Here is a 57,671-nt window from a genome sequence, read left to right as displayed (position 1 = left end):
GTGCGGAGTAGTACAAGCTCGCTATCTCTGTATCGTTTACGAAGAGCGTATCCACTCTTCTTGTCCTTAGATCCACTTCGTAGTAGCTTGTGGATCTGAACGGACGCTTGGTAGGCGTAGGAGTAGATACGGAGAAGATCAGCTTGGAATCGTCCGGAGCAACATCTTGAATATATGTGGATCTGTTTCCGAATGTAACCGGATAGAAGACTCCGCTCTTCAAGTCGAAAATAGAAATAAAATTCCGGTGTCTGAAACCGGGTAGTCTGTCTCCGGGAGCAGCAAGACGATCCAGGTTTTTATTGTATTTCTGTCCCTCTTCCGATACATTGAAGATCAAAGATGTCTCTCCCGGAGACATAAAGTAGCTGCCTGTTTCCGGAATGCCGGAGTGAATCACTTCACGCTTCATTGCTTTCGGATCATAAGCATACAGTGTACGTCCCTTCTCGGTAGTCTCATCGTAGTAGAGTTTGTCTGTCTTAGGCATCCAGCGTGCACGGGATGCAACGCCGTCGAACTCCGCTATCTTCTTTCCTTTATGGAAGAGCAACGACTGCTCTCCTGCTCTGCTTGCAGCAGATGGACGGAAGTAGAGAATGACGTAATCGCCACTCGGAGAGATTTGAGACCCTGCCAATGTGCGTCCGTAGATCATAAAGTTCGGATCTGGATGGTGCTTGGCATCCGAGCGTACCTCTACTATTCTGTCTTCGCGATCGGGAGTAAATCCGGCACGAAGCTCTATGTTTTCCAAAGAGTCCTTGCTTGAGAGTGCCACCTTAACCGTAACAGCGTGTGTCTTGGGTAGCAGTGTAATCTTCGAGGTTTGTGGTTTGATGCTGTCGTTTACCGCCTTTGCTCCGACACCTTTTAGCTTTGAGGCGTTGTCCACCAACACTTCAAAAGGAGCGTTACACTCTATCGAGAGCGTTCCCTTGGTGTAAGTTTCCGGAAGGAGATTGAAGTTGAAGATATGATACTGCAAGGTATTGGGGTCTGCTATTCTCTTCACAGGCACACTGAATACAGGCTTCTCTCCACTTTTCGGAGAAAGAAGAGTGCGTGTGTCATTGGCAAGATTGACACGGGGAGAATAGTACAGCATGGTCTGTACATCGTAGCTCTTGCCGGACAGATTTGTACTATCCGAGAGCACCGGACGGGATATATTCACCGGACCGGCATATTGCAATCTTTTGGCATAAGAGATCTTCGGAGTCTTGATCTCCTGTTTGGCTTTAGTGTCCTGCGCCAAAAGAGCACCGCTCCCCAAGAAAAGAGAGCACAGCATTGCTGCTAAAAATGTTTTACGGCTCATAAAAATGTTTGTGTTATTTGGTAATTATAATTTCATGAGAAATGTTCGCCATGTCTTAAAAGAGTAGAGATCCGGTTCACTGTCAAAGATGCCGTACATGGCAGAACCCGACCCGCTCATTGAAGCATAAAGGGCACCTTGCCGGTACAACAGCTCTTTGATCTCGACAAGATGAGGATGACGAGGGAAAAGAGAAGACTCGAAACGATTGCTTACTACTCCTCTCCACTCTTTCAAAGGCAGATTCAGCCTTTCTCTTAAATCCACCTCGGGTTTCATCGGACAGACTCCGGAGTACGCTTCCGGTGTGGAGATATAAATATCCGGCAGCAACAAAAGAAGATGATACCCCTTGAGAGAGAAAGAATCAAAAGGGGTCAAAATGTCTCCGATTCCCTCTCCGTAAGTGGGAGAGTCGTACAGAAAACAGGGGACATCAGCACCCAATCTCGCTCCCATGAGAGCCAACTCTTCACGAGAGCAGTTCAGGTGAAACAGCTCATTCAGCATCACGAGCGTGCTTGCTGCATCACTCGACCCTCCGCCAAGCCCTGCACCATGAGGGATATGCTTGCGCAGAATGATCTTTACAGGTGGCAACCCGTACTGCGACTCCATCATCCTGTATGCCTTGACCACGAGATTCTGCTCCACCGGACAGTCGGAGAGCGCATCTCCTCCATCAAAAGAGAAAGTCTCCACTCCCGAACATATTTCCAGTACATCTGTCAAAGGGATAGGATAAAACAGCGTCTGGAGATTGTGATACCCATCCGGACGCTTCTCGACAATCTCTAAACCGAGATTGATTTTTGCTTTTGGAAATGTAAGCATTCTTGCAAGATAAGTGAGAGCAACGGTTCTCTCTACGAGATAGTTGCTTGTAACTTGGGCAAAGATACAAAAAGGTGCCTGAATGCTTAGCGCTCAGGCACCTCTTGTTACTTTTTTTCTCTGTGCGCAGGATGAGATTCGAACTCACACACCGGAACCGGCACTACCCCCTCAAAGTAGCGTGTCTACCTATTTCACCACCTGCGCTCATGAGGCAAAGCCTCTGAAGACATTTTCCATCTTATTGTTGTGATCAGGCTGGGATTCGAACCCAGGACCCACAGCTTAGAAGGCTGTTGCTCTATCCAGCTGAGCTACCCGACCTAATTCGCTTGAAACCGGTGTCCCGATTTGCTGTGCAAAGGTAATGTTTTTTTTCGTACCACACAATAGAGGCCCCAATAAATTGTTTCACACTCCAAATCTCCCCTCTTCCAAGACGTCATTTTTATATATTCCATCCCTCAAAAAGCTCCGCCAAACATCTCTCTCTATTTCATCCTCCACCTCTGTTTTCGGAGGGGTCCCGAATTTGTTAAATCAGCCCGTTTTATTAACACTATTTTCGACGCCTGTTCACCCAAAACGCGAAACAAGCATATTTTGTCGGCTTAACGTGTTTAATTTTTCAGTAAACACGTTTACCGATTTCATTTAATACGTTTACCGGATTCGGTTAACGTGTTTAGCCAAATCCTCTAAAACGCTAATAATCAATAAACTACATATTTTCACCCTAAAACACTCCTGAAAAGGTAGATTTCTTCATTAGGGAACATTTACAGAGGCAGGTGTTAAAATTCACATCTATTAACGCGAAAAAGCCCCATCAAACGGACTGAGAAAAATTTTTCTCCGAATTTCAAATTTCACCATAAACCGATCACCCACAGAGAGTTGAGATAAAACAATCTGCCTTTTCAGCCCCAAAACAGAAGAGAAAACGGAAAGAGAAGAGAAAAACAGGAGAGTCCGTTTTTATATAAAAGCTCCCCCAAAAAGGGAGTAAAGAATATCCCCGAAACATACCCCAAGCAGCCCAAAAGAGTAAAATGAAAAAGAGCACTGTCCGAAACAAAATCGGAACAGTGCTCTCTCTTTAACCCAATCTATATAAAGAAGCCCTGGACAGGCTTCGGGGAGTCTGCCTCCCTCCTTAGTAAGTGCGAAGCTCTTTGATACGAGCCTTCTTACCGGTGAGTTTACGAAGGTAGTAAAGCTTGGCTCTACGCACACGACCGCGCTTATTCACCACAATCTCTTCAATAAACGGAGAGTTGAGAGGGAAAATACGCTCTACACCGACACCTCCTGAGATCTTACGCACGGTAAACATCTTCTTGTCTCCGTGTCCGGATATACGAAGAACATCTCCACGAAACTGCTGGACACGCTCCTTATTACCTTCACGAATGCGGTATCCTACGGTGATGGTATCCCCGCTCTTGAAACGCGCATGTTCTTTACCGCTCTTAAATGCCTCTTCGGCTACTTTAATCAAATCCATAATATTGATCGCTTATACATATATATAATAAGCCAAACGCAACGTACATAGGCCACACTCTGTAATAACATTCCTATCAGAGGTTACGCAAAGCGGTGCAAATATAGTTATTATTATTAAGACTCCCAAACATCTCCCCAAACAGCTGATGGAATGCCAAGTCTCATAAAAAATTTTTTTTTGCTTCAGGGCAAAAGAATTTGTTTATTAGAAAATATTTGCCGTAATTTATGAGCAGAATTCAATATTCAAAGCGCTCTTGACTACCTTACCCTATCTTCATCAATCTGATGTTGATGATTATAGACTATTTTTGACAACCATTTACTTGAATAATTTTTAACCTAAATGTATTTTTTACTAACTCAAAATCTCAAGATTATGAAGCTAAAAAACTTTCTTGCTGTGTTCTCAGCAGTCGTTCTTGCGAGCTTGATGAGCGTTTCTTGTACGCCAAAAAATGACGGGCCGGAAGAACCTACTTTAACGCTATCTGCGCAAACCCTAACCTTAAACAACCAAGCACAGAATCCGACAGAACCACAAGTTCAAGTAACAACAAACCAAACCAAGTGGAATGTATCTACGAACGCTGAGTGGCTTACAGCTACTCGCAAAGGCGAAGGCATCGTGGTTGGAGCACAAGCAAACACTCTTGGAAAAGATCGTAAGGCTGAAGTTATCGTTTACGCAGGTGGCCTTATGGAAAAGATCGCTGTGACTCAAAGCGCTTCTAAGATTTTCATCAATGTTTCTTCTGAAACAATTGAAGCTCCTGTAAGTGGCGGACAATTCCTTGTCGCTGTAGAAACAAATGCAGAACAATGGTCTATGGAATTTGAACAGACAGATTGGCTTAACGTTACCAGAGCCGGTAACTTTGTGAAGGCTGAGGTTGCTGCTAATAAAACAGACAAAGCACGCGAAGCTAAAGTATTTATAAAAGTTGGTGCAGAAGTTAAGGCTATCAGAGTATTCCAAAATATATCTAATGCAGTTTACTTCCCTATTTTTGATGCTGAGATGAGCGTCTTCCAACGTGCAAAAATGGAGGCAGCACAAGGCTCTATCATAATAAGCTTGCGCGAACCGGGACAAAGCTTCTTCGGACCACAACCGGGTATGCTGACAGTAATTCCTGAAGCAGACGGTTTCATCAATGCTACTTATCTTATTCCTTTCAATAACCCGAAAACATGGAAAGTTATTGTAGCAACAACAGACACATGGGAAAGAATTGCAGAAGGAGCATTTATCGAAGCTCTTAAGAATGCAGGATTTACCTTTATGCAAGATATGTCTGCAGCGAAGAAGCTTGTGTATCAAAACAGTGATAAGATGTTACGTGCTACCATTCTTCAAGAACCTCAAGAGGATGGAACAATGGTTTATGGAGTTATATTCGAGCACTACTACATTCAAGATAAAGACTATCCAACGTTCTCTAAGTTCCCATACCTTCTTAAAGAGTTCTTGGATAATAAAGACAAAAAGACTGCGGATGTTGTCGCATTTATGACAGAACGTGGATACAAGAAGGAGAAAGATTATCCAAATCAAAAAAAACCGGAAGAACTCCAGGCTCAAAGTTTTGTTAAGGAAGGTGAAGTTGGAAAAGAAGAGGCGAAAGATGTTTTGGCATTCTACCACAAAACCGGAGATGCCGGACTAGATCCTGCTCTACTACAAAGTTTGACTCAATTCGCTCAAATCTTCAGCCAAGATAAGATCAACTTGGTAATGTGGTTGCGTCCTGATGGTGCTTATGCTCCAACAAAAGAGTTTATCGCTCTTAAAGACAAAGAAGGTTTCGATGCAAACTCTTTGGAAAGAGATGGAAGATTCTTTTTCGTAACCAAGGAAGACCTTGTATTGATGCTTAGACCGGCTCAATTCAGCGACGTAAATCCGGGTGAAGTATCTCTTCAATTCGCAATGTGGTATGAAGAAGGTGCATCAAAAATACAAGGAGCTCGCCTAAGCCACTATTACTACGGTAAAGATAAGAACGAAGTGAAAGCTAGATTTGAAGCAAAAATGGCTTCTCTTCAAAAAGCAGCTGCAAACAAAAATCAAACAAAGTTTGAGAAGTTTTCTCTTAAGTAACCATTAAGACCGTAGTTCATTTATATAGACTTAATGTATAAATGAGATAGTTTAGATATCCCCACCGAGAGTGTAGCAGGGTACACTGTAGCCTCTTCGGTGGGGATATTTCTATCTACTTTAAAGTAATAACAAGATCATGAAAAAAGTATATTTGCTGAGCGTTCTCTTTGGGCTCTTGACAGTAGGAGGCTGCCAAAATGAAAGAGAAGTCCAATATGCGGACAACAGCCAACAAAAAGAACAACCAAACACATCATCGTCTTCTCTAAAAATGTATAATGTTCCTCCGGGTGCAGCTGTTCCGGGAGAGATTATCATCAAGATCACAGATGAAGTTGAGCAGAGTTTAACTCAGGCACAATTGGGAGAAGTACAAATGAGCAGTGTTCCCTCTTCTATGGGTTTTGCTCTACAAAGCATAAAGGCCACAGCTATAACAAGATTGTTTCCACCGGCAGGAGAGTTTGAAGAAAGATCAAGAAAAGAAGGCCTGCACCTATGGTTCATAGTACGTTTCGACAAAGGGGTGGAGATATCCAGAGCAATGCAAGCTCTTGATAGCGTAGATGGTGTAGAGATTGTAGAATTCAATCCTGTAATAGTTCCGGCTTCTGCTAATCAGCATCCTGCAGCCATAAATTTATTAAGTTCAACCGAAGACTACCTTAAAAGAAATGCCAAAATGCCATTCAACGACCCTCTTCTGAAGGAACAATGGCACTACAACAACATAGGAACCGGTGTTCCTGCGGGAGTCATGGGATCCGACATCAACCTTTTCAAAGCGTGGGAAATCTCCACCGGTACCCCAAATGTCATCGTCTGCGTAGTGGACGGTGGGGTAGATGTAGATCATCCCGACCTTGCGGATAATATGTGGGTAAATCAGGCCGAACAGAACGGGACTTCCGGTGTCGATGATGACAATAATGGATTTGTCGATGACATCAATGGCTACTGTTTTGTAACCGATCAAGGGAATTTACGTCCGGACGAAGATGCTCATGGAACACACGTTGCAGGAACCATCGCTGCAAAAAATAACAATGGTGTCGGAGTAGCAGGAGTAGCCGGAGGTAATGGAGACCCTAATACCGGAGTACGTATCATGTCGGCAGCGATCTTCCGAGAAGGTGCTCAGGGTGGCAACGCTGCGGCAGCTATCAAGTACGGAGCTGACAATGGAGCCGTTATATCTCAAAACTCATGGGGATATCCTTATCGTTCAGGTATCTATACTACTCCGAACTCTCTAAAAGTAGCCATCGATTATTTCGTAAAATATGCCGGTACTGATGGGAAAGGCAGCCAAAGACCGGACTCTCCAATGAAGGGTGGAGTTGTGCTTTTTGCAGCCGGTAATGATGGATTGGAATTTACAAGCCAACCGGCAGCATACGAAGGATGTATTGCCGTCTCAGCAATCGGAACAAACTTTAAGAGGGCTACCTACTCCAATTATGGCGACTGGGTAGATATCTCAGCTCCGGGTGGAGATCAGATGCTGTATGGAACAAAAGCGGGAGTCTTAAGTACGACCGACAAAAATGCTGCAAACGTAGCGGATTGGTACACATACTATCAAGGTACCTCCATGGCATGTCCTCACGCCTCAGGTGTTGCAGCTCTTATTGTATCTCATTTCGGTGGTCCCGGATTTACCAGTGAAGATCTAAAGACTCGTTTGCTGGCTTCTATACTACCGGTGGATATAGACAAGATAAATCCGGGAGCAGCAGGACGTTTGGGGTCAGGCTATGTCGATGCTTATGCAGCTTTGACTCTTAAAAATGATCAAAAAGCTCCGGAATCTCCTAAGTTCAACAGCAGTAAGATCAATGCAAATGTTAACTTCACAGAGCTTACACTATTTTGGAATGTACCCAAAGATGAAGATGATGGGACAGCGGACAAGTATGCCGTTTACATGTCTACGACCCCTCTTAACGCAAACAATTACAAAAAAGAAGGCGAACTTATAAGCAATCCTCTCGTCGGAGGCAAAGGCTTGTCTGTTAATGACGAAGTTTCTTTCGTGGTAAAGAAGTTGACTCCTGATAAAGAGTATCATTTTGCTCTTGTAGCAATAGACCGTTGGAATTTATTCTCGGCTCCATCCTTTATCTCCGTAAAGACAAAAAAGAACAATCCTCCGGTAATCTCCAACGTACCCGAAAATCCACTTGTTCTCTTGAATATCTTGGGAAAAGTCGAGTATGAATTCAATATTTCCGATCCGGATGGGCACAAGTGGCAATATACTTTGGAGGATAAGACCAACTGCGTAAGCGTAGCACGGATAGACAAAGGCTTGAAAGTTACTATCCGTCCGCTATCTTCTGCCGGTGAATACTCGTTCAATCTTAAACTTACAGACGAGCTTAAGAGTTCTTTCACATATACTATTCCATTCAGAATCGTTACCGTAACAGAGCCTGAATTTAAGAAAGCGTTCCCAACTCCAACAATAGGAGCTAAGGGAGAAGGAGCTTCTCTTAACCTTGCAGACTATGTAACTCCTCAAGAGTTCTTGACATTTACATACAAGGCTTCTTCATCCAACGGCTCGGTAGCTTCTGCCGACGTAGACGATAAGGGTAAGCTAACCATCAAAGGATACAAGCCCGGACGCACAACCATATCTGTGGAAGTAAGCAACGGACACATGTCATCCATGGCATCTTTCTCTGTTACCGTAGTTGAAGATCCTTCTCTCGATGTTTACTCTGTATGGCCTCTTCCAATGCAGAAGGAGTTGAATGTTTGGCTCAATCCGACACACAAGAAAGCTCACATCACTTTGATAAGTGTTACCGGAGCAGTTGTTTTGGATAAGGAAGTACCTGCAGATCATACAGGTGTTGCCAAGATCAATACAAGCAAAGTAGCTCCGGGAACATATACCTTGAAAGTGAAGACAGGCGGCAAACCTTATGAAAGAGCTGTCCAAAAGAGGTAATTGTAGATCATAAATTTTCAACCGTATCAATAACTATAAAAAAGATATGAAGATAAAATATATCATTGGAGCAATGGCCTTGGCAGCAATGGGACTATTCTCTGCTCCAAAGGCGGCAGCTCAAAGCCTTCCGATATTAGAGACTCCCGTTGATGCACGTACTGCTGCGATGGGTGGTGTATCATTGGCGCATACAGACAGAAGCTATCTTTATGTAAACCCGGCTTCCATCTTCCAAACAGACAAGAAGTTCACAGTCTCTGCAAGCGGACTTATGTTCCCTAAGATGGCTATGGCAGAAGGCAGACTCTTGAACGGAATGGCCACTGCCGGATGGAGATTCCTCGACCGCCACGTTGTGTATGCAGGTTTCCGCTATCAGGGAGGTCTCACTCTTCCTTCTATAAAGGATCAGTTCGGTACACCGGGCAAGCCGCTTTCTCCATTCGATTGGAGTGCCGACTTAGGTTATGCCTTCCGTTTCAATGACAAGCTATCTGCTTTTGCTTCCGGATCATTCATCCAAAGCTACACAGGCAGAACAGCCATGACGGGAACATTCAGCCTTGGAGCCAATTACTTCATGGATCTCACCAATAGTGGTGCAAAATATTTGAACATCGCTGCTCGCGTGTCCGATCTTGGAGCACCTATCGCTTACTCTGCCAAGGACGTGTTTGCGGTACCTTCAAGAGCCGAGCTTACAGGAGACTTTGCGACAGCAGTTTCTGATACTCACGAGTTCAACTTCACTCTTGGCGGAAGATACTTCTTCTTGGCATCCGATCCGCTATACCAAGCAAACATCGGTGCGGACTACACGCTCTACAAGATGGTAAGCCTTCGCGCAGGTTATCAGTATGGCAGCCGGTCTACCAGTGCTTGGAGTGCAGGTATCGGAGTGAAGTTCTACAACGTCAAGCTCGACCTTGCCGGCATCAGAGGCTTAGGAGAATATGGCTCTCAAAAGATGATGCTGTCTCTATCGTTCGACTATTGATCGCTCGATACCTATAAAAGAAAAGACCTGTACACGCAGCGTGTGCAGGTCTTTTTTTATTCCCATTCCGGCAGATCCCGAAGCAGCATCGCCACGATAGTTCCTCTCCCCTGCACTATCCCGGCTCCCGAAAACGATAAATAAAACTGCATTCACAAAACAGCAGCTGCCAAAATCACCCTTTCGGGCATTGCCCCTGCACGGTCTAAAGGCAAACCCTGCCACACAAAAAAGATAACAAAACGGACAGATGAACAACCCCATCCAAGAGCCCCCTATCCTTCTTTGCCGGAAGAGAACAGCCACCGGACACCTACCCGAAAGCTGCGTAGAAAATCTTCTTCCACAACGTTTTCTGAAAAGCAGCGAATCTTTTCCCGGAAATCTTTAGTGCTTTCTCCAAAAAGATTAGGTACTTTCGCCGAAAAGATTAGGTACTTTCGCCGAAAAGATTAGGTACTTTCTCCGAAAAGATTAGGTACTTTTCACAGAAAGATTAGGTGCTTTCCTCCAAAACCTTTAGTGCTTTCCTCCAAAACCTTTAGTGCTTTTCTCCAAAACCTTTAGTGCTTTCCTCCAAAACCTTTAGTGCTTTTCTCCAAAACCTTTAGTGCTTTTCTCCAAAACCTTTAGTGCTTTTCTCCAAAACCTTTAGTGCTTTTCTCCAAAACCTTTAGTGCTTTTCTCCGAAACCTTTAGTGCTTTTTTCCGAAACCTTTAGTGCTTTTCAAAGAAACCTTTAGTGCTTTTCAAAGAAAGTCGCTAAATTGCATCCGGATCCGTACACTTCACAAGATGAAAAGAGACAAGACAAAAGAAACGAGCCTTAGCCGCCGCACATTGGGAACGGTGCTTGCAATGGTTCTGCCGGTAATGATGCTGCCGGTCTCCTGCAAAAACAGTAAAACATCCCTGAAAAACAGCATGACAGAAACATCCGAAACAGCAACAGACACCTCCACCACACTTCGGGCAGAGGCATTCGTGCAAGGAAGGATACATATATACGTATCCGAAGCCGCACTGCAAAACATCAAGATGAACGACTCCGGCGAGATCTCCATGAGCAGTCTGCCTGCTCGTCTGACCTCCGTACTGAAGGAGATAAAAGCAACACGGGTGGAACGGCTATTCCCTCCGGCAGGGAAATATGAAGAGAGAAGTCGGCAAGAAGGGCTGCACAGATGGTTCATCGTAACCTTCGACAAAGGGCTCTCTCCCACCAAAGCTTGCGAGATGATGCTGTCTCTCCCGGAAGTGGAACAAGCAGAAGCCATACCGGAAGCTACGATGCAGATCTCTTGAAGAAGCTCTGTCGGGGAACGAAATCTTATCCCCTCTTCCCATAGGCATATCTAAAAACCGGATTATAGCTATTCGGAACTGTTTCTTAACCGCTTCAAGAGCGAATCTAAACCCGTTTAGAGTTGAAAAGCACAGCTTGTTCTCTGCAAATCAAGAGTCGATTTGCACCATTCGCATCTCGATTTGCACGCTTCGAGCCCTGATTTGCACCTCCGAACCTGAATAATGGAAAATACGAACGTGTTTAGAGGAAAAAGCAAAGCCGTTCAGAGCATTTCCCGGTTTAGTCTCGAAAAGGGAAAGAGTTTCCATCCTGTTTCCGTAGACAAAAAAGAAAAGAGTAAAATATGCCGCCTACCATAAATGGGAAGCACTCTCATCGGGGATTAAACTTGTAATCCTCCCCTATTTTTCGTATCTTTATATTGTACACATACGAAAGAAAGATGAATATATTAAAGAAATTACTTGGAACCCTTTTGGTCATCGGACTGTTTGTCCTTGTGTTTACAATAGCAAAAGGAATTATCGTCATTTCCAGCGCACTTCTAAAATTTGCCCTAATGATCATTCTCGGCATCTTTGCCATCTCGATCCTGATAGGGCTTTGGCGTAGCGGCACTAAGAAAAACCAATAACAACAAAAAGCATTGATACTCCGGTATCGATGCTTTTTTATAACGAGGCATTTACCTGCCATTTACTTCCGGGCTGTTCTGCGTGCAAATCTGCAAAAGATCGCTCCCAATCGGGAACATTCAGTTTGGTTCTTGAGACCGTTTCGGCATTGAGTTTCCGGATCGAAAAGGGTAGTTTGATAGTATCACTTCATCCGAAATAAGCAGCGGAGACACCAATAGAGCATTAAGAATCCTGTCGTTACGCATCAAGTCAAGGATGCTATTTAATCTAAAAATAAGGGGAGGGAAATGTTAATTCCCCTATTTTTTCTTGCAAGTTAAAACAAAAAGGTCTACATTGCATCAGACATCGGATTAAGGTTGGTATTCAGACCTTCTCCAAAAAGTGTATAAAAACGATTGAATACGCTTTAGAGGCGTTTTCTTATTTAACCCAAAACTATTCACACACGATTATAAAGGGTGTGTGAGCGTGATTGAAATCTGATATACGTTTAACATAAAAACTGTCATATTATGCCTGATCGAAAGAGTAAAATGGATGAGCAATGCCATTTGTACGGCAAAATACGTAAAATCTGTGAACAGAAAGTCAATGAGCCGGAGTGGCGCGTTCCTCTTAGTTTTGATATTCTAAAAAAGTTGGTTCTGAACAAAAAGAGTGAAGAGAATTTGTCCAGAGCGGAGCTGTTGATAGCAAAAGGATATTTTGAAGGAGATGGCGAACAGACACCGAATTGTCCCCTAAGCGCATACTTTACTTTGGAGAATGTTCTCAAGACTCTGAAGTTTTTAGATCAAAAAGAAAATAAGCCGAGTTCCTCTCTTATTCCCATCAAGGGGATTAGCCGTGTGATGCAAGCAAAGTTGAGGGATAAGCTCAATGTGTATGATGTTGCCACACTTCTGGTTAGAGGTCGCTCTCATAAAAAGAGAGTTTCCATGGCATCGAGACTTGGAGTGGATCTCAAACTTGTTACCAGCTGGATAAAGCAGGCAGATCTATGGAGAGTGGAAGGTATGACGACAGACATGGCGTATCTTCTGGTCCAGGCGGGAGTACGTAATGTGGAAGATTTGGCGAAGGTAGATGCAGAAAAAGCCTACCCGATTCTCACCAATATCAATGCCTCTCAAGTAGATTTCTCCCTCGTGGAAAAAGAGGAGCTTGAGAAAATGATTGCCAATGCGGCAATGTTATTGAAATATTCTCCAAGTCTGGCTTCATTCTGTATATCAAAAAGGAAAGAGTTTGAAGAAGGTATAAAAGAGACTCCTCATAGCAACATATCCGGAAAGATTGCTTCTCTTCGTCCGGAAGTAACTGAGATATTACGCTCCCATAGAGCGAAGATAAATTCTTGGGAGAATATAAGCTCTCTTCTCATTGGAGTTCCCGCTCAGATAGAGGCAGATGGAGTGCCTCCGGTGTACTTGTTCAAGGATGATTTTTCTTCTGAAGATGATGCGAGTGCAGAGCTCGAATCTATATACGAGATTATAAATGAGGTGTTGGGTTTTCTGGACAATGTCGAATACACCTTGCCTTTACCTCGGACAGCAAGCGGTACCGTGTTTATAAAAAAGGCGGACGAACCGGATGAAAATAAGAGATGTCTGCCGGGGGTATTGGTCGAGATAGATGGTATTGTAAGTCCGGACCAAGATAAGACAGAAGTCAATAAAAAACCTCGATGCTATACAGACGGCAATGGTAGGTTTATAATATCAATGCCCGACCGATATAGCCTCAAGGAGGCTATCACGATAACCATTTCCGATGGAAATAAAAGACAGAAGTTTTTGACAACGGCATCGGATTTTATCGATTCTGTTCCGGAACAGCAGATACTCAAAGAGTTTCTTGCTGTCGATGCCATCGGAGACAGTGCAGACAGCTTATCCGAGAGGATCCGATTCCTGGAGAGAAAGAAGGCAAGCATCGAAGCAAAAATAAGTAACCCGGAAACAACCGATAGAGCCAAGCGGATATTGGAGGAAGCTCTGCAGAAGATAAACGAGACTTTAGAAGGCAAAGGAGAGACTAAAGGGCTGAAGAGTGAACGAGAGGAGTTGAGGCAGAGGTATAGTGAAAAGAAAAAGGAGCTGTTGGAACGCTTTGGCACAAACGACCTAAAGAGCACTTTCGACCGGTTTATGGCATCTGCTTCCAAACTGAATGCTCAGCTGACTGCCACCTCCATAGGAGAAGAGCAGGTCAAGAGTGACGGATTCACTGTCATTCAAGAGATATTTGAAAACAGACGTATGGATATGCCTCGAGCGTTACCAAGCGTCAAGCTGATGGGTGAAGGAGGAGACGTTATAAAGCTACCTACTGACACAGCTCCGTCAAGGATATTTACTTATAGGATGCTACAGCGCCTGAAAGAGCCCGATATATTCCCCATACCTAAAGGTGCCGGCAAGAACGCGCGAGTAACACTGAACAGACCTGTAGATGTAGAGGCATTTAAGGAACAGATGTACAAGGATCCTCATAACTATCCACAAATGTCCACGCTCGGCATGGGTTATACACTCAATATGCATCAAGCATGGGTACCGGATGGCTTTGCTCTTGGAACTCTTTTGTACTCTTTGATCCTTGCTCCGGGAGAGGAACAACGCATCATTGTACGAGAGAATAAACAGAGATACAGTATTACAGATGTAGCAGAGGGAGCGGATGCAACACGCTCACGCTATGCTCTTTCTCAAGAGGACGATACTTCCGCAATTTTTAATCAGGCGATTGACCAGATGTCCAGATCCAATTCTAATTACAGCTATAGTACTTGGACGAACAGCTTTGGTGGAGGCGGTGGTATCGCCGGAGGTTTTGCTCCTTATGTCAGTGCAACTTTAGGACTATCCGGAGGTTTCTCAAAAACGAAAGGTCGAAGCTCTCTCTCTTCAAGCCAATCTAACTTTTACAGAGAAGCATCAGCCGCAGCCAATAGTTTTCAACACAATATCAAGAGAGCCTCAGCAAGGTTGTCTCAGTCGAAGCGTATAAGTATCACTACCGCGACGAACGATGTCTCCGATTCTGTTGCAACCAAGATCGTGGCGAACCACAACCATTCTCATGCAATGACTATCCAATATTGGGAGGTTATGCGTCGCTACCGTTTGGAAACATGTATTGATAGCGTCGACTTGGTGCTATTTGTTCCTCTTAAATTGATCAGATTCCTGCCTTCAGGAGAAAGTTTGATTTATCCGGCAGGCAGTATCGAAAGTTTTAATAGCGCAGCTTTCGCGAGGCGTTATGCCACAGTATTGAAGTATGCAAACTCTCTGAAATACTACTTACCTTATAAGCATTGGGCAGGAGTAAACCTCATTCAGAAATATGCAGCCTTACCACAATGGACAATGGAAAAGACAGGAGGGCAACCATCTCTCTTTTCATTCTCAATACAAGGTATATTCCTTTCATGTGATGATATTAAGGCTTATCTTGTTCTGAAGAATGGCAAGGGAACTGTCGCCGGAACGGTGAGTTATGAAAGAGTCCGGTTAGGAAGCGAATATGAAACAAGCAATGACCTGAAACGGGCGATAAGGGATATCAGAAATTCAAACACTTCTAATGGAAAATACCCAAAGAAAAGGGCGATACTTTCCTTTAATCTCCCCATTGGAGTTATTGATGAAGATATCTCACATGTAACTATCCGCTACTCTTGCGAACCTTTGCATTATACATTGTATAAGAATCCTAAAGCAAAGGCAGCTTCCGGCGTCTACGCAGATGAGGAATATAAGAGTATGATGGACAAATATTGGGACTCGATGAAGGATACCGACAATACTTCGGGTGATCTTAGAAAAATCGAGTACTACAGAAATGTCTTGCCTGAGGCATACATATCTCCCAATGTGTGGATATCATCAAGAGAAATGAATAGTCTCGGCTATCCGGAAATTGAGCTGATCGACAAACCGGTGAAATTCCAACTTGTACTATCCAACTCATCATTAGAAGGAGATGTTTATGTGGGCGTTTCGACAAGTTCCCATACGTTGCGTCGTACTGAGTTTCAACAGATGGAAGCCTTACTGCAATATCTGGCATCGGAAACTCTACGTTACTCTCAAATAGTTTGGAGGGGTCTTTCTGATGACGAAAGAGCAATGATGTTGGAACAGTACACCATAAAGATGGACTTTGAAGAGGCTATCTTGAATGCGAATGTTCAAACGGAAGAAGAGGATATAAGAAATTCCAATAGAAACAATGTCAACATTCCACTGCTCAACTGTGTTAATGTTAAAAAGCTTCTTGGGTTCTATGGCAACTGTATGCTATTGCCTTTTACATATCCTCAAAGCTTGGCAAAACTACTGGGCTGTACTGCCGCAGAAATGCAGGATGCAATATGCCGATACCATAGCAATAATTTCCGTGCACCAACAACTACAATATCTCTACCGACAAGTGGTATGATAGGTGAAGCGGTGTTAGGAGAAACAAATGTGAGCGAAAAGATTGACCTTACTCGTTTCTGGAACTGGCAAGACTCTCCAATTGATAAGATGGAGATTGATCATAAAGGTCTTAACTCTACAGATTGCTTGGCAGGTAAAACGACAAAGGGTATAACTCCTCTCAACTTACAAGAGGCATCCGCTGCAACTCCGGTTACGACAGCAGATCTACTAACTGCTTTGGTAAACAAAAAGCCTCCAATCTTTGACAATATAACCGGCTTAGACCAACTCAAGGAGATACTTAATGAGGGTACCAAGAGTGCATCTTCCGGTCGAGACAGGGCGATAGAATCTTCTGAAAAAATGGCAAAGGCTGCCTTACAATTTTTCTCCGCCAATAAGATAGATGACGAGGAAAAGAAGGAGGGAGATAACAATAAGAAGGAAACTCCGAAAAACGGAGGGACTGAAAAGAAATAAGAAGGAGCTATAAACAATTTGATTGTCTGTCTGTAAGTAATCAGGGAGAGTGAATTCTATAAGCAGTTGTCAAACCAAAATCTCAAAAAAAGATTGATATGTCAGAAAATATAGATATACAAGCATTAGTGGCGAAGTTGTTGGAACACGAAGTTTCGCCGGAAGTATTGGAAATAAAAAAGATGATACTTCGCAGAATAGCTTCGGAAAGCGATATAAAACCTTCTCGCATTCCTGCACCTATGAATATTACCCAAGTTGGCGGGTATGTTAATCTGCTCATGCAGCTTAACGAGCAAGAGATGCTTCGGCAGACTCTGGCTTCTATACTCGGACTACCAATGCAGACGCCGAAAGAGTGATACTTGCAAATACGGACGATAGTCTGTTATGGTTTATATCTCTTTTCAAACTTTGAGTTTGATCGTGGTATAGATTGTGGGAGGCTGTGGCGTATAGGAGGTCTTTGAATGATATGCAATGTGAACAGTAATTTGGTATACTTTCATCGGGTAGTTGCATCAATGCGGTTTCTGTAATTGATCGCTATCATGTCTATCCTTAAATAGAAGCACAAGGTTCGAAGCCGATCTGAAATTGATGAAAGTAGTACCTTATTGCAAACTTTTGAATCCAAACTTTGTAGTAATTGTATCAAAAACAACGATTTGTTCTTGGTCAATGAATCTTAGTGAAAGATAAGATGGTTTCTTTAGGGTATTATGAGTAACCGAAAGTAGGGGAGGAGAAGATAGCCTTGGAGCAGTGGCGAACATTCAGGATTGATGAGATTAAAACAGTTTGTAGTCTTAAGGGATGAGTTTATCTGTGTTCTATTTGTGATCTTGATCTACTATTAGAATTTTTCTAACAAGGGTTAAGAAGAAGATATTCAGACTACCAGTGGACGGAAGTAATAGTACGGTTGATACGAAAGAGACAAGTTGCTCAAATAGCATTGGGCAGGGGTAGTATCAGGGTGCAGTATGCGAGATTAGGAGTGGTTTGGAGAACTGCCTTGGGAAGTTCAAAAAACCACTCCTTCCTTTTTGACATTAGGTCTCCTAAGTCATGTGAGAATGTGCTAATAGGAGGGTGAATAAAAAGTCCCACCATACGGTCGTATGGTGGGACTTTCTGTGAAGTAATATTTGTGCTAAATAATTTTTAGTCTTCCGGCATAATCACCGGTCCTGCAAGAGTAGCGACCTTATGGGCTTCCAACTCCTCTTTAGAACCAACTATAAGTTTGTCGTACATACGGAAACCGGTACCGGCAGGTATCAAGTGTCCACAGATAACGTTCTCTTTGAGAGCCTCCAAATAGTCTACCTTGCCTTGGATTGCAGCATCGTTGAGCACCTTAGGTGTCTCTTGGAATGATGCGGCAGACATAAAGCTATTGGTTTGAAGTGCAGCACGAGTGATTCCTTGCAATACTTGATTTGCCGTAGCAGGTTGAGCATCTCTTACCTGAACAGGTCTCAAGTCTCTTCTCTTCAATGAGCTGTTTTCGTCTCTTAGTCTGCGAACGGTGATGATCTGACCCGGACTATAAATTTCTGAGTCTCCGGCATCTACCACAACCTTTTTGCCCCATATACGATCATTCTCTTCCTGAACCTCTATACGGTCTACGAGTTGTTGTTCCAAGAATCGTGTATCTCCCGGTTCAACAATTTCAACCTTACGCATCATTTGACGTACAATAACTTCAAAGTGCTTATCGTTGATCTTTACCCCTTGTTGACGATAGACATGCTGGATACCATTGACAATGTAGTCTTGTACAGCATTTGGTCCTTGTATGGCAAGAATATCTGCAGGAGTTATCGCACCATCAGAGAGAGGCGTTCCTGCACGGACATACTCTTTCTCCTGAATAAGCAGTTGCTTTGACAATGGCACCTGATACTTTCTCTCTTCTCCAAGCTTGGAAGTAACAGTTACCTCCCGATGACCTCGACGAATCTTACCTAAAGATACTTCTCCATCAATTTCGGAAACAACCGCAGGATTATTCGGATTACGTGCTTCAAACAGCTCGGTTACACGAGGAAGACCTCCCGTGATGTCCCCTCCGGAATTGCTTGTACGAGGAATCTTTACAAGAATATCTCCCAGATTTACTCGTTCACCTTCTTTCTTGCTGAAACGAGCACCTACCGGAAGGTTGTAAGTACGATCTATATTGCCATCCTTATCCAAAATACGGAATTCCGGTGAAAGATTCTTGTCCTTAGATTCAATGATGACGTTGTCTGTGTGTCCGACCTCCACGTTAGAGTCATGCTCGACTTTGAAAGTAACATTCTCAACAATGCCATTGTATGCAAGTGTACCTGCTGCTTCAGAAATAATAACGGTATTGAATGGGTCAAACTCGTAAAGGACAGCATCTTTCTGGATCTTATCTCCAATATTGAAGAACAAACGTGCTCCATAAGGGATATGATTGTTGACAAGAATCATTCGAGTATTCGGGTCAATAAGACGCAATTCGGCAAGACGGCTTACGACTATTTTGGTAATGCTTCCGTCTTCTTCGACAAAGTCTACTGTACGAAGTTCGTCTATCTCCAAAATACCATCATACTTAGCCTTGTAGGAGTTCTGTTGTGTAGCATTGGATGCAATACCTCCGGCGTGGAAAGTACGAAGTGTAAGCTGTGTACCCGGCTCTCCAATGGATTGAGCCGCAATAACACCGACAACCTCTCCGATCTGCACCATAGTACCAACGGCAAGATTTCGACCATAGCACTTTGCACAGACACCTTTCTTGGACTCACAAGTAAGAACAGAACGGATCTCTACACTCTTAATAGGCGAATCTTGTATCCGTTGTGCAGCATCTTCTGTAATCTCTTCTCCGGCATAAACGAGAATCTCTCCCGTATTAGGATGGATTATATCATGAACTGAAACACGACCAAGAATACGTTCATAAAGAGAAGAAACAACAATATCATTCTCTTTTATTTCCGAAATCTCCAAGCCACGAAGTGTTTCACAGTCATCTTCTGTCACAATAACATCTTGGGAAACATCCACAAGACGACGAGTAAGGTAACCGGCATCGGCTGTCTTAAGAGCCGTATCGGAAAGACCTTTACGAGCACCGTGAGTAGAGATAAAATACTCAAGAACAGATAGCCCTTCCTTAAAGTTAGAAAGAATAGGGTTCTCCATAGTCGGGGCTGCATCCGCACCACTCTTCTGCGGTTTAGCCATAAGACCACGAATACCTGAAAGCTGATTGATCTGACTCTTGGAACCACGAGCTCCGGAGTCCATCATCATAAAGATCGGGTTAAATCCTTCGTTATCCTGACTGAGCTGTTTCATCAAGATATTGGACAATCTTGTGTTGATATGCGTCCAAGCATCTATAATCTGGTTGTATCTTTCATTATTGGTGATAAAACCCATGCTATAATTGGCAGTAATGGCATTTATCTCCTCATATCCCTCTTGAATAAGCTGCTCTTTCTCCTGTGGAATAAGAACATCTGAAAGGTTAAATGAAAGACCTGCCTTAAATGCCATGTTATAGCCGAGATCCTTTATGTGGTCAAGGAAGTGCGCTGTTGCTGCAACACCTCTCTTCTTTATGACATAACCAATAATATCTCTAAGTGCATTCTTTCCAAGAAGAGCATTGACATAGCCTATCTTTTCGGGAACACATTCGTTGAATAGAAGTCGTCCAACAGAAGTCTCGACCATGTGTGAAATTTCATTACCGCTTTCATCCAGATCGTCTACCACGACCTTAATCGGTGCATGGATACCAACCTTTCCTTCGTTGTAAGCAATAAAAGCTTCTTCCGGTCCATAAAATACAAGACCTGCACCCTTGCTGTTCTTACGGATCTTGGTGATGTAATAAAGTCCAAGTACCATATCTTGTGATGGTACGGTAATAGGCGCTCCATTTGCAGGGTTAAGGATATTGTGAGAAGCCAGCATAAGGATCTGTGCTTCCAAGATAGCCTCATTGGACAAAGGAAGGTGAACAGCCATCTGGTCCCCGTCAAAGTCGGCATTAAATGCCGTACAAGCAAGAGGGTGCAGCTGAATAGCTTTTCCTTCTATAAGCTTAGGTTGGAAGGCCTGAATACCGAGACGGTGAAGTGTAGGAGCACGGTTGAGAAGAACAGGGTGTCCTTTGATCACGTGTTCCAAAATATCCCAAACGACCGGCTCTTTACGATCCACAATCTTTTTAGCACTCTTAACGGTCTTAACAATGCCACGCTCTATCAACTTACGTATGATAAATGGCTTGTAAAGCTCTGCTGCCATGTATTTTGGCAAACCACACTCGTGCATCTTAAGCTCAGGACCAACCACAATAACGGAACGTGCAGAATAATCGACACGCTTACCAAGCAGGTTCTGACGGAAACGTCCTTGTTTGCCTTTTAGAGAATCTGTTAGAGACTTCAATGGACGATTGCTTTCGCTCTTGACTGCGCTTGACTTACGAGAGTTATCAAAAAGGCTATCCACTGCTTCCTGAAGCATCCGCTTCTCATTACGAAGGATTACCTGAGGAGCTCTCTGCTCAAGAAGTCTTTTAAGACGATTGTTACGTATGATAACTCTACGATACAACTCGTTCAGGTCAGATGTTGCAAAGCGACCACCATCAAGAGGCACCAAAGGTCTCAATTCCGGTGGAATCACAGGAACAACCTTTAGAACCATCCATTCGGGACGATTTTGTCCTTGACTTGCTCTGAAACTTTCCACTACTTGAAGACGCTTCAAAGCATCTTTCTTTCGTTGCTGAGAAGAGTCCTTAGACGCTCTGTCTCTAAGTTCGTAAGAGAGTTTGTCAAGATCGACACGTGCAAGTAGGTCATAGATAGCTTCTGCTCCTATTTTTGCTATAAATTTATTGGGATCACTATCATCCAAATATTGGTTCTCTTTGGGCAGAGAAGCCAAAATTTCCAGGTATTCATCCTCTGTCAGCAGGTCATTAACCTCTACAGACTCTACAATACCCGGCTGAATAACAGCATATTTTTCGTAGTAAATTACAGACTCCAGCTTCTTGGCAGGAATGCCGAGAAGATATGATATCTTGTTAGGATTTGAACGGAAATACCAAATATGAACAACAGGGACTTCCAGAGAGATATGTCCCATACGCTCACGGCGAACCTTCTTTTCTGTAACCTCTACACCACAGCGATCACAAACAATTCCTTTGTAACGAATACGCTTGTACTTTCCGCAATGACACTCATAATCCTTAACAGGACCAAAGGTGCGCTCACAGAAAAGGCCATCTCGTTCCGGCTTATACGTTCTATAATTTATTGTTTCGGGTTTTAGGACCTCTCCACTTGAGTTTTCAAGAATCTCTTCCGGTGAGGCAATACCAATTGTTATCTTGGTAAAATTACTCCTTATCTTATTGTCTCTTTTAAAAGCCATGTGTAAATGCGTATGTGAAGTTCGATTCTTTTTAATCCAATGTAAAACTCAAGCCAAGACCTTTGAGTTCATGCAACAATACATTCAAAGATTCCGGGATACCCGGTGTAGGCATTGGAGTTCCTTTGACAATAGCTTCATAGGCTTTAGAACGGCCTACCACATCATCACTCTTTATGGTCAAGATTTCTTGCAAGATGTGTGCTGCGCCATAAGCTTCAAGAGCCCAAACCTCCATTTCTCCGAAACGCTGACCACCAAACTGAGCCTTACCTCCAAGAGGTTGTTGAGTTATCAAAGAGTATGGACCGATAGAACGTGCGTGCATCTTATCATCAACCATGTGTCCCAACTTCAAGAAGTAGGTTACTCCGACTGTTGCCGGCTGGTCAAAATATTCTCCGGTTCCTCCGTCTCTCAAGCGTGTTGCTCCATAACGAGGCAGAGAAGCTTTATCTGTCCAATAGTCCAAATCTTCTAACTTGGCACCATCAAAGATAGGGGTGGCAAACTTAGTATCAAGAGTTTTTCCTGCCCAACCAAGCACTGCTTCAAAGATCTGTCCAAGGTTCATACGAGAAGGTACACCAAGCGGATTCAAACACAAATCAACAGCAGTACCATCATCCATAAACGGCATATCTTCATAACGAACAATCTTAGAAACAATACCCTTGTTACCGTGACGTCCTGCCATCTTATCTCCAACCTGAATCTTTCTCTTCTTCGCAATATACACCTTAGCTATTTGAACGATACCATTAGGTAGCTCGTCTCCAATAGTCAGATCATATTTGCGTCGGCGAAGTTCGGATTCCTGCTCCTTAACCTTACGTAAATAGTTCTGAACTAAAGCACGGATAAGGTCATTGGTATGCTCATCATTAGTCCAACCATTAAGTTGTACTTCGTCATACTGTATCTGAGAAAGAACGATAGGAGTAAATTTTGTTCCTTTAGATACGACCTCAGCACCATGATAATTCATCACTCCGGCTGAAACCTTATCTTGAATAATCTTAATGAGCTTTTGTATTGCAACCTCCTTGAGGTCTTCACATACTCTCTCAAACTCCTTATCCATTTCTTTTAGGACATCACGTGTCGCCGCTTTATCCTTTCTCGTCATCATAGCACGAGAGAATAGACAGGTTTGGATAACGGTTCCGGAGAGAGACGGTGTAGCTTTAAGAGAAGCATCCTTGACGTCTCCGGCTTTATCCCCAAAGATTGCATGAAGAAGTTTTTCTTCTGGAGTTGGGTCCGATTCTCCCTTTGGAGTGATCTTTCCGACCAAAATATCTCCCGGTGTTACATGGGCTCCTATTCGGATAATGCCTCGTTCGTCAAGATCCTTTGTAGCATCTTCGGAAACATTCGGGATATCAGAAGTCAACTCTTCCAATCCTCGTTTTGTCTCACGTACTTCCAAGATATACTCATCAACATGAACAGATGTAAATATATCCTCACGAACAAGACGCTCATTCAATACAATAGCATCCTCATAGTTGTACCCCTTCCAAGGCATATATGCAACAAGCACATTGCGTCCCAAAGCAATTTCACCTTGTTGGGTAGAGTATCCTTCTGTGAGGATATCTCCGTTCTTAACCTTCTGTCCTTTTCGGCAGATAGGACGAAGGTCTATAGTTGTACTTTGGTTCGTTTTACGGAACTTCGGTAGCCTATATTCTGTAATAGGATCATCAAACGAAACAAAGGCTTCATCTTCTGTTCTATCATAGCGTATCTTTATTACGGTAGCATCTACATATTCGATAACACCATCACGCTCTGCAACAACTTGCGAACGAGAGTCTCTTACCAACTGGCTTTCGATACCCGTACCCACAATAGGAGCATCCGGCTGAATAAGAGGTACAGCCTGACGCATCATGTTAGAACCCATCAAAGCACGGTTAGCATCGTCATGTTCCAAGAAAGGAATAAGAGATGCAGCAATAGATGCAATCTGAGTGGGAGATACGTCCATAAGGTCAACTTTATCAGGAGATACAACGGGGAAGTCTGACGCATAACGAGACTTTACCATTGGATTGATAAACTTGCCATCTTCGTTCAGTGGAGCATTACCTTGAGCCACTGTCTTGTCCTCTTCTGCTTCTGCAGTAAAATACTCAATGCCCTCCGGAGAGAAATCTACCTTTCCGTTTACAACCTTTCTGTAAGGAGTGGAAATAAATCCAAGTTCATTGATTTTAGCATATACACACAGAGAAGAGATAAGACCAATGTTTGGCCCTTCCGGTGTCTCAATAGGACAGAGGCGACCATAGTGTGTGTAGTGAACGTCTCGAACCTCAAATCCGGCTCTATCACGACTAAGACCTCCGGGACCTAAAGCAGACAATCTTCTCTTGTGAGTAATCTCGGCAAGAGGATTGGTTTGGTCCATAAACTGAGACAGTGCGTTTGTTCCGAAGAATGAGTTAACAACTGAAGAGATTGTCTTTGCGTTGATAAGGTCTATAGGAGTAAAGACTTCATTATCTCTCACGTTCATACGCTCTCTTACAGTGCGAGCCATTCTTGCAAGACCAACACCAAACTGGTTGTACAGCTGTTCTCCCACTGTACGGACACGACGATTAGACAAGTGGTCTATATCGTCTATTGTCTGTTTGTTATTCTTGAGTTCGACCAAGTATCGGATAATAGCAATAATATCCTCTTTGGTCAATATCTTGACATCCGGATCTATATCCAGATTGAGTTTCTTATTTATTCTGTAACGACCAACGTCTCCAAGGTCATACCTTTTTTCAGAGAAGAAAAGGTTGGTAATCACCTCACGAGCAGAAGCTTCGTCCACAGGATCTTGATTACGCAACTGCTTATAGATATGATCTATAGCTTCTTTCTCGGAGTTAGATTGGTCTTTTTGGAATGTATTGGAAATGATTGAGAAGTCCAATCCTCCTTCATCCTCCTTATGAAGAAGAATAGATGATACTCCGGAATCCAAAACATGTTGCATATTGTCCTCCGTCAACTCTTGTTCACGATCCAGAATGACCTCATATCTCTCCAGAGAAACGACTTCACCTGTTTCAGAATCAACAAAGTCCTCTAACCATGTCTTCAAAAGACGTGCTGCAACTTTTCTCCCAAGATATTTTTTGAGATTAGTCTTAGTAACCTTAACCTCTTCTGCCATTCCAAAAATGTCCAGAATAGCCTTATCCGTTTCAAAACCAATAGCTCTTAGTAGAGTGGTTACGGGTAATTTCTTTTTACGGTCAATGTATGCATACATCACGTTAGAAATATCCGTAGCAAACTCTATCCAGGATCCTTTGAAAGGAATAATCCTTGCCGAATAGAGTTTGGTGCGGTTGGCATGCATACTTTCACTGAAGAAAACACCCGGAGAACGGTGCATCTGAGAAACGACAACACGTTCTGCACCATTTATTATGAATGTACCACTATTTGTCATATAGGGTATGGCACCCAAATAGACATCCTGAGTCACTGTATCAAAATCCTCATGATCCGGATCTGTACAGTAAAGTTTCATCTTAGCCTTGAGAGGAACATTATAAGTAAGACCACGTGTGATACACTCATCTATTGTGTATCTCGGAGGATCTATATAATAGTCCAAAAATTCAAGTACAAAGTTATTTCTGGTATCATGTATAGGGAAGTTTTCAGCAAACACCTTATACAAGCCCTCCTTTTTTCTCTTCTCCGGAGGAGTATCTAATTGCAAGAAGTCCTTAAACGACTTCAGCTGAACATCCAAGAAGTCCGGAAAAGGAAATGGATTTTTTATGGATGCAAAATTGACTCTTTGCGTACGATTTTGTTTGGACATATGAAGCAAATAAGGTAAAAAAGGAAATAAGACACGAAAAGGTTAAGAACCCACTTTGCAGTGGGATCTTAACCATATCCTGTTAAAAACAGGGCTTACAAGCGTAGATTATTTAATTTCTACTTCAGCACCTGCTTCTTCTAGAGCTTTCTTAAGAGCTTCAGCAGTAGCTTTATCTACACCTTCCTTAACAGTAGAAGGAGCTCCATCTACGATGTCTTTTGCTTCCTTAAGACCAAGGCCGCATTGTTCCTTAACAGCCTTAACCACTTGAAGCTTAGCTGCGCCTGCAGACTTAAGAACAATATCAAAAGATGTCTTTTCTTCTACAGCTTCAGCTGCACCAGCAGCAGGACCAGCAGCAACAGCAACAGCAGCTGCAGCAGGCTCAATGCCGTATTCTTCTTTAAGGATAGTAGCGAGTTCGCTAACTTCTTTAACCGTTAGGTTCACTAGTTGTTCAGCAATAGCTTTGATATCTGCCATTTCAGTATAATTTTTTAGTTGTATTTGACTTGATTATTATTTTTTTTGGAGAGTTTCAAGCACTCCATGAATAGTATTTCCTCCAGACTGAAGTGAAGAAAGAACGTTCTTGATAGGAGATTCAAGAAGAGCTACTACATCAGCGATAAGCTCTTCACGACTCTTAATTGTTTCAAGAGTAGAAAGCTGATTTGCGCCAATATAAATACCCTCTTGAGCATAAGCAGACTTCAATTGAGGTTTGCCTTCGCCCTTAGAGCCCTTAGTAAAATCCTTTATAAGCTTTGCAGGAGCGTTAGCATTCTCAGAGAACATCACAGCTGTGCTTCCCTTTAGAGTAGCGAACAAAGGAGCATAAAGCTCTTCATTCACTTCACTAAGAGCACGCATCAAAAGCTTGTTCTTAGCAACAACAAGCTTGATATTTCTCTTAAAACACTCTCTTCTGAGTTCGCTTGTTTTCTTTGCGTCCAGTGCTTCAACGTCTGTCAGATAAAAATGAGGATATGCCTCTATTGCCTCTTTCAGAGAGGCTACAACTGTTACTTTATCTTCCTTTCTCATAGTTCACAAATTTAAATTTCTTCCACAGATTTAGGATCTACTTTGATACCCAAACTCATGGTACTCGATAGAAAGATACTCTTAACATATGTTCCCTTAGCTGCAGCAGGTTTAAGCTTTTGGATGGTAGCAACAAACTCCTTAGCATTGTCACGGATCTTATCTTCAGAGAAAGATACCTTGCCAATAGATGTGTGAACAATACCGGCTTTATCCACCTTAAAGTCTATCTTACCTTGCTTAACCTCTTTTACAGCTTGAGCGATATCGTTGGTTACGGTACCACTCTTTGGGTTAGGCATAAGACCACGAGGTCCGAGAACACGACCCAACGCACCAATCTTACCCATAATAGCAGGCATAGTAATGATTACGTCAATGTCTGTCCAGCCACCTTTTATCTTTTCAATATATTCATCAAGCCCTACATAGTCGGCTCCAGCTTCTTTAGCTTCTGCCTCTTTGTCGGGTGTACACAGAGCCAAAACCCTAATTTCCTTACCTGTACCATGTGGTAGAGAAACTACACCTCTTACCATCTGGTTTGCTTTACGTGGGTCAACGCCAAGGCGAATATCAATGTCCACAGAAGCATCAAACTTGGTGGTTGTAATCTCTTTAACCAAAGCACATGCTTCCTTCAATGTGTACATTTTCCCGGGTTCGACCTTGCTCAAAGCCAACTTCTGATTCTTTGTAAGTTTACTCATTGTCTAATCGAATTTAATTATTTTCCGGGAATTCACCCTTAACTGAAATACCCATACTCCTTGCTGTTCCTGCTACCAATCTCATTGCAGATTCGATAGTAAAACAGTTTAGGTCCACCAACTTATCCGTAGCAATGGCTCTCACTTGTTCCCAAGTGATTTCTGCCACCTTCTTTCTATTAGGTTCTGCAGAGCCAGACTTAATCTTAGCTGCTTCAAGTAGTTGAATAGCCACAGGGGGAGTCTTAACAACGAAGTCAAAACTCTTATCTGCGTAATAGGTAATTACGACAGGAAGAATTTTACCTGCGCTGTCTTGGGTTCTGGCATTGAATTGCTTGCAAAACTCCATAATGTTAAGACCCTTTGCACCTAGTGCAGGACCCACAGGAGGTGAAGGGTTAGCTGCGCCACCCTTAATTTGCAACTTTAATTGTCCAGCAACTTCTTTTGCCATTTTTGAACATTTTTGTGTATTAAAAAATCGAATGAGAAAAAGTAGAAATCATCGGAATACCGTAACACGTACTCCTAAAAACTACTCTTTCACTACCTGTAAATAGCCTACCTCCATAGGAGTCGGATTACCAAAGACCTTAACCAAGATCTTCAGCTTCTGCTTCTCGGGATAGACTTCTATCACCTCACCATAGAAACCGGTAAAAGGATCAAAGGCCAACTTGACCTTATCTCCCACATAGAATTCCAGATCCATGTCGGCAATCCTTTCGGTAAGCTCATCGGCAATCCCAAGCATACGCTTAACTTCATCTTCACGCAAAGGGACAGGGTCCGGATGCGCTTCCAAGAAGCCCAGCACGTTAGGAGTTACTCGAAGTCTGTGCTGCACCTCGCCCACAAGCTCAGCCTGCACAAAGACATAGCCTGGAAAATACGGTCTCTCTCTTGCGATCTTCTTACCTCCACGCACTATAAATGTCTTTTCCATAGGTATAAGCACGTTGTGTACATAGCGGCCGAGATCTGTATGCTTACACTCAGCTTCTATGTACTCCTTTACCTTTACCTCTTTGCCACTTACAGCGCGAAGGACATAATACTTAACGTCAGAATTCCCTTGCATTGCTCAGAATCTTCTTAACGCGTGATCAACTTGTATAGTTCGGAGATAATAGTTTCAAAGCTCTTATCTACTAAGAAAACAAAAACAGCAATAATGATGGAAGCAATAAGGACTATTACTGCACTGTTTGCCAATTCGGCTTTAGTAGGCCATGAAACCTTGTAGCGCAATTCTTCATATACCTCTTTGAGGTAATTTGCCATGCGCACAAATATATTCGGTTTTGCAACCGCATTAGTATTTGATTTTGCCATCGTAATCTTAAGATTTTTAGCACGGGTTGAGAGACTCGAACTCCCGACACCTGGTTTTGGAGACCAGTGCTCTACCAACTGAGCTAAACCCGTATAAAAAAGTGAGAGGTGCTATCATCTGTGTTTCACGGAGGGGAAGCACCTCTCACTGTTATTTTATGAGACCTTTAGGGAGAGTGGCAAAATTTTTACTCTCAAGGTCTGATCACTCGTATTAGTCGAGAAGTTCTGTAATCTGACCAGCACCTACTGTACGACCACCTTCACGGATTGCGAAGCGAAGACCTACGCTACATGCTACCGGATAGATAAGTTCTACAGTAATAGTTACGTTATCACCAGGCATTACCATTTCTGTTCCTTCAGGAAGAGTGATTTCACCTGTAACGTCAAGAGTACGGATATAGAACTGAGGACGATACTTGTTGTGGAATGGAGTGTGGCGACCACCTTCTTCTTTCTTCAAGATATACACCTCAGCCTTAAATCTCTTGTGAGGAGTAACCTTTCCAGGGTGAGTGATAACCATACCACGCTTGATTTCGTTCTTATCGATACCACGAAGAAGAAGACCTACGTTATCACCGGCTTGACCTTCGTCAAGAATCTTGCGGAACATTTCCACACCTGTAACAACTGATTTCAAACCAGCAGCACCAAGACCGATAATTTGAACTTCTTCACCTGTCTTAATGATACCTGTCTCAATACGACCGGTAGCAACAGTACCACGACCTGTGATAGAGAATACGTCTTCAACCGGCATCAAGAATGGTTTGTCGATATCACGTGGAGGAAGTGGAATCCAGTTATCTACTGCATCCATAAGCTCCATAACCTTATCTTCCCATTTTGCATCTCCATTAAGAGCACCAAGAGCAGAACCTTGGATAACAGGAGTGTTATCACCATCGAAGTCATAGAATGAAAGAAGTTCTCTCATTTCCATTTCCACAAGTTCAAGCATTTCTTGGTCATCAACAGAGTCGCACTTGTTCATAAACACAACAAGACGAGGAACGTTTACCTGACGTGCAAGAAGGATGTGCTCTCTTGTTTGAGGCATAGGACCATCTGTAGCAGCCACAACGATAATAGCACCGTCCATTTGAGCGGCACCGGTAACCATGTTCTTCACATAGTCGGCGTGACCAGGACAGTCAACGTGAGCATAGTGACGGTTCGCAGTTTCATACTCAACGTGAGAAGTATTGATAGTGATACCTCTTTCCTTTTCTTCTGGTGCGTTGTCGATAGAGTCGAAAGAACGCAATTCAGAAAGACCCTTCTTTGCCAATACTGTAGTAATAGCGGCAGTCAAAGTAGTCTTACCGTGGTCCACGTGACCGATAGTACCGATATTTACGTGGGGCTTACTCCTATTAAAATGTTCTTTTGCCATAATTTAAAATATTATATATGGGTTAAATTTCTTACTTGTTTCTCAGAGCCGATGCCGGGATTTGAACCCGGGACCTCTTCCTTACCAAGGAAGTGCTCTACCCCTGAGCTACATAGGCGAAAAAAAAGAGAGCGGAAGACGGGGCTCAAACCCGCGACCCTTAGCTTGGAAGGCTAATGCTCTATCGACTGAGCTACTTCCGCATTCAGACCTATTATAGACCTGTAGATTTTATTTAAGTGGGCAGTGATGGATTCGAACCACCGAAGACGAACGTCAGCTGAGTTACAGTCAGCCCCATTTGGCCACTCTGGAAACTGCCCTTCCATGTTTTCTTTTTAAGGTGAGCCTCTTGTCGGATTCGAACCAACGACCCCGAGATTACAAATCACGTGCTCTGGCCAACTGAGCTAAAGAGGCTTATTCAAACACCCAAACAACCTCTGTCGTTCTTTCAAGTGCTTTCGGGTGCAAATTTAAGCACTATTTTTCGATTGTGCAAGTAGCGAGCAAATATTTTTTCATTTCCTACTTCCGAATGGCTTATAATACATCATCTTCCACCTCAAGATTGGATACGATGAACTCTTGACGGTCCGGTGTATTCTTCCCCATATAGAAGTCGAGCAGCTCCTTTATGCTATCCTCTTTCCTCATAACCACAGGATCGAGTCGGATATCCGCTCCGATAAAGTGCTTAAACTCCTCTGCCGTGATCTCTCCCAAGCCCTTAAATCTGGTGATAGAGGCATTAGACCCCAGCTTTGCCACGGCTTCGTCCCGTTCTTTCTCGTCATAGCAGTAGATGGTCTGCTTTTCGCCCTTATCTCTCACCCGGAAAAGAGGTGTCTGTAATATATATACGTGTTTTTGGCGAACCAGATCGGGGAAAAACTGCAAGAAGAACGTTATGATAAGGAGACGGATGTGCATACCGTCCACATCGGCATCGGTTGCCACGATGACCTTATTATATCTGAGGTTGTCTATACCATCTTCTATATTAAGAGCGGCTTGAAGGAGATTGAACTCCTCGTTCTCATACACCACTCGCTTGGAAAGTCCGTAGCAGTTGAGCGGTTTTCCCCGAAGAGAAAACACAGCCTGATACTCCGCATCCCGGCTTTGCGTGATAGAACCGCTTGCCGAAAGCCCCTCGGTGATAAAGATCGACGTATCGTCCGGACGGGGTGTTTTCGGGTTATTATAATGGTAGGTGCAGTCGCGGAGCTTTTTGTTGTGGATGGAAGACTTCTTTGCCCTCTCTTTTGCAAGCTTGGTAATGCCGGCGATGCTCTTACGCTCCTTTTCGCTCTCAAGTATCTTTTTGTAAAGGATGTCGCTTGTCTCGGAGTTTTTATGCAGATAGTTGTCCAGCTCCACCTTGAGAAAATCTCCGACGAATTTACCCAAAGAGATTCCGCCCTCCGCTATATCTCTGGAGCCCAACTTCGTTTTGGTCTGACTCTCAAAGAGTGGTTCCTGAATCCTGATGCTTATTGCCGCCACTATTCCGGAGCGTACATCGCCCACATCGAAGTTTTTACCATAATACTCTTTTATGGTTTTAGCCACATGCTCTTTGAATGCAGAGAGGTGCGTACCCCCGTGAATCGTATTCTGTCCATTCACAAAAGAGTAATACTCTTCCCCATACTGCGAAGAGTGGGTCATGGCTATCTCTATATCTTTACCGCTGAGATGGATGATCGGATAGAGTGCTTCTCCCGTCATGGTATCTTCCAACAGATCCTGCAACCCTCTTTTCGAGCTGAATCTTTTGCCATTAAACGAGATGGTAAGCGAGGTGTGAAGATAGCAGTACATCTTCAGCATCTGCTCCACATAGTCTTTAATATAATGGTACTCCTTAAACAGCGTAGGGTCGGGATGGAACAACACTTTGGTGCCATCCTTCTCATCCTCGCAGTCGAAGAAGTCTGTTTCGGAGACGAATATCCCTTTTTCAAACACCACGCTCTTCCCTTTTCCCGATCGGAACGATGAAAGCTCCATCCGATCACTGAGAGCATTCACGGCTTTAAGCCCTACGCCATTGAGTCCGACCACTTTTTTGAACACCTCATCGTCATACTTCGCTCCGGTGTTCATCTTTCCGGCGATGTCTCTCAACGATCCTTGCGGCACGCCACGCCCGAAGTCTCTTACGACAACAAGCCCGTCCTCATCTATGTTTATCTCTATCCGATTGCCATACCCCATGGAGTACTCGTCTATGGCGTTATCTATCACCTCCTTGAGGAGGACATATATTCCGTCATCCGGACTCGTTCCATCTCCGAGCTTACCTATATACATTCCCGGACGCCTCCGGATATGCTCCATAGGGTCTAATGTAACAACTTTATCGTCGGTATAATTATGATCTTGTAGGGTTTCTTTGCTCATGCCGGGAGTCTATCTCAATCTGTTTGAGGGTCAAAGATACAAAAAAGAAGCGGGAGCTAAATCACCACAAGACGAAAGAAAAAGGAGCCGACCCGATACCGGGAGATCAAAATCCCAATCCGCCCTTTTCATCGTATCGCCTCCGCCCAAAAGGCGAAAGCGTTCGCTCTCTCCCCCAAAAACCTCCGAACCTCCCCCGATAGAGTTCGGACAGAAGCTCTTACCCGGCTCCATTCAACAAAAAGACGCCTCCGAAGCGAGAACCGGGAAGTTTTTAAGACATTTTCTCTTTCGGTTCGCCGCCTTGTCCGACCCTCATTTTTATATATTCCATCTCGAAAAATGTTCTCTTTTTTCTTGCTCTCTATTTTGATCGGAGGGGTTGTTTTCAGAGCACGACCAAACTGTTAAATCCACCCCTGTTTATTAACACAAATTCCGATACCTGCTAAGCAAAAACGGTAAACGAGCATATTTTGTCGGCTTAACGTGTTTAATTTTTCAATGAACACGTTTACCGATTTCATTTAATACGTTTACCGGATTCGATTAAAGTATTCAGCCAAAACCATTAAAACACTAAACGCCAACTACTTACATATTTTCACCCTAAAAAGCACCTGAAAAGGCAAATTTCTTTATTAGGAAACATTTACAGGAATGGGTGTTAAAATTTACACCTATTAACACGAAAAAGCCCCATCAAACGGACTGAGAAAAAATTTTTTCCAAATTCGCGATTTTTCATATCTCCCTATCGGCAAGCCGGTTAGGGAGACCGACACAAAAACCGACCACCTCCGCCCCTCCCTCCAAGAAGATTTTCTGGGCGATTTTTCGCGCCTCATATTTATAAAAAAGCTCCCCGAAAAGGGAGCTTTTTCTTACTCTGTATTTTTATTTTCCGGTCGGAGATTTATCCGCGACCGTGTCTCTTTTTTATCTTTTATGGATGAGAGCCATAAACTCTTCACGCGTCTTTTGAGACTCGAAAGCTCCGGTAAAGTCGCTGGTCATGGTTATGGAGTTCTGCTTCTCCACTCCCCTCATCTGCATACACATGTGTTGGGCTTCGATAACCACCATCACACCAAGCGGATTGAGCGTATCCTGTATGCACTCTTTAATTTGCGTTGTGAGGCGTTCCTGTACTTGCAGTCTGCGAGCAAAGATATCCACCACCCGTGGCAGCTTGCTCAGACCCGTGATATATCCGTTCGGGATGTATGCGATATGCGCCTTACCAAAGAAGGGCAACATATGATGCTCGCAGAGCGAATAGAAGTCGATGTCTTTCACAACAACCATCTGGCGATAGTCTTCCCTGAACATTGCACTCTTCAACACCGCTGCCGGATCCTGACGCATCCCTTGCGTCAAAAATGCCATTGCTCTCGCAACTCTCAAAGGGGTCTTTTGCAACCCCTCTCTATCGGGATCTTCTCCCAAGTGTATCAGTACTTCCTTATAGTGTGGCATCAGTATGTCTATGTCCACACCATGTTCTACTCCTTTTTTTTCAGAACTCATAGATTATAGATCAGTTAAAAACGGTAGACCGCATCCCGGACTACGTACATATCTCTTGCAAATGCAGGAAAATCTTTTTTCAGCTTCACCATGGCGTCTCTTGCCTCTGCTTGCGTCAGGAAGTTACCTACACGCAGCTTCCAAGACGGGGCTTGAAACTGCAAATAAGTGGCAAGCTCCGGATGAGCTTCCTGTATCACCTTTTCTCTGTATGCCGCTGTGCTTCTCCCCTTAGTACCGTTACCGTTATAGATTTGTACTCTATACCCGACCACTTTCTGCTCTGAGGTAACCGCCCCGACAGCCATAATCTCTTCCGAATACACCTTGCTGTCCAAAGAGAGCCCCGTTCCGACAAGAGCCTTGATGGCAGGAGACTGGCGGATAGTTACTACTCCCCTTCCCATCTCGATCCTTGCCAAAACCTCGAAAATATCCTTTTGAGGCATCGGCGCATCGGTTTGAGCACTCAACTCAGTGCCGGAAGCAAAAAGCAGAAAGAGCAGCAAGAAGAGAGACTGCACACTCCTTATAGATATATTTGATCTCATTGTTTGCTTCAAATTAGTTTGTTATCCGGCTCAAAGATACACTTTTATTCTAAAACGAGACCTTTGAAGCGTGGTCGGAGAGCAAGATAGAGCCTCCGAAAAGTGCCCAAAACCGGCTTTGGAAATCGCCATTGGAGAATGAGCGGAAAGAGTATGCAGGAAAATACGAGGCTCTATCCCCTGCCTCATCGCCTCCTCTGCAAGAGTGCCGGATAACGGGTATTCTACGAAAAATAGCTATCTTCGTTACTTATAATACCATATTGAGAATATATAAAAAGAGCATTCCGAAATCATGATAAAACGAATACTTACAGGCATAATCCTGCTACTGGGAGCTTCCCTATCTCTTCATGCGCAAACAGATGTACAAAAGCTGAAAGAGAGAGACAGAAAAACACAGTTGGAGATGAGCAGATCGAAAGAGATCTTCTCGGCTCTGCTCAACAATCTCTCCATCCTCTATGTGGATACCATAGATATGAAGAGCATCTTCTCGGAGGGGATGAACAGCATGCTGGCAGGGTTAGACCCCTACACGAACTACCTGGAGCAGTCCGAAACAGAAGATTTCAAGTTTATGGCAACAGGTGAGTATGGCGGAATAGGTGCATTCATCCAGCAGCGCGACTCCGTTGTCTACGTCTCCAATCCGATGCCCAACACTCCGGCTGAACGCGCCGGACTGAAAGTGGGAGACATGTTCGTGAAGATAGATACCCTTTCCGTCATACCGAGTACCAATGCCAGAGTGAGCAATCTGCTCAAAGGTCCGGTCGGGACATCGGTAAAAGTAACCATCCGAAGGCTGGGAGAAGATAAGGAGAGAGAGGTTACGCTTGTGAGAGAAAAAGTGATAGTGGATCAGGTAGTCCATCGCGGCATATATGGGGATGGTGTCGGCTATATCCGCCTATCCTCTTTCACGGATAAAAGTGCGCAGAATGTGATGGATGCGTTCACCCAACTCCGAGACACCAAGAAGATGAAAAGCCTCATCTTAGACCTTCGGGGCAATACCGGAGGCGTCATGGGAGGAGCAATAGAGATATTGAGCATGTTCGTTCCGGAGAAAACATTGGTGGTCGAGACCAAAGGACGTCAGGTAGGAACGTCTCAAAAATATTACACTTCCGGTAGGGTTTTGGACACGAAAATACCTATCGCTGTCCTTATCAACAGCAATAGTGCCTCCTCTTCCGAGATCGTTGCCGGAGCAATGCAGGATCTGGACAGAGCAGTACTTATCGGAAGTAAAAGTTTTGGCAAAGGATTGGTGCAGACCACACGCCCTCTCCCCTACAAAGGGCTGTTGAAGGTAACCACTGCACGCTACCACATCCCGAGTGGAAGGTGCATACAGCAGATAGACTACTCTCATAAGCAACCGGACGGATCGGTTGCCGCTGTTCCGGACAGCCTTACAACACTGTTCAAGACAACGAACGGAAGAGAGGTGAGAGACGGTGGTGGCATTCGTCCGGACATAGAAATCAAAGACGAGATACTGCCCGGAATAGTGATCTACATGCTGAGAGACGGCTCTCTGTTCGAGTATGCCGGCAGGTTGTTCTTGAAAAACCCGAAAGTGCACTCCATCAAAGAGATCAAGATAACGGATGAGGAGTTTGAGGGGCTGGTAAACTTCTTGGAAGAAAAGAAGTTCAGATACGGCGAACAAAGCCAGAAAGTGGTATCCGCATTGGAAAGATTGATAGAGTTTGAAGGCTATTCGGAGTCGAGCAAAGAGGCTTTCGAGGCTCTCAAGAAGCAGCTGGAACCCAATCTCAAAAGAGACATCGTGCCTCATAAGAAGCTGATCTCCGCCTATCTTAAAGAGTTTCTGGCAGCCCATTACTTCGGTATGGAAGCGCAATATGCGGTGAACATGGAGACAGATCCCACGGTTACGAAAGCGATAGAGATACTGAGCAATCCGAAAGAGTACAACAAAATCCTTTTTCCAAAGAAATAAAAGAGAGACCGGTATGAGTTCACGCAAAGAACGAGAGGAGAGAGTGGGGATATGCTACTCCACAAATCCTGACTTCAAATACGAAACACTGCAGATAGAAAAGCCCGACACTCTGCCTTTACACCGCCAACGCCTGCGTGTCTACAAGGATGCCCGGCAGAGAAAAGGCAAGATCGTTACCGTTGTGGAGGGTTTTGTCGGGAAAGAGGAAGACCTCAAAGAGCTTGGCAAGATATTGAAAGTGAAATGCGGAGTGGGAGGTTCGGTCAAGGATGACCTTATCATTATTCAAGGAGATCGGGTCGCTCAGGTGGAAGCTCTCCTTGCCGACATGAAAAAAGAAGATGCAGAAAGACAATAACCATACTCCTCTGACCATCTATACTGCCTCTGCCGGAAGCGGTAAAACATTCCGGCTAACGTTGGAGTATATCAAGCTGATCCTGAAAGAGAGCTATCCGAAAGCGTTCAAGCATATCCTTGCCGTTACTTTTACAACCAAAGCAACGGGGGAAATGAAAGACAGGATACTGAGAGAGCTGCACACTCTTACCCATACACCGGAAGAATCTCCCCTCATGGATGCTCTGCAAGAGGAGCTAAGCCTTTCGCCCGAAATCATACAGCAGAGAGCCAAGTCTTCATTAGAGGCTATCCTCGACGGCTATGGCGATTTCAGGGTACAGACAATAGACTCCTTTTTTCAAGAGATCGTCCGCTCTTTCGCCATAGAGATAGATGTTATGAACAACTATGAGGTGGAAATAGATACCGATGTGGTTCAGAAGAAAGCCATGGACAGCCTTTTCGGATCTCTCGACACGGAAGAGAATAAAGTTGTTTTGGATTGGATCGGAAGCATGCTCAAGGAGTCTCTGCAAAAGGATCAGATAGTCTCCATACCGAAAAAGCTATCTGATTTGGCTCCTTTGCTGTTCGTGGAAGAGTTTGCAGAGATTTTTGCCGATCAGAGGATGAGCTTCTCTCCTGAAAAGATCAAGGAAGCGAAGAAAGAATTGACAGCCATAGCCAAAGAGAGGATAGAGCAATACGTGGATCCTCTTACACATGTTGTCGAGATATTGGATAGCGCAGGCATCAGAAGAGATGAAGTAACAGTCGCTCTAAAAAACGAGCTCGTGAGGGTCGTGGACAGGCTGGGAAAACTTGGGACAAAGTTTTGGGACGAGGAGTATAGCAAGATGAATCCGAAGTCCAGATCCACATTCATGAAACTTTGGGAGGATGAGACAAGCAACCTTGCTGCATCTAAGGTAAGTAAAGAACGCAAGGAGGAGATCAATGCACTCTATGAAGACATCGCTCCTCTGCTGAAAAAGACGGTGGATCTGTACGATAAGACAGAACAAGATGTACTTACGTCAATCGTATTACAGAACAATCTGGACACACTGCCCATATTGGTAAAGCTGTATACATACATTGAAAAATATCGGCAAGAGAACAACTGTCTTATCATATCCGATATTTCCCAGCTTCTTTACCGAATCATATCCGGAGCCAAAGTACCTTTTGTTTACGAAAAAGTGGGATCGAGAATCAAGCACTACATGATAGATGAGTTTCAAGACACCTCTAAAGTGCAGTGGCTGAACTTTAAGCCTCTTCTCATGGAAAGCCTCGCGTATGACAATGAGAATCTTCTCGTGGGAGATGTGAAGCAGAGTATATACCGATTCAGAGGCTCTGAAAGCTCTCTTCTTGCCACAAGAGTGCCCAACGATCCGGATCTGGAAAGAGTAACAAACAGCAAAAGGCTGGAGATCAATTGGAGGAGTCTTCCGAATATTGTACATTTCAACAACAGCTTTTTCAGTAATGCCGTGGATCTTTCGATCTTTGGAATGGAAGAGGGAGGGCTTTATGCAAGCAGTGCGGACTCTATCTCTCAAAAAGTCTATGCAGAAGAGGAGGTTGCCCAACAGACAGCTCCAAAATGGGATAAAGAGTGTTGTAATACTGAAAAGCCGGGTTATGTTACGCACTTGTTTTTGGAAAAAGATTCTGAGATAACAGAAGAAGATCTACTGGAGATGTACCTGATAGATCTTTTTGAGAGAGGCTACAAACCGGGAGATATTGCCATCCTTGTGAGAGACAACAGCGAGGCAGCAAGAGTAGCCCTGCTGTTGGGCTACCTGAAAGAGACCTACAAGGATAATCCTAAGTTCCGGTTCGACTTCTTCTCCAATGAAGCTCTTACCGCAGATGCCTCTCCAATAGTCCTTCTTCTGATTGCCTATATCAAACACCTCGCATTTCCAAGTTCGGACAGCTATAAGCAGGAGTTCTTTCTGCATCTCGACCGTCTTTGGATCATCTCTTCATCACAGATCGAAAAAGATGAGCTATATCGCCAAATGATGGACATGGCTGCCTACGGACGCTCTATTTTTGAGACCATAACACTGGCAGTAGAGCTGCTTAAACCGATAGATAAAAGAGAGGAGATCTATCTGAACACTTTTCTTGACATTCTGTTTCAATACACCAAAGAGCAAGTCTCAACCTACCGATTGTTCTACGAATGGTGGGAGGAACAGGGATATAAGACAAAAATACCGATGCCGGAGAGCATAGCAAACTCTACAATCAAGGTGGGAACCATCCATAGTGCAAAAGGTTTGGAGTATCCGGTCGTCATTCTTCCGTTCGTATCTTGGAAGATGGCAAGGAAACAGAATAAAATTTTCGTATCCTCTCAATCTCTTCCAAGCGAGTTTGCCGCTCTTCCTCTCTATATAGTGCCACTACAGAACAAATGTGCGCACACACACTTCCGAGAGTTGTACAATAAAAAGATGCTTGAACTCTATGAAGATGAGCTTAATCTGCTGTACGTTGCCTATACTCGTGCAGAGAAAGAGCTACATGTACTCTCGAAGATTGTAAAGAAAGAAGACAGCAAAGGAAAAGAAGAGCCGGCACCGTTTTCTATCTCAAGTGTGGTATTCAACACCATAGAGAAACTGCAAGATAAAGGTATTCTAAAACAGCAAGAGTGTCCTTTGATAGAGTGCGATGAAGAAGGACAAAGCAGTACAACTATGTTCTTCCCTTATGGTTCTCCATATATCGTTTCCGAGAATGCAAATGAAGTGGAAGAGGAGAGCGATACCATAAAGCTGGAAAAACTTTATGCCACTCCTCGATTTGGGGACCTGAACATAAAAGCCCCAGACTATGCCATCTATTTGGAACAGGAGACAGAAAGGGCAAAAGGGGTAAGAATGCACTTTACGCTATCTGCCTTGAAGAGCATATCGGAGCTTGATGACCTTTTGAAAGAAGCTCAAGAAAAAGGGAGCCTTACGGAGCAAGAGTCCGAACAGCTTCGTTCTCTTATCGAAAAGCGGAGCAATGATCCTGTTTCTTCGGAATGGTTTTCAGATGATGCGGAGGTATTGAATGAACGAGCAATATTGCTTCATGAGACAACTCAAAGACCGGATAGAGTAGTCCTTCATCCGAATGGCAGAATCACGATCATAGACTATAAGTTTGGAGAGCAGATCATCAAAAAACACCTAAAACAGGTTGGGTACTACTGCTCCCTCTACCGGTCCATGGGATTTGAGAATATAACCGGCTATGTCTGGTACGTTTTATTGGACAAAATAGTCCTTGCAACAGAGTAAACAGGTTTTTGCGAGCGCCCGAAAATTGGGTTATATTTGTAGGATAAAGCAAGATACCAACACGTAGAAATAACACTTATGACCTTTCATAAAAGATATAAATTAGAACAGCTTTCGGAGGTGGCAAAAGAGCTTATAGATTCTTTTCCCGAAGCTCGCGTTTTTGCTTTCTATGCTAACATGGGTGTGGGGAAAACCACTCTCATCAAATCTATCTGCTCACTCTTAGGAGTGGAAGAGACCACCGCAAGCCCGACCTTTGCAATTGTCAATGAATATAAGGGTGGTGTCGGATTTGAATCGGTTTACCACTTCGACTGCTACCGGTTAGAAACCAGCAATGATGCTTTCAACGTAGGGGCAGAAGATTATCTGGAGAGTGGCAGATACTGTTTTATAGAATGGCCCGAAGTGTTAGAGCCATTTATGCCAGATGGTACCATAAAAGTGGAGATAGAATCCTCTGCCGATGGTACTCGTGTAATGCGTGCATTTCCTTTTTTCAGTTAGTGTCCGATGTCCCCACTCTCTTTCGTCCGTCTGGCTCTTGCGATCATGTTTATCCTGCCCGGTATATTAGCCCTTTCGGTTAGCATACTGGGGAGTAAGTGGTTTTTCAACAGCCACGGCACGAAATATGCGAGACAAAACTTGGGAAAGAGCGGAGCAAGACTACTTTATGCCACCCTCGGAGTCCTTCTTTTAGGATGCGGTTTATGGGGTTGGATTCATGCAGAAGATATGCTCTGATACCGACAATACCATTTAAGATACGACAACCAGATAGTTAATAGTTCAGTTGATGGAACAGATAGACTACAATCTAACCAAACAATATTACGACAATCTTATCCTCCTGCTTGAGCAAAACAGATTAGGAGCTGTCTGTAAGGAGATGGAGTCCATAGAGGAGCATTATGGCTACAACAAGTGGACAAGTACATACAGATCTGCTCTCCAAGTCCTTTCTCCCATGAAGCAGTTTCTACATACAGGTGTTGAGGATCCGGAAAGAATAAACATCCTTGAAGATCTGCGCCGTAAACTGGCTGAACAAGTTGATCGTTTCTACTACTTTGCGACAAGATCCTCTAACCATAGCCTTGATCATCCCATAATGAAGCTGGCATCAGAATGGGGAGGAGATGTGGAGAACGTTGAGTCTATTCTTAATGATCTGTCCACAAATGACACCACAAGTAGAGAGGAGGTTTGGAAATCTCGTAACCGCATATTCCGTTTTCTATCTTGTTCGCCGCCTCTTACATCCGGTCTCTATGATGTTATCGCAAACTGCCCTGCTCTATCCGGAAACGAAAGAGATCAGACCCAAATAATTACCGCCGGACTTATTGTCAGCAGCCTGTTCTTGGGGCTTAATGCTTTCTTCTGCCCACTCAAGCTTCGTTTGATAAAAGATTTGACACAAGACCATCACTCCAAAATTGCAGGATGGGCTACGGCTGCGTTGTTTCTTTTAACGGCTCATCATTCTAAAAGAATATCCCTATTAGGTAAAGAGCAACTTACTCTCGTCATAGGAGAAGAGGAAGAGTTCCAAACAGAAGAGTGGCAAAACAGGCTCATGGAGTTTCTTCTTGCTTACTATCCTACCTTTACGACTCAAGAAGATCACGAACGATATAAGAGTGAAATATCTTCCCGCCTTGAAGATATGGCTCGTAAGATGAATATCTTCGGCGGTGTCGGAAATACGGAAGAGTTTTTAGAGCGCATAAAGGAGTCGGGTGAAGATGCCGAGCTAATGCAAGCAATGAACGAACTGCAAACTTCATTCGCCAAAACAAAAGATATACACTATCACACCACAACAGAACTCCGCCGATTTCCATTCTTTTACGAGCCTGTAAACTGGTTGATGCCTTTTGACCTTACCCATTTTAGACTGGCAAGCGAAGAGATGACTTATTTTCTCAAGCTGCTTCCTTTCATTTCCCCCGGAGGAAAACTCTGCTCCGGCGACTTGTATGCTTATGCTTGCATGGGGAATTGGTCTCAGATAGCAAAGATGTCTGAAATTCCTTCAGAAGCTCTATCTTCTATCAAACCGATAGAGGCAGAAGATCTTCTCGAAGGTTCTATTGGTGAGGGTATTAGAGACTTTGTTTATACGACTTACCGATTTTTCCATCTGGAAAGAAGTTACAACTTCACCTCCCACGTATTCTTTCACAAAGCGTTCATTATAGACACTTCCCCCTCACAAAATATCCCTCTTACTGCGGAACAGAATCGCACTTTGTCCTCTCTCCTGTTGGAGTCAGGATATAAGTCGTACTCTCTCATGGTTCTGAAACGTTCGTTGATCTCGGCATCCGACTTTCGTTTAGCCGCTCTGTTGGCTGAGAAAATATCGGAGGAGAGTTTGTTCGGATCAGATGCCGTTTCAAGCAAAGATGTGGAAGAGTATCTTCTGGAAGCTCACCGCTTGGATCCTCTTCATGTAGGTACTCTACTTAAATTGGGTGATCTAATGAGTTTGACTCCTAAGACCTATAACGAAGCGCTTCAATACTTGGATGAAGCTGAGCGGGTAGTAGATTCAAACATTCCGGCTTTGTCCAAACTTGCTCAACTTTATGCCAAGACCGGAGACAACGCAAAGGCTCTTGACATATACTATAAGGCTTATGTTCTGACAGAAAGCCCGAACTACTCCATTCTTCGCAGGCTGGCGTTACAACTATACAAAATGGAACGCTATAAGGATGCCATTGAAAAATGGGAGCTGATACCTGAAAGTGAAATGAAGAAGTCGGACTATATATATAAAGGACACGCTCTTATCTACTTGAATCAAGTTCCCGAAGCGATGGAATCTTACAAAAAATGGAGAGGATATGACGATAACGAAAGTATCCTTCAGTGGCAGCAATACTACATAGAGCCTATAAACAACATTTTTACGGAGACCGAATGGGGACTGCTTTACGACTCTTTTGATTTTCAATAAGCCTTTATCATGAATAGATCTGTCTATAAATCCATCCTACTGCTTCTCTCTCTTATCGCCGTAAGTGCTTGCTCCGGACACTCTAAAGAGAGACATTCCGGAGTAGAAGTAAAAGTAATACACACTACAAAGGAAAAGGACTCCCTTTGGGCATATACCTTCTCCTCCACCAATACGGTACTTCGTAGCCATGAGTATGGGACATCCTTTATCTTACCCGATACGGTAGGTATGGATACCGTTCTTATTCATGTTCTTTACACCTCGGGGGGAGAGTTGATCATGCCTCTCTTACCGGAAAACAGCAAGAACAAAATTTTAATAGACCTCGACAAGCAATCCATCAAAACAGGAAAAAAGAGTCCGAATAAGGACTTTGCCTCCTACGCTCAAGCTCTGTCATTTCCGCTTGCAGACGTGGATAGCGTCATGATGAAAAAGTTTATTTCACTTGTACAAGAGGATCCGAACAGCATTGCAGCCCTTACCTACAACGATTTTCTTAAGGAACTTTCGGGCAGTTCTCTCGTTGCAGACACACTTTTGGGTGGTCCGTCCGAATCCGGATACCTCTATATTGCCGACAGACTATTTCCTCTTCGTACAGACATGTCCTACCGAAAAGATCTGAGCTTCACTTTTTTTGCGGACAACATGCTATATACTTTTACCAAAGATCCCGGTAAAGAGAAGAAAAAAAAGATTTCCGATCGCTGGGGTAAACATCCCTATTTTGTGGTTACAGCAATGCAAAACTGGAGTACAGACAGCATCGGCAGGGCAAATGAAAAGAGTTGGATCTCTCTTGCAGACAGTCTTCAGGTTCCTGTAATTGCTCTCTTCACCAACTCTGATACCATACCCAAAGACCTGCTAAAGAAAAGACGACACAAGCTTGCCTATATCCCCATAGCGGATAGCATAGCCTTGGCAACACGTATAGCCGAGCAGCTCTACATTTACGAGGAGCCTTATTATATGCTATTCGATTCCACTTATGTGGCACGCTATCAAGAGAAGGAGGCAAAGATATTTGAACAGAAATTAAGAGAGATAATCCTCAAAAAGTAACCACACCGATGGATCTGCCTAAATCTAAACTTGTAAAAACCTTTGCTGCTACCGTTTGCGGAATACATGCCACAACAATAAGCGTGGAAGTAGAAGCCGAACGAGGGAGTTCCTTTACGCTTGTCGGATTACCCGACACTGCCGTAAAAGAAAGCTATCGACGAGTGGTTTGTGCCATAAAACAGAGTGGGTTCGATTACAAAATAGGATTGCGTTATCTGGTCAATCTCTCTCCTGCGGATATTAGAAAGGAAGGCACTCTGTTCGACTTACCGATAGCCATTGCCATACTTGCCTGCACGGGTCAGATACCTGAAGATGCTCCCGGAAAGTTCATGATCATGGGCGAACTATCTCTCGATGGTTCTCTCCAACCCGTAAAAGGTATTTTACCTATGGCTCTTCATGCTCATGGAGAAGGTTTTTCCGGCATCATTGTACCCAAGCAGAATGCCCTCGAAGCCGCCGTAGTTTCCGGTCTTAATGTATATGGAGCAGAAACGCTCTCTGATGTGGTGAATCTTCTGCGCAATAAAGAGGAAGGATTATCTCCTGTTTCTCTCAGGATAGAAGATCAGTTTGCCAACGCCTACACTCACATCCGTTCGGACTTTGCCGATGTCAAAGGGCAGGAGAATGTCAAGCGAGCAATGGAAGTGGCTGCAGCGGGAGGGCACAACATTATCCTCATAGGTCCTCCGGGCAGTGGAAAATCCATGATAGCGAAACGTCTGCCCGGTATTTTACCGCCTTTCACTCTCAATGAAGCATTGGAGACAACCTCCATACACTCTGTGGCAGGCACATTACCGCATGGCATCTCTCTACTGAAGCATCGTCCTTTTAGAGCGCCACACCATACACTATCCTCCACTGCCATGGTCGGAGGAGGAGCTAATCCTCTTCCGGGCGAGGTAAGTTTGGCGCATAACGGAGTACTCTTTCTGGATGAACTTCCGGAGTACTCTCGTAACGTGTTGGAAGTGCTCCGCCAACCTTTGGAAGATCGTGAGGTTTCCATTTCTCGCACAAAAGCATCTGCCCGCTACCCGTCATCATTCATGCTTGTCGCAAGTATGAATCCCTGCCCTTGCGGTTACTACAATCATCCCGATGTCCGTTGCCAATGCCCTCCGGGAGCGGTGTCCAAGTACCTGAACAAAGTATCCGGTCCTCTGCTGGACAGAATAGACATACAGATAGAAATAGCTCCTGTCCCATTTGAAGCCCTTTCCAAACGAGAAAATGGAGAGAGCAGTGAAGACGTCAGAGCACGTGTACTAAAGGCACGAAAGATACAACAGGACAGATTTGAAGGCTGTTCGGGTATATACACCAATGCACAGATGACACCCGAACTGCTTCAGAAATATGCAAGACTGGACGAACAGTGCACCGCCATACTGAAACGTGCCATGGACAGATTCTCTCTTTCGGCAAGGGCTTACGATCGCATACTCAAAGTAGCAAGGACAATAGCCGATCTGGATGGCTCCGAGTCGATCACGACCAAGCATATCGGAGAAGCTGTAAACTATCGCAATTTGGACCGTTCCAATTGGGGGAATTAGAGCTATGAACCCATAATAAACTATATAACCCACTAAATTTATGCTAAATCGCTTCTATAATCAATTTTACTCGGTTATATTTGTATCAAATGGTTTTCACAATCCAACCAACAGCCGGCTGCTGAAGGGCTGTCGTGCTTAAAGTGTTCCACGACACCGAAGCATTATCATATAATAGTGCAAGACATTAGAACCTATGAAAGTATCTCATATTTTTCTTATCGCTCTGTTTTTATCCTCTCTCTTTATAGCGGGAGGATGTGCCAAGTCTGCCTATAATGTTGCAACCAATTGCGACAAAAATCAAGTGGGTAACTACGTCATCAAATGGGAGGTTACACCGGCAATGCCCGGCAAAGTCAATATATATGTATCGGACAGACCGGAGTTTTTCCCGAATAGTCCTGCAATGGTGATGCCTATCGGAGAGAACACCGCAACGTTTGTAACGACGGACAACTTCAGTCAAAAATACTTCCTGTTGGAATTTGAAGGAAAGATCAGCACGGTTGCAGCAATGAGACACCTACCCATGGGAGCCACCCCGAACTTTAGAGACGCAGGAGGATACATTTCCGAAGAGGGATTCAATATGAGATGGGGAAGGCTTTTCCGCTCCGGCAGATTACGCTCTCTATCTTCCACAGACTCTCTCTTTCTAAAGAGGTTGGGCGTCAGAAGTATTCTCTCTTTAGACGAAGATGTTCCATCTTACAGCAAACGCCCAAGACTTTTACCGACAGGGATACAGACCTTAAGCCTTAAGGCAGATAAGCCGGTCAACTATTCGGAGTTTCTCTCCGAAGTGTATAAGGGTAATGCAGTAACGGAAGAGATTAGAAACTTCAAGATGAATGCGTCCAGAAATTTTGCTTTTGAGAGTCGCAAACAGTTTACCAAAGCGTTCCAATTCCTTCTTAATGAGTCCAATTACCCGATTCTGATAACGGACAATCTCGGAAAAGATCGTGTTGCATTCTTCTTTCTCATCGTACACTCCGCAATAGGTATTCCCGCAAATGCTGTGATAGAAGACTGTCTGCTGAGCAACCAAATGCTGGACATTCGGACCCTCGTACCCAACATCAACACACTGGATCCGCAGATACAGGAAAATCTGATGTACTACTATGTTACAACGGATGAGAATATAGTGGCAATCTATCAAGAGATCATCAGCCGGTACAGCTCCATAGACGAATACTTGAAAGAGATGTACGGACTGTCGTTTGAAGACAGAATGAAGCTGAGAAAGCTTCTTCTCGAATAAGCGATCCTCTCTTAGAACAACCAATAATCAAAAATAAAATGAGAACAACCCGACTTCTCGGAGGAAAGCTTTGTGCTCTACTCTGCCTCTTTTTACTTGGCGCAGCCACCCTTAACGCACAGACATCACTCCTTTGGCCTATCAAAAATAAAGCCGCAGGGAGTGATATTCTTTTTAAGCCACAGGATAAAATAGGTGAAGAACTCAATACCGAGCATATCTTCATCTCCACAACCGAAAGCACGGAGGTATTGGCGCCGGCGGATGGTACAGTTATCTCTGCCGGGTTATCTTACAATATATCTCTCTCTTACGTTTTATTTTTCACCTATGATGGCGATTTCGATAAGGCCATAGAGAAGAATAAGAAAGCTATCGAGGAAAAGTATGGATCCTCCCGGTATCTGACCGGAACGGTAACCATAAAACTTGCCAACGGAGATAAGATTAACCTTTCAGGCATAAAGCTCAAAAAACTATTTCGCACGGGAGAGAAGATCCGTCGTGGAGAGGTATTGGGAACAGCCCACTACTCCTACAAAAAGATCGCGACAAGCTCCGTCGGTTTATCTATATCTTCCTCAAAAGGCACACCAAGCGATCCGATGGCTCCTTTCGGGCTCAAGTCCACCTTCAGAGCTTCCACAATCGTGAAGCCTAAGGCTGTTCTGACCAAGGCAGAAGCAGAAGCAGACTACCGCAGACTTGCCGATGCCATAAAGGAGATATACCCATCTCTGACGGACTTGATGAGTATCGAAGAGTACGATACCTTTGTCTCATCCGAGATTGCCCGCCTGCCCGAAAAGATCAGCCGCAAAGAGTTTGGCAGGAGAATCGCTGCTTTTAACCGGAAGATACACGACTCTCATCTGTTCATAAACACTCACACCCATACGAAAGTAGATCTCCCCATGCTTCCTGAAATATTCTATGGAAAGCTCGAAGGGAAAGTGATGGCAATAATGGCTACGGCAAAATATCGTTCATATATAGGCAAAGAGATTGTCAAAATCAATGGTCAGGCTATCGACAGCTTAGAACTTTATATCTCTCCGAGCCATCTTGTTTACGACGGACAGGTCGCTTCATATCTCGATAGAGTTTTGGCTCTAAACTATCCGGTTCTCCACCCTCAAGCCAACAAGAACAGCAAAAAGCCCGGTACTACTCTCACTTTTGCAGATGGGAAAGAGGTTACCGTTCCAATGTTCAAGCAGGGCAACAGCATCCCTTACGGCAGAGAGGCGGCAGGCTTCTTTAATATCTGGGGAGCCAACAGACACAAAACACAGTTCAAGTTGGAAGAGCTGAATGATACTACTGCCTACATAGGTCTTTCCACATTCGAGCTGAGCGAAGTAGAGACAGACGAAATTGTTGCCTTTATCCGTAAAATGAGAGACAAAGAGAAGCCCTGCATCATCTTCGACCTTCGCAACAATCCCGGAGGATCAATAGAGGTGTTATATGCCATTACAAGAGAAGTGATAAGGGACGACACTCCGCCAAGAAAGTCTTACAGTATGGTCAATGCGCACTTGTTCAAGACTCCTACCATGAACCTCATCCCGTCCGACAGCCTTTTCACCGGCTACCATCCCATTCCCGGCAAAAAAGGTTTATACCTTATGCCGAAAGAAGATCCGAGTCCGTCGGACTCCACAAGAAGTATCTACAAGGGTCGTCTCTATGTTCTGACCGATGCAAAATCGGCTTCCGCTTCCACCGAGTTTGCGGGTAGAGTAAAATATAACAGAAGAGGCACCGTCATCGGACGAGAAACGGCTACCACCTATCACTGCTTTACTGCTGTGAAGTTTGCCAACATTGAGCTGGATCATAGTAAATTCACCTGCACGATACCGATGGTACGTTGTGTCTTTGACGAGACCGTGAATGATCGTTTCCCTAAAGGACGAGGAGTGATTCCGGATATAGAGATCCCCATTTCTCTTGCCGAAATGCACAGCCAAGACGACTATCTTCTTCGCCGGACATTGGAGCAGATCCGAAAAGATCTGTAATCTCTTTACAACAATAGCGGCGGGTACGGCAGAGGGTCGCTCTGTCGTACCCGCTTTTTCTGCTTACCGGCTCTCTGCTCCGCATCTCTCCGCAGCAAGAAGCCTTATGATTCTTTCTCCGAAGCGGTTCACAAACTATTGTAAACAGATTAAGAAGTTTGTGTGAACCTTTTCACAGCTTCAAATCAAGGCTTGTTTTTTGGTTTTCAAGGCTTGGTTTGCAGATATCAAATCGTGATTTGCACACACCAAGCCTCGACTGCTGCTTTTATATCTGTTTAGCGCAAGATATAAAGCAGTATAGAAGATGTTTTCTATCTGTTTAGAGAAAAAGTTTAAGTGTTACTTCCGCAACAGGATCGGATTTCTGCTCCGTGGGATTGCGGAAGATATGGTTATACGATGTTTTCAGGGAAACGGAGAAGCTGTTTTTCCGGCGGTAACCTGCAATCAAAGCACCGCTCAAACCCTTGCCATAAAGCATCGGAGTATAGTAGTGAAGAGGAGAGTTGCTCTCCACGCTTCTCACTGCCTGTAACCATGTGGGGGTATCATAATACTGGAGCGAGGCACGATAGTACCACTCCTCTCCGATGTTCCCCATCAGTTTGGCGGCAAGACTCCATCCATACTTCTTGTTTCCGGCATAAGAGCCGAAAAAGTAGGAAGAAAGATGATGCCCTTTTCCTATCTCCCGGTTCTCTCTGAATCTGAAAGAGAGCTTGCTCCCCGTATCTCTTTTGGCAAACTTCAAAGAAAGCATCGTCTCCGTTTCAGCAACGGCTTTCTCCATTCGCAGGATCACTTCCGAGCCTGCTTGCGATGGTCTCCGCTCCTCGTGCCTGATAGAGCGGTAAAAGTCTGTACTCAGACGTCCTCTCCACCCGCGGAAAAGCTCTCCGTTCCAAGCGATACGTATGCCCTGTTCGTTCTTTTGGGAAGAAAAGTGTCCGTATGTGGAGGTGTGCAGCATCGCAAATCGCTCCCCCAAGTGACGGGCAACAAGAGAGAACATACCCCAATAGTCGTTTCTGTAAGTAAGTACCGCAACAGCCGCTTCACTGCCGTAAGCTCCCCGATGAGGCAGTACAACCTCCGCAAGAGCAGAGGCATTTGCCCCTCTCCATGCCATATCTATGGCGAAGCGAGTGGGGGATAACTCTTGCAGATAAGCAGCCGGAGGGTAGAGACGTCTATTGTCGGAAAGCCCTGTAAATCTGTTGTTGAGAGCCTGAAAACCGGCATGGAAAAGTGGCGAAGGAGCAAACTTGAAATAACCTCCCAAGGTGAGCAAATGCACTTGGTCGGAAGAGAGACGCTGCTTACCATCTTTGTAGATGGTTCTGATGCGATCTTCTCCTGACCATAACGATACCTGCAAAGGTGTGTAGCCGATATAAGGCGTAAAAGAGAATGGTGCGGAGGTGAGAGTGAGAGCCAATCCTCGCAGATAGTTCCACTCTTGGAATGAGTTGTGTGGCGATATTTCGGATTGGCGAGGCAGGGCAAGACGATACCCTGTCTCCTGTTTGGCATAAAAAGAGATACCCATGCCGTTCATCACACCAAGTGCGGTGTGCAGCCGGTAATCGCCTAAAATGAAGCGGCGAACGGGAGAAGAGGATGTCGGATGAGCGTTATAAGAGAGAAATATATTGTGATGCGTCCAGAGCCCTTGCTTGAAAGGAAGCCATTTTTCTCCGGTATCTCGTTCGGCATTCCAGCTCATCATCCACGCCTTTCCTCTATGGAGCGAAAGACGTTGCCGATGAGCATATCGGGGAATGGAGAGAGACTCAAAAAGTTCTACCCGAATACTCTGTTCCACCGGAGCAGTAAGCGTTTCAGTGGAAAAGAACGGCTCTAAAAGAGAGATATATTCGACCCTTGCTCCGGGTACATTTTTGAGATCGTAAATAGAGACAAAAGCACCATGCCGACTGCGATACTGCAAAAAGTTGCGTATAAAAAAGTCGTCAAAAAAGGGGATTCGGGCAAGCTCCTCGGAGGTAGCCGTGTTGAGATTAAGAGGAGTAGAGCGGAGCGTTTCAAGGTGTTGCACAAAGAGTTCGATCTCCTCATCGGTGTAGCTATACTCTCTGAGTCTTTCCAAAAGAAGCTCTCCCGCAACCGAAGATTGCCCATAGGTGGTGGCAAAGTATCCTAAGAGCAGCAGGAGAAACAGTATCGGTCTCACCCCGAAAAACCGTTTAGTGCGCTTCAAGCCAGTTTTCGCCCACACCTATATCCACCGTCAAAGGGATGGTTATCTCCGGATAGACCTGCTCCATCTCCTCTCGGACAATCTGCTTCACCCTGTCCAGCTCATCCTTAAAAACCGAAAAGTTCAGTTCGTCATGCACTTGAAGCATCATGGTGCTACGTATCCGCTCTCTCCGGAAACGCTCTGCAATCCGCACCATTGCAAGCTTAATGATGTCCGCTGCCGAGCCTTGTATGGGAGCGTTTATGGCATTACGCTCGGCAAAACCTCTCACAACGGAGTTGCCGGAATGGATATCCTTGAGGTATCTCCGTCTTCCCATGATGGTCTCGACATAGCCTTTCTCTGCGGCATTCTCTATGGACTTGTCCATGTATGCCTTTACCTGCGGGAAAGATGCGAAGTAACCGTCTATAATCTCTTTGGCTTCTTTGGGAGGGATACCGAGACGCTCGCTGAGACCAAAAGGAGTAATGCCGTATATGATACCGAAGTTTGCCGTTTTTGCCTTGCGTCTCATGTCGCTTGTAACCTCTTCCGTTGTGGTGTGGAACACTTTGGCAGCGGTAGCCGTATGGATATCCATACCATTCTTGAAAGCCTCTATCATGGCAGGATCCTGACTCAGATGCGCCATGAGACGCAACTCGATCTGCGAATAATCCGCAGAAAGGAATACAGAATCCGTATAGTTGGCAATGAATGCCCGGCGAATCTCTTTGCCATCATCGTCTCTGACGGGAATGTTTTGCAGGTTGGGATTGGTGCTGGAGAGCCTTCCCGTTGCCGTAACGGTCTGATTGAAGCTGGTGTGTATGCGCCCTGTCTTCGGGTTTATAAGCTCCGGCAACGCATCCACATAAGTGGAAAGAAGTTTTCTTATACCGCGATATTGCAAGATTTGTTCTATAATCGGATGCTTGCTCTTTAGCTTCTGCAAGGTCTCTTCACGCGTTTCATAGGCTCCGGTCTTCGTTTTTTTCGGTTTTTCCACCAGGCGAAGATGTTCAAAAAGAATAGTTCCAACCTCTTTGGGAGAGTTGATATTGAACGGAAGACCTGCCAGTTCGTGAATGCTTTTCTCTATATCGTACAGACGCTCTTCGAGACCTTTCTTTGCCTTGGACAGGGTCTCGGTAGAGATGGTAACCCCTTCCGCTTCCATATCGACCAGCACCATCGTGAGAGGCATCTCCAGATCGTAAAAGAGTTTTTTCAGTGCGGCATCTGCTTCTATCTTCTTTCGCAAGACATGATAAAGTCTTAACGTTACATCCGCATCTTCTGCAGCGTATTGCACCACCTTATCTACTTCTACATCCCTCATGGATAGCTGCTTTTTTCCTCGCTCTCCAATGAGTTCGGTTATAGGTTGGGGCTTATAGTTGAGATAGACGGATGAAAGATAATCCATACCATGACTCAGCTCCGGATCTATAAGATAGTGAGCGACCATGGTATCAAACTGTCTGCCGTGAGAGGTAATACCGTAACGACGAAGGATTCCGAGATCAAACTTTATGTTCTGCCCGATCTTAAGGATTTCAGGATCTTCAAACAGCGGACGGAATACTGCCAACTCTTTTTCTGCTTCCTCCTGATCTTCAGGCAGGGGCAGATAGTAGCCTTCTCCCTCTTTGTAAGCAAAAGATGCGCCTACAATCCCTGCGGATTGCGAGTCCAGTCCGTCCGTTTCGGTATCAAACGCAAAAAGTCCTGCCTTTCGGATCTCCTCCACAAGGGCTTTGCACTCCTCTTCGGAAGTGAGTCGGAGATACTTTCCTTTCATTCCGAGAGCAGCCGGAGCTTCCGAAGGAGCCGGCTCTTCGGCTCTGTCGAAAAGGCTGCGCATCATCGGCGTTCCGGATGAAGAAATATCTCCTCCGGATTCGGCAGGAGAAAGGGTGTCCATGAAACTTCTGAACTCCAGCTCCGAGAAGATTTCTCGCAAAGTCTCGACATCTTTCTCTTTTACCAGACACTCTTCCGCCACAATGTCTATGGGTACATTTTTATCTATGGTAACCAATGTTTTGGAAAGAGCGACCATATCTTTCCCGGCCTCCAACTTCTTCTTCAATGCTCCCTTTATCTCATCGAGATGTTCGTATATCTGCTCTATGCCTTCGGGATATTCGGCTAAAAGCTTTGCGGCAGACTTCTCTCCCACTCCGGCACAACCCGGAATGTTATCGCTGCTATCCCCCATAAGTGCCAGATAGTCTATCATTCGAGATGGTTCCGAAAAGCCATACTTCTCCTTGACATCGTTTAGAGAAAGTATCTCGAACCCTCCTCCCTGAATCGGTCTCATCAGATGAGAATAGTCCGTAACAAGCTGGGCATAGTCTTTATCGGGAGACACCAGAAAGACTCTATCCGGACGTGTTCCTTTCTCATGCTCCATGCGGTGTGCGATGGTACCGACAATGTCATCCGCTTCATAGCCCGGTTTTTCGTAGATCTTTACTCCGTAGGCTTGGACAATCTTTTTGATGTATGGGATGGCAAAGCGTATCGCTTCCGGCGATGCCTCACGGGTTGCTTTGTATTCCGGATAAATCTTGTGTCGGAACGTATCTTCCGAAGTGTCAAAAGCCACTGCTATGTAAGAAGCATCGGGGCGATTGAGAATTTCTCGAAAGCTAAGCAGGAAGCCGTAAATGGCTGACGTGTTCTGCTGCTTGCTGTTGATACGGGGTCTGGATATGAATGCGAAGTATGCCCTATATATAAGAGCATACGCATCCAAGAGATATAGATTTTGTTTTGACATATTCATCGGATAACGGAATACTAAAAATCAAGAGTAAAGAGAGAGATTTTTCATGAAGCTGTTTATTCTATTTTTGCTGCTTCATCGCCTTTCTCTTCTCCACTTTCGCTACATATTTTGCTTTTTTCTTCTCTCCTTTCGATGTATCAGGAAATTGAAAGTTGAACTGTTCCGGAATATCTTGTCCGAGATCCGCCACCTTTCCTTCCTTGGATATGATCACCGAGTCGTACAACTCGTGTGAAGTGGTATACGAAGCATAGAAAAGCGAATCTTTGCCCACTCTGATGGTTTGATACAGAGGTATTCCGGAAGCTATCTTATCGTGTATCTCATCAAAGCCGTTGCGATAAACCTTTTGAGAACAGACACTTATGACATAGACCGGAGTTGTAAGACCTCCTCCTTTCTTCTTGTTGATGATTCGAGAGTAAGCGTGGTCATGAGCTTGCAAAACGAGATCCGCTCCGTCGGTTTTATCTTCCAATATGGAGCGGAAACCATAACGCATGAACGGATTGAGACGTCCCTCTCTCACGCTGTATATGGCATGGTGAAACGTCACAATGGCAAAACGATCTCCACGAGACACCAAAACCTCTTTGAGCCAACGGCGAGAAGAGAAAAACTGACTATTCAACTCTATCCCCTGACTGTCTATACCTATAAATCTGAAGTTGGGATAGTCTATATAGTAGCTGCGTCCGATACTTCTATCCGGTCCGTTTTGAGGGAAATTGAACGCATAGGGCCAACGAGCATCTATCGCTTTGAAGATCCCTTTGTTGTATTCATGATTTCCGGGAACGGCGACCATCGGTTTATTGGAAGCAAAATCCGAGACAGAGTTGTACCAAATATCCCAATATTTTTGATGTCCGCGCTCTATGGCATCCCCACCAAAGCACCAGAGCGAAACAGTTGGTACTTTCTTGGAAATAGAGTCGAAAATCTCTTTTGCCCAGCCTTCATGTTTTTCCTGAATATCACCGATGTAGATGAGTGTATCCTCTAAAGCATCTTTCGAGCGTATCTCAAAGCTATCTCTGAAAACATCTCCGCTGCCGGCTATCTCGTAGAGATACCTTCCTGCATCAAGGTCTTTCCATGCCACGCTATACATTGCGGTAGAGCCTCCACGGGTATCCACCACACGAGAGACCGGCTTTTCCGTCCGGAACGGAAGAGTATCAGAGGGGATACGATAGAGTAAAACCTCAAACTCTTTCGGGCTCCCCTCTCCATTTACAGCCGTTATCCAAGAGATGGTACGCTCTTCCACACCATCTTCTCCCGGTGTCAGCGTAACACGTTGAATCTTTTCGGAGAGTGTGAAAGGCTCTTCGGGAGGAGAGACAAACCACGCACGCCAACGAGACTTAACCCAAATACCAAGTCCTAAAATAATGACAAGAAGAATGATGTAACGTACCTTTCTTGCACGAGGAGAGCGTTGTTTACTCCTTTTCACTCTGTTTCTTTTCATATTTATATCGTTTATCAAAGATGATCCACCAGTTTTTTCAATATGTTTCCCCCCTTTGTTTCATCTCGCCACAGGCTTTTATCGTAGCAGAACTTCCATATTTCGATGGTACTCAATACGAAGATGATGCAGAGAGGTATCAGTAGCAATCTGTCGTACAAAAGCAGATACGGCAAAGCAAATCTCAGGATGTAGGAGAGCATGAACAGTATAAAGAGAAAGACCTTGATACCGCTCCTATGTGCGGAGAAAAGCGTCCAGACCATAACTCCGACAGCAGGCATAATGAGAGAAGACACCGTATTTCCCGTATTGAAAAGCGACAAAAACATCAGGATGGAGCCGAGAAAAAGCTCCGGCATACGGGAATAAGCTCTCATGTGGCGAGTTTTGAGGGTCGGCAACAAGAGCATGTGCATTGCGGTGATAAAAAAGAAACGATCCCGATAGCTCTCTCCAAAAAACGGTTGTACGAGTTCACGTTGCAGCCCCAACCACGAAAGGTTCAAGGTATCATCCTGAAGATTGATCTTGTTTTTCTGCTCCCAAAGAGCATACCATTCTGTATAGGTCTCTGTCATACCCTGAATACCTCCGCAGATGATCAGCTGGGAAATAAGGAAAAGAGCGCCCCACAGGAGCGTGTACAGCAGAAAACTCTTTTTCCGGGAAGAGAAAAAGAAATAGACCAGACCGGATAATCCGATCAGATTGACTCCACCACTCAACCAGATAAACAGCGGTGCAATGTTGTCTTTCCCTCCTTTCACGCAAGTGTAAACCAAAAGAAGAGAAGCCACCGTCAGGATATTGATATCGCTTCTCAGGTATGCCGCAGGCAGAAAGATGGCGGCAGTACCGAAGATAAAAAGCCTCCGTTTCGGTTCAAACGGAAGCATCACGATGGCTATCAGCAGTAAAACGGCAGAAAGCAAAGGCAACCACTCCCCAAACAGAGCATGGAGCTGATGGTAGAGAGGTGCATAATATGGTGTTTGATCAAAGCCCATTGCAGAGAAGAATAACATCAGTACTATAAAGAATTGAGATACCCGGCTCTTATAAGCTCTTCTCGCTGATCCTTCAACCAGTTATAGCTTATCGTGAGTTTCTCTAAATCTCGTCCTTCCGGTGTGTATTCGCGGTTTTGGTGTACCCCTTTAGTGTCTATGCAAGACGGCAATGCCATAAAAACATTCGGGAACAGAGGGTGTTCGCTAAGTCGTGAAGCAGGAATCGTGAAAGGTTTCTGCCCTTCCAACGTTGCCTTGAACATCTCCAACATAAGCAGGGCAGGACTTTCAAAAGCCATATATCCCCGATGACGGATAATGAATCGTCCTCCTCGAACAACAATATCTTCCACACTCTCAAAGTCTTCATACGAAAAACCCTTACCCTCTCCGACAAGCTGAGACAAAGGTATACCGCGCACACGGCTACCCTCGAAAGCCACCACCATTTTATCGTCATGGCTTCCCAGTGTATAGACTTCTTCTGCCTCTTCAAGCGGAATATGCAGTGCTCTGCTCAGATGTTTCCGATAGCGAGTGGTATCCAACGCCGAAAGAGAACACACTTTCTCCGGAGCAAGACCGGTCTGCTGTTGCAGTACCAAGCCCATGGCATCTGCCGGATTGGAGACACAGACCAACAGCTTTGTGCTTTGGATATACGGAGCAAAAGCAGTGGAAAGCCGTGCTGTCAGCTCTCCATTCGAGAGAAGAAGCTCTTCGCGCGTTGTCTCTTTTCGGAAA

Annotated in this window: 37 protein-coding genes and 7 tRNA genes (2 of these 44 running past the window's edge); 17 read left to right on the top strand and 27 right to left on the bottom strand. The window is 44.4% G+C overall.

Annotated features, from left to right (window positions below; translation table 11 throughout):
• The 5 genes from HQ29_RS03930 to rplS form a co-directional block, all read right to left on the bottom strand.
• A protein-coding gene (locus HQ29_RS03930) for an alpha/beta hydrolase family protein (RefSeq protein WP_082226833.1) crosses the window boundary here: on the bottom strand, positions 1-1,321 show its 5' portion. Its footprint begins 1,274 nt before the window's first position; only the first 1,321 of its 2,595 coding nucleotides appear in the window; the start codon lies at positions 1,319-1,321; the stop codon falls past the left edge of the window.
• A gap of 24 nt (positions 1,322-1,345) precedes the next feature.
• Complete coding sequence (gene ispE / locus HQ29_RS03925) at positions 1,346-2,155, bottom strand: 4-(cytidine 5'-diphospho)-2-C-methyl-D-erythritol kinase (RefSeq protein WP_036867655.1); 810 nt, start codon at positions 2,153-2,155, stop codon at positions 1,346-1,348.
• Between the two features lie 123 nt (positions 2,156-2,278).
• Positions 2,279-2,362 (bottom strand) — tRNA-Leu (locus HQ29_RS03920).
• A gap of 43 nt (positions 2,363-2,405) precedes the next feature.
• Positions 2,406-2,479: transfer RNA gene (locus HQ29_RS03915), tRNA-Arg, on the bottom strand.
• Positions 2,480-3,311: 832 nt separating this feature from the next.
• Positions 3,312-3,662 carry a 50S ribosomal protein L19 gene (gene rplS, locus HQ29_RS03910; protein ID WP_036791350.1) on the bottom strand — a complete coding sequence of 117 codons (351 nt, stop codon included), beginning with the start codon at positions 3,660-3,662 and terminating at the stop codon, positions 3,312-3,314.
• A 381-nt stretch (positions 3,663-4,043) separates the two neighbouring features.
• On the opposite strand from rplS, the gene HQ29_RS03905 reads away from it, so the two are divergent.
• The 7 genes from HQ29_RS03905 to HQ29_RS03875 all read left to right on the top strand — a co-directional run bounded on the left by HQ29_RS03905 (position 4,044) and on the right by HQ29_RS03875 (position 16,958).
• Positions 4,044-5,768 carry a BACON domain-containing protein gene (locus HQ29_RS03905; protein WP_036867653.1) on the top strand — a complete coding sequence of 575 codons (1,725 nt, stop codon included), beginning with the start codon at positions 4,044-4,046 and terminating at the stop codon, positions 5,766-5,768.
• 139 nt (positions 5,769-5,907) lie between these two features.
• Positions 5,908-8,730: a S8 family serine peptidase gene (locus HQ29_RS03900; protein WP_036867651.1), complete on the top strand. Its 2,823-nt coding sequence runs from the start codon at positions 5,908-5,910 to the stop codon at positions 8,728-8,730.
• Positions 8,731-8,776: 46 nt separating this feature from the next.
• Positions 8,777-9,730 (top strand): PorV/PorQ family protein, encoded by a 954-nt coding sequence (locus HQ29_RS03895; RefSeq protein WP_036791339.1) that lies wholly within the window; start codon positions 8,777-8,779, stop codon positions 9,728-9,730.
• Between the two features lie 795 nt (positions 9,731-10,525).
• Positions 10,526-11,035, top strand: a complete 510-nt coding sequence (locus HQ29_RS03890; protein WP_036867648.1) for a subtilase family N-terminal domain-containing protein — start codon at positions 10,526-10,528, stop codon at positions 11,033-11,035.
• A gap of 446 nt (positions 11,036-11,481) precedes the next feature.
• Positions 11,482-11,673, top strand: coding sequence for a hypothetical protein (locus HQ29_RS03885; RefSeq protein WP_036791333.1), 192 nt, complete (start codon positions 11,482-11,484; stop codon positions 11,671-11,673).
• A gap of 519 nt (positions 11,674-12,192) precedes the next feature.
• On the top strand, positions 12,193-16,596 hold the full coding sequence (locus HQ29_RS03880; RefSeq protein ID WP_036867889.1) for a DUF4332 domain-containing protein: 4,404 nt from the start codon (positions 12,193-12,195) through the stop codon (positions 16,594-16,596).
• 98 nt (positions 16,597-16,694) lie between these two features.
• Positions 16,695-16,958 (top strand): phospholipase D-like domain-containing protein, encoded by a 264-nt coding sequence (locus tag HQ29_RS03875; RefSeq protein WP_052079447.1) that lies wholly within the window; start codon positions 16,695-16,697, stop codon positions 16,956-16,958.
• Between the two features lie 805 nt (positions 16,959-17,763).
• Here HQ29_RS03875 and rpoC read toward each other — a convergent pair.
• The 17 genes from rpoC to HQ29_RS03785 form a co-directional block, all read right to left on the bottom strand.
• On the bottom strand, positions 17,764-22,047 hold the full coding sequence (gene rpoC / locus HQ29_RS03870) for a DNA-directed RNA polymerase subunit beta' (RefSeq protein WP_036867646.1): 4,284 nt from the start codon (positions 22,045-22,047) through the stop codon (positions 17,764-17,766).
• 31 nt (positions 22,048-22,078) lie between these two features.
• Positions 22,079-25,891 (bottom strand): DNA-directed RNA polymerase subunit beta, encoded by a 3,813-nt coding sequence (gene rpoB, locus HQ29_RS03865; protein ID WP_036867644.1) that lies wholly within the window; start codon positions 25,889-25,891, stop codon positions 22,079-22,081.
• A gap of 108 nt (positions 25,892-25,999) precedes the next feature.
• On the bottom strand, positions 26,000-26,377 hold the full coding sequence (gene rplL / locus HQ29_RS03860; RefSeq protein ID WP_036791325.1) for a 50S ribosomal protein L7/L12: 378 nt from the start codon (positions 26,375-26,377) through the stop codon (positions 26,000-26,002).
• Positions 26,378-26,413: 36 nt separating this feature from the next.
• A complete protein-coding gene (gene rplJ, locus HQ29_RS03855; RefSeq protein ID WP_036791322.1) occupies positions 26,414-26,941 on the bottom strand; it encodes a 50S ribosomal protein L10 in 528 nt (175 codons plus the stop codon).
• A gap of 11 nt (positions 26,942-26,952) precedes the next feature.
• Positions 26,953-27,651 carry a 50S ribosomal protein L1 gene (rplA, locus tag HQ29_RS03850; protein WP_036791320.1) on the bottom strand — a complete coding sequence of 233 codons (699 nt, stop codon included), beginning with the start codon at positions 27,649-27,651 and terminating at the stop codon, positions 26,953-26,955.
• Between the two features lie 13 nt (positions 27,652-27,664).
• A complete protein-coding gene (gene rplK, locus HQ29_RS03845) occupies positions 27,665-28,108 on the bottom strand; it encodes a 50S ribosomal protein L11 (RefSeq protein WP_036791317.1) in 444 nt (147 codons plus the stop codon).
• Positions 28,109-28,189: 81 nt separating this feature from the next.
• Entirely contained in the window at positions 28,190-28,735 is a 546-nt protein-coding gene (gene nusG / locus HQ29_RS03840; protein ID WP_036791314.1) for a transcription termination/antitermination protein NusG, read from the bottom strand.
• Positions 28,736-28,749: 14 nt separating this feature from the next.
• Complete coding sequence (secE, locus tag HQ29_RS03835) at positions 28,750-28,938, bottom strand: preprotein translocase subunit SecE (protein WP_036792668.1); 189 nt, start codon at positions 28,936-28,938, stop codon at positions 28,750-28,752.
• A 71-nt stretch (positions 28,939-29,009) separates the two neighbouring features.
• Positions 29,010-29,082: transfer RNA gene (locus HQ29_RS03830), tRNA-Trp, on the bottom strand.
• Positions 29,083-29,203: 121 nt separating this feature from the next.
• Positions 29,204-30,391, bottom strand: coding sequence for an elongation factor Tu (gene tuf, locus HQ29_RS03825; RefSeq protein WP_036791311.1), 1,188 nt, complete (start codon positions 30,389-30,391; stop codon positions 29,204-29,206).
• Positions 30,392-30,437: 46 nt separating this feature from the next.
• A tRNA-Thr gene (locus HQ29_RS03820) sits at positions 30,438-30,509 on the bottom strand.
• A 12-nt stretch (positions 30,510-30,521) separates the two neighbouring features.
• Positions 30,522-30,594: transfer RNA gene (locus HQ29_RS03815), tRNA-Gly, on the bottom strand.
• A 37-nt stretch (positions 30,595-30,631) separates the two neighbouring features.
• Positions 30,632-30,714, bottom strand: a tRNA-Tyr gene (locus HQ29_RS03810).
• Positions 30,715-30,737: 23 nt separating this feature from the next.
• Positions 30,738-30,811: transfer RNA gene (locus tag HQ29_RS03805), tRNA-Thr, on the bottom strand.
• 123 nt (positions 30,812-30,934) lie between these two features.
• On the bottom strand, positions 30,935-32,800 hold the full coding sequence (locus tag HQ29_RS03800) for a DNA topoisomerase IV subunit B (protein WP_036867643.1): 1,866 nt from the start codon (positions 32,798-32,800) through the stop codon (positions 30,935-30,937).
• Between the two features lie 939 nt (positions 32,801-33,739).
• Complete coding sequence (folE, locus tag HQ29_RS03790; RefSeq protein WP_036791301.1) at positions 33,740-34,330, bottom strand: GTP cyclohydrolase I FolE; 591 nt, start codon at positions 34,328-34,330, stop codon at positions 33,740-33,742.
• A 14-nt stretch (positions 34,331-34,344) separates the two neighbouring features.
• Positions 34,345-34,881, bottom strand: coding sequence for an SPOR domain-containing protein (locus HQ29_RS03785; RefSeq protein ID WP_052089779.1), 537 nt, complete (start codon positions 34,879-34,881; stop codon positions 34,345-34,347).
• 295 nt (positions 34,882-35,176) lie between these two features.
• On the opposite strand from HQ29_RS03785, the gene HQ29_RS03780 reads away from it, so the two are divergent.
• From HQ29_RS03780 to HQ29_RS03740, 10 genes are all read left to right on the top strand, one after another.
• A complete protein-coding gene (locus HQ29_RS03780) occupies positions 35,177-36,856 on the top strand; it encodes a S41 family peptidase (RefSeq protein WP_036867640.1) in 1,680 nt (559 codons plus the stop codon).
• A 13-nt stretch (positions 36,857-36,869) separates the two neighbouring features.
• Positions 36,870-37,217 (top strand): translation initiation factor, encoded by a 348-nt coding sequence (locus HQ29_RS03775; protein ID WP_036791295.1) that lies wholly within the window; start codon positions 36,870-36,872, stop codon positions 37,215-37,217.
• Positions 37,201-40,515: a UvrD-helicase domain-containing protein gene (locus HQ29_RS03770; protein ID WP_036867639.1), complete on the top strand. Its 3,315-nt coding sequence runs from the start codon at positions 37,201-37,203 to the stop codon at positions 40,513-40,515. Before HQ29_RS03775 ends, HQ29_RS03770 begins: the two co-directional genes overlap by 17 nt.
• A gap of 78 nt (positions 40,516-40,593) precedes the next feature.
• The gene (gene tsaE, locus HQ29_RS03765) at positions 40,594-41,025 is read left to right on the top strand and encodes a tRNA (adenosine(37)-N6)-threonylcarbamoyltransferase complex ATPase subunit type 1 TsaE (RefSeq protein WP_036791290.1); all 432 of its coding nucleotides are present in this window, start codon (positions 40,594-40,596) and stop codon (positions 41,023-41,025) included.
• 6 nt (positions 41,026-41,031) lie between these two features.
• On the top strand, positions 41,032-41,265 hold the full coding sequence (locus HQ29_RS10100; RefSeq protein WP_052103119.1) for an Imm17 family immunity protein: 234 nt from the start codon (positions 41,032-41,034) through the stop codon (positions 41,263-41,265).
• A 52-nt stretch (positions 41,266-41,317) separates the two neighbouring features.
• The gene (locus HQ29_RS03760; RefSeq protein WP_036867637.1) at positions 41,318-43,489 is read left to right on the top strand and encodes a tetratricopeptide repeat protein; all 2,172 of its coding nucleotides are present in this window, start codon (positions 41,318-41,320) and stop codon (positions 43,487-43,489) included.
• Between the two features lie 9 nt (positions 43,490-43,498).
• The gene (locus HQ29_RS03755; RefSeq protein ID WP_036867636.1) at positions 43,499-44,560 is read left to right on the top strand and encodes a hypothetical protein; all 1,062 of its coding nucleotides are present in this window, start codon (positions 43,499-43,501) and stop codon (positions 44,558-44,560) included.
• An 8-nt stretch (positions 44,561-44,568) separates the two neighbouring features.
• Positions 44,569-46,131: a YifB family Mg chelatase-like AAA ATPase gene (locus tag HQ29_RS03750; protein WP_036791281.1), complete on the top strand. Its 1,563-nt coding sequence runs from the start codon at positions 44,569-44,571 to the stop codon at positions 46,129-46,131.
• Positions 46,132-46,327: 196 nt separating this feature from the next.
• A complete protein-coding gene (locus HQ29_RS03745; RefSeq protein ID WP_036791277.1) occupies positions 46,328-47,401 on the top strand; it encodes a tyrosine-protein phosphatase in 1,074 nt (357 codons plus the stop codon).
• Between the two features lie 38 nt (positions 47,402-47,439).
• Positions 47,440-49,428 (top strand): S41 family peptidase, encoded by a 1,989-nt coding sequence (locus HQ29_RS03740; protein WP_036867634.1) that lies wholly within the window; start codon positions 47,440-47,442, stop codon positions 49,426-49,428.
• Positions 49,429-49,750: 322 nt separating this feature from the next.
• Here the strand turns inward: HQ29_RS03740 and HQ29_RS03735 are convergent, their stop codons facing one another.
• The 5 genes from HQ29_RS03735 to HQ29_RS03715 form a co-directional block, all read right to left on the bottom strand.
• A complete protein-coding gene (locus HQ29_RS03735; RefSeq protein ID WP_036867632.1) occupies positions 49,751-51,625 on the bottom strand; it encodes a ComEA family DNA-binding protein in 1,875 nt (624 codons plus the stop codon).
• 13 nt (positions 51,626-51,638) lie between these two features.
• Positions 51,639-54,428 carry a DNA polymerase I gene (gene polA, locus HQ29_RS03730; protein WP_036867630.1) on the bottom strand — a complete coding sequence of 930 codons (2,790 nt, stop codon included), beginning with the start codon at positions 54,426-54,428 and terminating at the stop codon, positions 51,639-51,641.
• Between the two features lie 67 nt (positions 54,429-54,495).
• Positions 54,496-55,914 carry a metallophosphoesterase family protein gene (locus tag HQ29_RS03725; protein ID WP_052089777.1) on the bottom strand — a complete coding sequence of 473 codons (1,419 nt, stop codon included), beginning with the start codon at positions 55,912-55,914 and terminating at the stop codon, positions 54,496-54,498.
• Positions 55,915-55,928: 14 nt separating this feature from the next.
• The gene (locus HQ29_RS03720; protein WP_161781555.1) at positions 55,929-56,924 is read right to left on the bottom strand and encodes a glycosyltransferase 87 family protein; all 996 of its coding nucleotides are present in this window, start codon (positions 56,922-56,924) and stop codon (positions 55,929-55,931) included.
• A gap of 23 nt (positions 56,925-56,947) precedes the next feature.
• A protein-coding gene (locus HQ29_RS03715) for a lactate/malate family dehydrogenase (protein WP_036867624.1) crosses the window boundary here: on the bottom strand, positions 56,948-57,671 show its 3' portion. The gene runs 263 nt beyond the window's last position; 724 of the gene's 987 nt are visible here — the last part of the coding sequence; the start codon falls outside the window, past its right edge; its stop codon occupies positions 56,948-56,950.

This window comes from Porphyromonas canoris, from assembly GCF_000765975.1.
Taxonomy (GTDB): Bacteria; Bacteroidota; Bacteroidia; order Bacteroidales; family Porphyromonadaceae; genus Porphyromonas_A; species Porphyromonas_A canoris.
The sequence above is the reverse complement of the archived record's forward strand: the minus strand, read 5'-3'. Positions and strand labels throughout refer to the sequence as shown.

What these genes read in the sequence shown, in the direction of transcription:
- tuf (WP_036791311.1), bottom strand. Translation starts at nt 30,391, where the DNA reads ATGGCAAAAGAACATTTTAATAGGAGTAAGCCCCACGTAAATATCGGT.
- ispE (WP_036867655.1), bottom strand. Translation starts at nt 2,155, where the DNA reads ATGCTTACATTTCCAAAAGCAAAAATCAATCTCGGTTTAGAGATTGTC.
- HQ29_RS03905 (WP_036867653.1), top strand. Translation starts at nt 4,044, where the DNA reads ATGAAGCTAAAAAACTTTCTTGCTGTGTTCTCAGCAGTCGTTCTTGCG.
- HQ29_RS03745 (WP_036791277.1), top strand. Translation starts at nt 46,328, where the DNA reads ATGAAAGTATCTCATATTTTTCTTATCGCTCTGTTTTTATCCTCTCTC.
- HQ29_RS10100 (WP_052103119.1), top strand. Translation starts at nt 41,032, where the DNA reads ATGTCCCCACTCTCTTTCGTCCGTCTGGCTCTTGCGATCATGTTTATC.
- rplS (WP_036791350.1), bottom strand. Translation starts at nt 3,662, where the DNA reads ATGGATTTGATTAAAGTAGCCGAAGAGGCATTTAAGAGCGGTAAAGAA.
- HQ29_RS03885 (WP_036791333.1), top strand. Translation starts at nt 11,482, where the DNA reads ATGAATATATTAAAGAAATTACTTGGAACCCTTTTGGTCATCGGACTG.
- HQ29_RS03900 (WP_036867651.1), top strand. Translation starts at nt 5,908, where the DNA reads ATGAAAAAAGTATATTTGCTGAGCGTTCTCTTTGGGCTCTTGACAGTA.
- HQ29_RS03785 (WP_052089779.1), bottom strand. Translation starts at nt 34,881, where the DNA reads ATGAGATCAAATATATCTATAAGGAGTGTGCAGTCTCTCTTCTTGCTG.
- rplA (WP_036791320.1), bottom strand. Translation starts at nt 27,651, where the DNA reads ATGAGTAAACTTACAAAGAATCAGAAGTTGGCTTTGAGCAAGGTCGAA.
- secE (WP_036792668.1), bottom strand. Translation starts at nt 28,938, where the DNA reads ATGGCAAATTACCTCAAAGAGGTATATGAAGAATTGCGCTACAAGGTT.
- nusG (WP_036791314.1), bottom strand. Translation starts at nt 28,735, where the DNA reads ATGCAAGGGAATTCTGACGTTAAGTATTATGTCCTTCGCGCTGTAAGT.
- HQ29_RS03875 (WP_052079447.1), top strand. Translation starts at nt 16,695, where the DNA reads ATGTCAGAAAATATAGATATACAAGCATTAGTGGCGAAGTTGTTGGAA.
- HQ29_RS03760 (WP_036867637.1), top strand. Translation starts at nt 41,318, where the DNA reads ATGGAACAGATAGACTACAATCTAACCAAACAATATTACGACAATCTT.
- HQ29_RS03775 (WP_036791295.1), top strand. Translation starts at nt 36,870, where the DNA reads ATGAGTTCACGCAAAGAACGAGAGGAGAGAGTGGGGATATGCTACTCC.
- HQ29_RS03780 (WP_036867640.1), top strand. Translation starts at nt 35,177, where the DNA reads ATGATAAAACGAATACTTACAGGCATAATCCTGCTACTGGGAGCTTCC.
- HQ29_RS03800 (WP_036867643.1), bottom strand. Translation starts at nt 32,800, where the DNA reads ATGAGCAAAGAAACCCTACAAGATCATAATTATACCGACGATAAAGTT.
- polA (WP_036867630.1), bottom strand. Translation starts at nt 54,428, where the DNA reads ATGTCAAAACAAAATCTATATCTCTTGGATGCGTATGCTCTTATATAT.
- HQ29_RS03750 (WP_036791281.1), top strand. Translation starts at nt 44,569, where the DNA reads ATGGATCTGCCTAAATCTAAACTTGTAAAAACCTTTGCTGCTACCGTT.
- rplJ (WP_036791322.1), bottom strand. Translation starts at nt 26,941, where the DNA reads ATGAGAAAGGAAGATAAAGTAACAGTTGTAGCCTCTCTGAAAGAGGCA.
- HQ29_RS03725 (WP_052089777.1), bottom strand. Translation starts at nt 55,914, where the DNA reads ATGAAAAGAAACAGAGTGAAAAGGAGTAAACAACGCTCTCCTCGTGCA.
- rpoC (WP_036867646.1), bottom strand. Translation starts at nt 22,047, where the DNA reads ATGGCTTTTAAAAGAGACAATAAGATAAGGAGTAATTTTACCAAGATA.
- tsaE (WP_036791290.1), top strand. Translation starts at nt 40,594, where the DNA reads ATGACCTTTCATAAAAGATATAAATTAGAACAGCTTTCGGAGGTGGCA.
- HQ29_RS03890 (WP_036867648.1), top strand. Translation starts at nt 10,526, where the DNA reads ATGAAAAGAGACAAGACAAAAGAAACGAGCCTTAGCCGCCGCACATTG.
- HQ29_RS03895 (WP_036791339.1), top strand. Translation starts at nt 8,777, where the DNA reads ATGAAGATAAAATATATCATTGGAGCAATGGCCTTGGCAGCAATGGGA.
- HQ29_RS03880 (WP_036867889.1), top strand. Translation starts at nt 12,193, where the DNA reads ATGCCTGATCGAAAGAGTAAAATGGATGAGCAATGCCATTTGTACGGC.
- HQ29_RS03720 (WP_161781555.1), bottom strand. Translation starts at nt 56,924, where the DNA reads ATGGGCTTTGATCAAACACCATATTATGCACCTCTCTACCATCAGCTC.
- rpoB (WP_036867644.1), bottom strand. Translation starts at nt 25,891, where the DNA reads ATGTCCAAACAAAATCGTACGCAAAGAGTCAATTTTGCATCCATAAAA.
- folE (WP_036791301.1), bottom strand. Translation starts at nt 34,330, where the DNA reads ATGAGTTCTGAAAAAAAAGGAGTAGAACATGGTGTGGACATAGACATA.
- HQ29_RS03740 (WP_036867634.1), top strand. Translation starts at nt 47,440, where the DNA reads ATGAGAACAACCCGACTTCTCGGAGGAAAGCTTTGTGCTCTACTCTGC.
- rplK (WP_036791317.1), bottom strand. Translation starts at nt 28,108, where the DNA reads ATGGCAAAAGAAGTTGCTGGACAATTAAAGTTGCAAATTAAGGGTGGC.
- HQ29_RS03770 (WP_036867639.1), top strand. Translation starts at nt 37,201, where the DNA reads ATGCAGAAAGACAATAACCATACTCCTCTGACCATCTATACTGCCTCT.
- HQ29_RS03755 (WP_036867636.1), top strand. Translation starts at nt 43,499, where the DNA reads ATGAATAGATCTGTCTATAAATCCATCCTACTGCTTCTCTCTCTTATC.
- rplL (WP_036791325.1), bottom strand. Translation starts at nt 26,377, where the DNA reads ATGGCAGATATCAAAGCTATTGCTGAACAACTAGTGAACCTAACGGTT.